At 68.2% G+C, this 49,969-nt stretch carries 46 protein-coding genes and 1 tRNA gene; 15 read left to right on the plus strand and 32 right to left on the minus strand.

The genetic code is table 11. The features are described from left to right. Nucleotides 1-24: 24 nt before the first annotated feature. The 15 genes from MMG85_RS15380 to MMG85_RS15450 form a co-directional block, all read right to left on the minus strand. Nucleotides 25-435 carry a hypothetical protein gene (locus tag MMG85_RS15380; protein WP_241046828.1) on the minus strand — a complete coding sequence of 137 codons (411 nt, stop codon included), beginning with the start codon at nucleotides 433-435 and terminating at the stop codon, nucleotides 25-27. 139 nt (nucleotides 436-574) lie between these two features. Further along, nucleotides 575-1,180 (minus strand): ribonuclease HII, encoded by a 606-nt coding sequence (gene rnhB / locus MMG85_RS15385; RefSeq protein WP_241046829.1) that lies wholly within the window; start codon nucleotides 1,178-1,180, stop codon nucleotides 575-577. Nucleotides 1,181-1,327: 147 nt separating this feature from the next. Further along, nucleotides 1,328-2,569, minus strand: coding sequence for a lipid-A-disaccharide synthase (gene lpxB / locus MMG85_RS15390; RefSeq protein ID WP_241046865.1), 1,242 nt, complete (start codon nucleotides 2,567-2,569; stop codon nucleotides 1,328-1,330). Between the two features lie 23 nt (nucleotides 2,570-2,592). Further along, nucleotides 2,593-3,381 (minus strand): acyl-ACP--UDP-N-acetylglucosamine O-acyltransferase, encoded by a 789-nt coding sequence (gene lpxA, locus MMG85_RS15395; RefSeq protein WP_241046830.1) that lies wholly within the window; start codon nucleotides 3,379-3,381, stop codon nucleotides 2,593-2,595. A 1-nt stretch (nucleotide 3,382) separates the two neighbouring features. Next, nucleotides 3,383-3,838 (minus strand): 3-hydroxyacyl-ACP dehydratase FabZ, encoded by a 456-nt coding sequence (gene fabZ / locus MMG85_RS15400; protein ID WP_055935832.1) that lies wholly within the window; start codon nucleotides 3,836-3,838, stop codon nucleotides 3,383-3,385. Then, on the minus strand, nucleotides 3,838-4,857 hold the full coding sequence (gene lpxD, locus MMG85_RS15405) for a UDP-3-O-(3-hydroxymyristoyl)glucosamine N-acyltransferase (protein WP_241046831.1): 1,020 nt from the start codon (nucleotides 4,855-4,857) through the stop codon (nucleotides 3,838-3,840). The genes fabZ and lpxD overlap by 1 nt, the downstream gene beginning before the upstream one ends. Before the next feature lie 116 nt (nucleotides 4,858-4,973). Further along, nucleotides 4,974-7,454 (minus strand): outer membrane protein assembly factor BamA, encoded by a 2,481-nt coding sequence (gene bamA, locus MMG85_RS15410; protein WP_241046832.1) that lies wholly within the window; start codon nucleotides 7,452-7,454, stop codon nucleotides 4,974-4,976. A 122-nt stretch (nucleotides 7,455-7,576) separates the two neighbouring features. Continuing rightward, nucleotides 7,577-8,953, minus strand: coding sequence for an RIP metalloprotease RseP (rseP, locus tag MMG85_RS15415; RefSeq protein WP_241046833.1), 1,377 nt, complete (start codon nucleotides 8,951-8,953; stop codon nucleotides 7,577-7,579). Nucleotides 8,954-8,966: 13 nt separating this feature from the next. Further along, entirely contained in the window at nucleotides 8,967-10,154 is a 1,188-nt protein-coding gene (locus tag MMG85_RS15420) for a 1-deoxy-D-xylulose-5-phosphate reductoisomerase (RefSeq protein WP_241046834.1), read from the minus strand. A gap of 2 nt (nucleotides 10,155-10,156) precedes the next feature. Next, nucleotides 10,157-11,023 (minus strand): phosphatidate cytidylyltransferase, encoded by an 867-nt coding sequence (locus MMG85_RS15425; RefSeq protein WP_241046835.1) that lies wholly within the window; start codon nucleotides 11,021-11,023, stop codon nucleotides 10,157-10,159. Nucleotides 11,024-11,036: 13 nt separating this feature from the next. Next, on the minus strand, nucleotides 11,037-11,795 hold the full coding sequence (uppS, locus tag MMG85_RS15430) for a polyprenyl diphosphate synthase (protein ID WP_241046836.1): 759 nt from the start codon (nucleotides 11,793-11,795) through the stop codon (nucleotides 11,037-11,039). Nucleotides 11,796-11,803: 8 nt separating this feature from the next. Continuing rightward, entirely contained in the window at nucleotides 11,804-12,361 is a 558-nt protein-coding gene (frr, locus tag MMG85_RS15435) for a ribosome recycling factor (protein WP_055935814.1), read from the minus strand. Between the two features lie 77 nt (nucleotides 12,362-12,438). Next, complete coding sequence (locus tag MMG85_RS15440; RefSeq protein WP_241046837.1) at nucleotides 12,439-13,368, minus strand: cation diffusion facilitator family transporter; 930 nt, start codon at nucleotides 13,366-13,368, stop codon at nucleotides 12,439-12,441. A gap of 200 nt (nucleotides 13,369-13,568) precedes the next feature. After that, nucleotides 13,569-14,294: a UMP kinase gene (pyrH, locus tag MMG85_RS15445; protein ID WP_055935806.1), complete on the minus strand. Its 726-nt coding sequence runs from the start codon at nucleotides 14,292-14,294 to the stop codon at nucleotides 13,569-13,571. 51 nt (nucleotides 14,295-14,345) lie between these two features. Next, entirely contained in the window at nucleotides 14,346-14,705 is a 360-nt protein-coding gene (locus MMG85_RS15450; protein ID WP_241046838.1) for a cupin domain-containing protein, read from the minus strand. 65 nt (nucleotides 14,706-14,770) lie between these two features. Between MMG85_RS15450 and MMG85_RS15455 the strand changes: the two genes are divergently transcribed. Then, the gene (locus tag MMG85_RS15455; RefSeq protein WP_055935800.1) at nucleotides 14,771-15,466 is read left to right on the plus strand and encodes an AIM24 family protein; all 696 of its coding nucleotides are present in this window, start codon (nucleotides 14,771-14,773) and stop codon (nucleotides 15,464-15,466) included. A 24-nt stretch (nucleotides 15,467-15,490) separates the two neighbouring features. Here MMG85_RS15455 and MMG85_RS15460 read toward each other — a convergent pair whose 3' ends face one another. The 3 genes from MMG85_RS15460 to rpsB form a co-directional block, all read right to left on the minus strand. Beyond that, on the minus strand, nucleotides 15,491-16,984 hold the full coding sequence (locus MMG85_RS15460; RefSeq protein ID WP_241046839.1) for a GGDEF domain-containing protein: 1,494 nt from the start codon (nucleotides 16,982-16,984) through the stop codon (nucleotides 15,491-15,493). A 217-nt stretch (nucleotides 16,985-17,201) separates the two neighbouring features. After that, the gene (gene tsf, locus MMG85_RS15465) at nucleotides 17,202-18,080 is read right to left on the minus strand and encodes a translation elongation factor Ts (protein ID WP_241046840.1); all 879 of its coding nucleotides are present in this window, start codon (nucleotides 18,078-18,080) and stop codon (nucleotides 17,202-17,204) included. A 219-nt stretch (nucleotides 18,081-18,299) separates the two neighbouring features. Beyond that, complete coding sequence (gene rpsB / locus MMG85_RS15470; RefSeq protein ID WP_241046841.1) at nucleotides 18,300-19,103, minus strand: 30S ribosomal protein S2; 804 nt, start codon at nucleotides 19,101-19,103, stop codon at nucleotides 18,300-18,302. Nucleotides 19,104-19,424: 321 nt separating this feature from the next. Here rpsB and map point away from each other — a divergent pair, with 321 nt between their 5' ends. The 7 genes from map to asnB all read left to right on the plus strand — a co-directional run bounded on the left by map (nucleotide 19,425) and on the right by asnB (nucleotide 27,778). Beyond that, a complete protein-coding gene (gene map / locus MMG85_RS15475) occupies nucleotides 19,425-20,201 on the plus strand; it encodes a type I methionyl aminopeptidase (protein ID WP_055935787.1) in 777 nt (258 codons plus the stop codon). 44 nt (nucleotides 20,202-20,245) lie between these two features. Next, nucleotides 20,246-22,840: a [protein-PII] uridylyltransferase gene (glnD, locus tag MMG85_RS15480; protein ID WP_241046866.1), complete on the plus strand. Its 2,595-nt coding sequence runs from the start codon at nucleotides 20,246-20,248 to the stop codon at nucleotides 22,838-22,840. Nucleotides 22,841-22,861: 21 nt separating this feature from the next. Next, nucleotides 22,862-23,713 carry a 2,3,4,5-tetrahydropyridine-2,6-dicarboxylate N-succinyltransferase gene (gene dapD / locus MMG85_RS15485; RefSeq protein WP_241046842.1) on the plus strand — a complete coding sequence of 284 codons (852 nt, stop codon included), beginning with the start codon at nucleotides 22,862-22,864 and terminating at the stop codon, nucleotides 23,711-23,713. Nucleotides 23,714-23,732: 19 nt separating this feature from the next. Then, nucleotides 23,733-24,239 (plus strand): hypothetical protein, encoded by a 507-nt coding sequence (locus tag MMG85_RS15490; protein WP_241046843.1) that lies wholly within the window; start codon nucleotides 23,733-23,735, stop codon nucleotides 24,237-24,239. Between the two features lies 1 nt (nucleotide 24,240). Then, nucleotides 24,241-24,600: an arsenate reductase gene (locus MMG85_RS15495; RefSeq protein ID WP_241046844.1), complete on the plus strand. Its 360-nt coding sequence runs from the start codon at nucleotides 24,241-24,243 to the stop codon at nucleotides 24,598-24,600. Then, nucleotides 24,597-25,742 carry a succinyl-diaminopimelate desuccinylase gene (gene dapE, locus MMG85_RS15500; protein WP_241046845.1) on the plus strand — a complete coding sequence of 382 codons (1,146 nt, stop codon included), beginning with the start codon at nucleotides 24,597-24,599 and terminating at the stop codon, nucleotides 25,740-25,742. Before MMG85_RS15495 ends, dapE begins: the two co-directional genes overlap by 4 nt. Before the next feature lie 323 nt (nucleotides 25,743-26,065). Beyond that, nucleotides 26,066-27,778, plus strand: coding sequence for an asparagine synthase B (gene asnB, locus MMG85_RS15505; RefSeq protein WP_241046846.1), 1,713 nt, complete (start codon nucleotides 26,066-26,068; stop codon nucleotides 27,776-27,778). 257 nt (nucleotides 27,779-28,035) lie between these two features. On the opposite strand, the gene MMG85_RS15510 is transcribed toward asnB, so the two are convergent. Further along, complete coding sequence (locus MMG85_RS15510) at nucleotides 28,036-30,429, minus strand: penicillin acylase family protein (protein WP_241046847.1); 2,394 nt, start codon at nucleotides 30,427-30,429, stop codon at nucleotides 28,036-28,038. Between the two features lie 161 nt (nucleotides 30,430-30,590). Between MMG85_RS15510 and bfr the strand changes: the two genes are divergently transcribed. Next, nucleotides 30,591-31,076, plus strand: a complete 486-nt coding sequence (bfr, locus tag MMG85_RS15515) for a bacterioferritin (protein ID WP_241046848.1) — start codon at nucleotides 30,591-30,593, stop codon at nucleotides 31,074-31,076. Between the two features lie 92 nt (nucleotides 31,077-31,168). Here bfr and MMG85_RS15520 read toward each other — a convergent pair whose 3' ends face one another. The 4 genes from MMG85_RS15520 to MMG85_RS15535 form a co-directional block, all read right to left on the minus strand. Beyond that, a complete protein-coding gene (locus MMG85_RS15520) occupies nucleotides 31,169-31,825 on the minus strand; it encodes a thiopurine S-methyltransferase (RefSeq protein ID WP_241046849.1) in 657 nt (218 codons plus the stop codon). Nucleotides 31,826-32,185: 360 nt separating this feature from the next. Then, complete coding sequence (gene parC, locus MMG85_RS15525) at nucleotides 32,186-34,429, minus strand: DNA topoisomerase IV subunit A (protein ID WP_241046850.1); 2,244 nt, start codon at nucleotides 34,427-34,429, stop codon at nucleotides 32,186-32,188. 56 nt (nucleotides 34,430-34,485) lie between these two features. After that, the gene (locus tag MMG85_RS15530) at nucleotides 34,486-36,303 is read right to left on the minus strand and encodes an SLC13 family permease (RefSeq protein ID WP_241046851.1); all 1,818 of its coding nucleotides are present in this window, start codon (nucleotides 36,301-36,303) and stop codon (nucleotides 34,486-34,488) included. A 145-nt stretch (nucleotides 36,304-36,448) separates the two neighbouring features. After that, nucleotides 36,449-36,533: transfer RNA gene (locus MMG85_RS15535), tRNA-Leu, on the minus strand. A gap of 92 nt (nucleotides 36,534-36,625) precedes the next feature. Here MMG85_RS15535 and rnr point away from each other — a divergent pair. The 5 genes from rnr to MMG85_RS15560 all read left to right on the plus strand — a co-directional run bounded on the left by rnr (nucleotide 36,626) and on the right by MMG85_RS15560 (nucleotide 41,876). Further along, a complete protein-coding gene (gene rnr / locus MMG85_RS15540) occupies nucleotides 36,626-39,103 on the plus strand; it encodes a ribonuclease R (protein ID WP_241046852.1) in 2,478 nt (825 codons plus the stop codon). Nucleotides 39,104-39,240: 137 nt separating this feature from the next. After that, entirely contained in the window at nucleotides 39,241-39,384 is a 144-nt protein-coding gene (locus tag MMG85_RS15545; protein ID WP_241046853.1) for a hypothetical protein, read from the plus strand. Between the two features lie 10 nt (nucleotides 39,385-39,394). Next, nucleotides 39,395-39,874 carry a GFA family protein gene (locus MMG85_RS15550; RefSeq protein WP_241046854.1) on the plus strand — a complete coding sequence of 160 codons (480 nt, stop codon included), beginning with the start codon at nucleotides 39,395-39,397 and terminating at the stop codon, nucleotides 39,872-39,874. Between the two features lie 51 nt (nucleotides 39,875-39,925). Further along, nucleotides 39,926-40,669 carry a 23S rRNA (guanosine(2251)-2'-O)-methyltransferase RlmB gene (rlmB, locus tag MMG85_RS15555; RefSeq protein WP_241046855.1) on the plus strand — a complete coding sequence of 248 codons (744 nt, stop codon included), beginning with the start codon at nucleotides 39,926-39,928 and terminating at the stop codon, nucleotides 40,667-40,669. Between the two features lie 10 nt (nucleotides 40,670-40,679). Further along, nucleotides 40,680-41,876, plus strand: a complete 1,197-nt coding sequence (locus tag MMG85_RS15560; RefSeq protein ID WP_241046856.1) for a P1 family peptidase — start codon at nucleotides 40,680-40,682, stop codon at nucleotides 41,874-41,876. Between the two features lie 10 nt (nucleotides 41,877-41,886). Here MMG85_RS15560 and MMG85_RS15565 read toward each other — a convergent pair whose 3' ends face one another. Next, nucleotides 41,887-42,426, minus strand: coding sequence for an XRE family transcriptional regulator (locus MMG85_RS15565; protein WP_241046857.1), 540 nt, complete (start codon nucleotides 42,424-42,426; stop codon nucleotides 41,887-41,889). A 116-nt stretch (nucleotides 42,427-42,542) separates the two neighbouring features. Between MMG85_RS15565 and rhtA the strand changes: the two genes are divergently transcribed. Then, nucleotides 42,543-43,430, plus strand: a complete 888-nt coding sequence (rhtA, locus tag MMG85_RS15570; protein WP_241046858.1) for a threonine/homoserine exporter RhtA — start codon at nucleotides 42,543-42,545, stop codon at nucleotides 43,428-43,430. A 10-nt stretch (nucleotides 43,431-43,440) separates the two neighbouring features. On the opposite strand, the gene rnt is transcribed toward rhtA, so the two are convergent. From rnt to pstC, 8 genes are all read right to left on the minus strand, one after another. Further along, nucleotides 43,441-44,070, minus strand: a complete 630-nt coding sequence (gene rnt, locus MMG85_RS15575; RefSeq protein WP_241046859.1) for a ribonuclease T — start codon at nucleotides 44,068-44,070, stop codon at nucleotides 43,441-43,443. Between the two features lie 200 nt (nucleotides 44,071-44,270). Continuing rightward, nucleotides 44,271-45,023 carry a putative DNA-binding domain-containing protein gene (locus tag MMG85_RS15580; RefSeq protein WP_241046860.1) on the minus strand — a complete coding sequence of 251 codons (753 nt, stop codon included), beginning with the start codon at nucleotides 45,021-45,023 and terminating at the stop codon, nucleotides 44,271-44,273. Beyond that, the gene (locus MMG85_RS15585; protein WP_241046861.1) at nucleotides 45,016-45,870 is read right to left on the minus strand and encodes a DUF692 domain-containing protein; all 855 of its coding nucleotides are present in this window, start codon (nucleotides 45,868-45,870) and stop codon (nucleotides 45,016-45,018) included. Before MMG85_RS15585 ends, MMG85_RS15580 begins: the two co-directional genes overlap by 8 nt. Nucleotides 45,871-45,919: 49 nt before the next feature. Continuing rightward, nucleotides 45,920-46,333, minus strand: coding sequence for a hypothetical protein (locus tag MMG85_RS15590; RefSeq protein ID WP_241046862.1), 414 nt, complete (start codon nucleotides 46,331-46,333; stop codon nucleotides 45,920-45,922). 154 nt (nucleotides 46,334-46,487) lie between these two features. After that, nucleotides 46,488-47,198, minus strand: coding sequence for a phosphate signaling complex protein PhoU (gene phoU, locus MMG85_RS15595; RefSeq protein WP_055935724.1), 711 nt, complete (start codon nucleotides 47,196-47,198; stop codon nucleotides 46,488-46,490). Between the two features lie 124 nt (nucleotides 47,199-47,322). Further along, entirely contained in the window at nucleotides 47,323-48,141 is an 819-nt protein-coding gene (gene pstB, locus MMG85_RS15600; RefSeq protein ID WP_241046863.1) for a phosphate ABC transporter ATP-binding protein PstB, read from the minus strand. After that, entirely contained in the window at nucleotides 48,134-48,985 is an 852-nt protein-coding gene (gene pstA / locus MMG85_RS15605; RefSeq protein WP_241046864.1) for a phosphate ABC transporter permease PstA, read from the minus strand. The genes pstB and pstA overlap by 8 nt, the downstream gene beginning before the upstream one ends. Then, nucleotides 48,985-49,956, minus strand: a complete 972-nt coding sequence (gene pstC, locus MMG85_RS15610; RefSeq protein ID WP_241046867.1) for a phosphate ABC transporter permease subunit PstC — start codon at nucleotides 49,954-49,956, stop codon at nucleotides 48,985-48,987. Before pstC ends, pstA begins: the two co-directional genes overlap by 1 nt. Nucleotides 49,957-49,969: the final 13 nt, after the last annotated feature.

Below are 49,969 nucleotides of genomic sequence, written 5' to 3' on the forward strand. Positions count from 1 at the left end.
CGGCGGCATGGGCCGCGCCGTGATTCAGTGGATGCGGAACATCGGCACCGCTTCGGGGGCGTAACTGCCCAGCCGGACCTGCCGCAGGTGCGATTCCAGCGCGGCCTCGGCCATGCGGGCGGCTTCCCAGTCGGCGCGGGTGTACTGCAGCGCCTCGGGCGGGCATCCGCGCAGCTGCGCTTCGAGGTTCCGCAGGCGGCGGAAGTCCAGGTAGCGCGCCGTTTCGTCGGCGACCAGCAGCCAGGTGGCTTCGTCGAGGGCGCCGCCGCCGGGCGCACTCAGCCGCGCCAGCGCCTGCTGCAGGGCCGCGCGCAGGAAGGAGGCCTGCGACCAGTCGCGGTCGACCAGCAGGCTGCGCAGCAGCTGCACGCGCGCGTCGTCGAGGGAGTGTGGGGCGGTGGACGGGGAGGGGATGACGGTGTTCAGCAGTGGCATGGCGCACCTCGTGGGGGAAGAGGGCTCCCGCGCGGGGGCGGGCGCGGGATGCAGGACCATGCTGCCCGCGCGGTGCAACCGGCGCGCCTGCTGGAAGCCATCGTGACCATGGGCACCGTGCCGATGGTCATCCGCCGCGTCAGCGCCGGTCGAGCACCTTGCGCACGGGCGCAAAACTGCGGCGGTGATGCGCGCAGGGGCCATGCGCGGCCAGCGCGGACAGATGCGCGGGCGTGGGATAGCCCTTGTGCACGTCGAACCCGTACTGCGGAAACGCCGCGTGCAGCCGCACCATCAGGCGATCGCGCGATACTTTCGCCAGGATCGAGGCGGCCATGATCGCCGGTTCGATGGCATCACCGCCGACCAGCGTCTCCGCCATGCAGTCGAGTCCCTTCGGCGCGCGGTTGCCGTCGATGCGGACCAGGTCCGGCAGCGGCCGCAATGCGGCGATCGCGCGCCGCATGCCTTCCAGCGTGGCCTGCAGGATGTTGAGACGGTCGATCTCGTCGGGCTCGACGAACACGACGTGCCAGGCGAGCGCGCGCTCCTGGATCAGCGGGAACAGCGCCTCGCGCTTCGCTTCGCTGAGCTGCTTGGAGTCGTTCAAACCGTCGATGGGGCGCGATGCGTCCAGGATCACCGCGGCGACGGCGACCGGGCCGGCGAGAGGACCGCGCCCTGCTTCGTCCACACCGGCAACGAGGCGGACGACGGGATCGGGGAACAGAGACGCCGAGGTCATGGTGCGATGCTCCCGGTAGGAGCGACGTGAGTCGCGACCGCGGAAACAACATCCACGCGGATTTCGCCCAAGGCATGAACGGGCGCGGAGGAGCGTTGTCCGTCGGGCGATGATGACGTAGCGGGAGTCATGGTGACCGGTCGCGACTCACGTCGCTCCTACAGAGGAGGCGATCAAATCCGAGACTGCCTCGGCCGCTTTCGCCGAGGCATCCTTGCGCAACTGCTCATGCAGCCGCAGGTAGGTGGGCTGCAGGGCATCGACCGCCGCGGGTTCGCGGAACCAGCGCAGGATGGCTGCAGACAATTGCTCGGGCGTGCAGTCGTCCTGCATCAGTTCGGGCGCGATGTCTTCGCCGGCCAGTACGTTCGGCAGCGCGTAACGCTCCACCTTCAACATCCCCAGGCCCTTGACGATGCGGTATGTCAGAGGCGCGATGCGGTAGCCCACCACCATCGGCCGCTTGCACAGCATCGCTTCCAGCGTCGCCGTGCCGGAGGCGAGCAGCACCACGTCGCTGGCGATCATCGCGTCGCGCGCGCGCCCGTCGAGCAGGTGCCACGCGCTGCCGGCCCCGTGCGCGGCGAACTGCGTTTCCAGCGCCTGGCGACAGGCGGCATTGGCGGCGGGCACCACGATCTGCACGCCCGGTATCTCGGCGGCCACGCGGCGTGCGGCCTCGAAGAAGGCCGGTGCCAGCCGGCCGATCTCGCCGAGCCGGCTGCCGGGCAGTACGGCGAGTATCGGCGCATCGGCCGGCAGGCCGAGCGCCATGCGAGCCGTAGCACGATCCGGTTGCAAGGGAATCTCGTCCGCCATCGGATGGCCGACAAAGCGCGCATCGACCGCATGGCGCGCATAGATCGGCGGTTCCATCGGGAACAGGCAGAGCACGCGGTCGGCGCTGTGGCCGATCTTTTCGGCGCGCTTCTCGCGCCATGCCCAGACCGACGGACTGACGTAGTGCACGGTGCGCACGCCGCGCGCCTTCAGCCAGCGCTCGATGCCCAGATTGAAGTCCGGCGCATCGATGCCGACGTAGACGTCGGGCTTCCAGTCCAGCACGCGCTGGCGGAACGCCTTGCGCAGGCCGAGCAGGCGCGGCAGGTGGCGCAGCACTTCGGCCAGGCCCATCACCGCCAGTTCGTTCGCGTCGAACCAGGTGTCGCAGCCCGCGGCGCGCATCGCGTCGCCACCGATGCCGGCGAATTCGGCGTTCGGAAAGCGCGCCTTCAGTGCGGCGATCAGGCCGGCGCCGAGTCCGTCGCCGGAGGCTTCGCCGGCGCACAGCGCGATGCGTATGCCACGCGTGGCGGGAATCGGGAAGGGGGAAGGGGTGAGGGAGGAGGCGAGGGGCGTGGACGGAGAGCCGGCCTGCCCATTCCCGATGCCCTCTCCCTGATTCCCGGCACTCACCGCTGCAACGGCCGGTCGCCGCTTTCGATGAACTGCAGCAGCGCCTTCACGTCGTCGCTGGCCTGCGCCTGTTCGGCCAACTGCTGCCTGGCTTCGGCCAGCGGCAGGCCGGCGACGTACAGCGTGCGGTAGGCGCGTTTGATGGCGGCGATGCGGTCGGCGTCGAAGCCGCGCCGCTTGAGGCCTTCGCTGTTGATGCCGCGCGGCCGGCCGGCCGCGTCGCCGGCGACCATGGTGAAGGGCGGCACGTCGCCGCTCAGCAGCACACCCATGCCGATGAACGCATGCGCGCCCACGCGGCAGAACTGGTGCACGCCGGCGAAGCCGCTCATGATCACCCAGTCCTCCACGGTCACGTGGCCGGCCAGCGTGGAGTTGTTGGAAAACACGCAGTGGTTGCCGACGATGCAGTCGTGCGCCACGTGCGTGTAGGCGAGCAGCATGTTGTCGCTGCCCACGCGGGTGATGCCGCCACCAGTGCCGGTGCCGCGGTTGAGGGTGACGAACTCGCGCACCTGGTTGCGGTCGCCGATCACCAGCTCGACGCGCTCGCCCTTGAACTTCTTGTCCTGCGGATCGCCGCCGATGGCGGCATGGCCGACGAAATGGTTGTCGCGGCCGATGCGGGTGGGGCCGGTGACGCTGCAGTGCGGACCGATCACCGTGCCGTCACCGATCTCGACCTCCGGACCGACATAGGCGAACGGTCCGATGCGCACGCCTTCGCCCAGCACCGCACCGGGGTCGACGACCGCGCTGGGATGGATGGCGGTGGGGGCGCTCATCTCAGCGGGTGTCCTCGGCGCACAGCACGTCGGCGCAGGCGACCTGCTCGCCATTGACCGAGGCCACGCCGGTGTAGAAGGCCATGTTGCGGATCAGGCGCTTCAGCGTGACGTCCAGGTCCAAGCGGTCGCCGGGCACCACCATGCGGGTGAAGCGGGCGTTTTCCACCTTCACCATGTAGAACATGCGGCCCGCCGTATCGCCCTGGTGCGACAGCTGGGTCAGCAGGCCGCCGGCCTGCGCCAGCGCCTCGATGATCAGCACGCCCGGCATGATCGGACGGTCCGGGAAGTGGCCGGTGAAGAACGGCTCGTTCTGGGTGATGTTCTTGTAGGCCAGCACGCGCTTGTCCTTCTCGAACTCCACCACGCGGTCCACCAACAGGAACGGGTAGCGGTGCGGCAGCAGCTTGCGGATGGTGGCCGCGTCGACGGGCAGTTGCAGGTCCAGGGTCATCAGTTTTCCTTGTCGGCCGCCAGCACGCGTCGTGCCAAGGCGTCCAGTTGCTTGAAGCGGGCGGCGTTCTTGCGCCAGGTACGGTTGTCGGTCAGCGGGGTGCCGCTGGAGTATTCGCCGGGCTCGGTGATCGAGCTGGTCACCAGCGACATGGCGGTGACCACCACGCGATCGCAGATCTCCAGGTGTCCCAGCACGCCGGCGGCGCCGCCGATCAGGCAGTAGCGGCCGATGCGCGCGCTGCCGGCGGCGGCGCTGCAGCCGGCCATCGCGGTGTGCGCGCCGATGCGCACGTTGTGGCCGATCTGGATCTGGTTGTCGAGGCGGACGTCTTCTTCCAGCACCGTGTCGTCCAGCGCACCGCGGTCGATGGTGGTGTTGGCGCCGATCTCGCAGTCATCGCCCACCACCACGCCGCCCAGCTGCGGCACCTTGATCCAGTGGCCGCTGTCCATCGCCAGGCCGAAGCCGTCGGCGCCGATCACGGCGCCCGGATGCACCAGCACGCGCTGGCCCAGGCGCACGCGGGTGACCAGGGTGACGCGCGCGACCAGTTCGCAGCCCTCGCCGACCACGCAGTCGTCGCCGATCACGCAGCCCGGACCGATCACGCTGCCTTCGCCGATGACGCTGCGTGCACCGACCATGACGAACGGGCCCACATGGGCACTCGGCGCGACGCGCGCGCTCGGATCGATGACGGCGCTCGGATGGATGCCAGCCTCGCGGACCGGCTTGCGTTCGAACAACGCCGCCATCTTGGCGAACGCGGTGTAGGGATCCTTCGCGACCAGCACGGCGCCGGTGGCGTCGGCGGCATCCTCCGCGCGCAGCACCACCAGGCTGGCGCGACTGTCCGCCAACTGCGCGCGGTAGCGACTGTTGGCCAGGAAGGCGAGCTGCCCCGGTTCGGCACGCGCCAGCGTGGCCACGCCGTCGATGCGCAGGCCTGCATCGCCGCGCAGGTCCAGGCCGAAGCGGTCGGCCAGTTCGCCGGAGGTGAAGGAAGGAGGGATCATAGGCCGCGTAGTTTAGCCCCTGACGTCCCAGAACCGCTTCCACGGGGGCGTATGGTGGACAGCAGAAGGGGGGCTTCCGCCCCCCTTCGTGCCACCCGGATCGCGCAAACCTGCGGTCAGAAGCCGCCGCCGAAGGTGAACTGCAGGCGTTCGACCTCGTCGTCGTCTTCCTTCCTGAGCGGGAAGGCGTAGCTGATCGAGATCGGGCCGACCGGCGCGCGCCACAGCAGCGCCACGCCCGCAGACGCGCGCAGCTCGCCGGCGTCGAAGTTGTCCACGCCGTCGAACACGTTGCCGAAGTCGAAGAACGCCGAGACGCGGGCCGCATTGGAGTCGAACAGCTTCGGGAAGATCAGCTCCACCGAACCGGTGGTCTTCAGTGAGCCGCCCAGCGGCTGGCCACGGAAGCCGGAGATGACTTCCGAGCGCGGACCCAGCGTGTTGTCGCGGAAGCCGCGCACCGACCGCGTACCGCCGGCATAGAAGTTCTCGAAGAACGGCAGGCCGGTGGCCACCAGCGTCCGCTGCAGCGTGCCGCCATCGGCACAGGTGCCATCAGCCGAAGGCGTGCCAGAGTTCGGCTGGCCCGGAATCTGCGGGTCCGATCCGTTCACGCGGCAGATGTAGCGGTAGATGTCGTCGCCGTAGCTGTCGCCGTAGCCGAGTTCGGCACGGGTGTTCAGCACGAACGCCGGGCTGAGCGACCAGTACTTGGAGAACTCGTAGTTGAGCTTGTAGTACTGCACGGTGGACCCGGGCAGCGCGACCTCGGCGGAGACGCGCTGGTAGGTGCCGCCGGTCGGCATGAAGTAGTCGTTGCGGGTGTCGCGCGCCCAGCCCACTTCGGCACGCCAGGCGTGGAAGGTGCGCTGGCCGACGGCATCGATGTAATCGATGATCGTCTGCGGGGTGGAGCCGCCGAAGGTCAGGATCTCGTTGCTGTCGATGCCGAACAGCAGCGAGACGGTGTCGTTCTCGGTGATCGGCAGGCCCAGGATGCCCTGCGCGGCCGCGCTGGTGGTGGAGTACTGGGCGGTGTTGAAGTCCGAGTAGTCGAACTCGCGCCACCACAGGTTGTAGCCCAGCGACATGCCTTCGTCGGTGAAGAACGGATTGGTGTACGAGAACGAATAGCGCTGCAGGTAGTCGCTGCGCTGCGCTTCGACCGACACGCGGTTGCCGCCGCCCAGGAAGTTGTTCTGCGACAGTTGGATCGAGGTGGTCAGGCCGGACAGCTGCGAGTAGCCCAGGCCGAACACGAAGCTGCCCGAGGTGGTTTCCTTGACGTTGAAGACCACGTCGACCTGGTCGTTGGTGCCCGGGACCGGCGTGGTTTCCACGTCGACCGTTTCGAAATAGCCCAGGCGGCGCAGGCGCACGCGCGAGCGGTCCACGGCGACCTGCGAGAACCAGCTGCCCTCGAACTGGCGCATCTCGCGGCGCAGGACCTCGTCGGAGGTGCGGGTGTTGCCCTTGAACACGATGCGGCGCACGTTGACGCGCGGGCCCGGCACCACCTGCAGGTTGATCGCGACGGTGCGGTTCTCGCGGTCGACGGTGGGGATCGGGTTGACCTGCGCGAAGGCGTGGCCGATGTTGCCCAGCGTGGCGGTGATCGAGTCGGCCGTCATTTCCAGCAGGATGCGCGAGAACGTCTGCTCCGGCTTGACGATCACCAGCTTCTCGATCTCTTCCTTCGGCAGCACCGTGTCGCCGGTGACCTTGACGTCGGAAATCTTGTACTGCTCGCCTTCGGTGATGCCGGCGGTGATGAACATGTCGCGCTTGTCGGGACTGATCGACACCTGGGTGGAGTCGATGTTGAAGTCCACGTAGCCGCGGTCGAGGTACCAGGAATTCAGGCGCTCCATGTCGCCGGACAGCTTTTCCTTCGAGTACTGGTCATCGCGGCGGTACCACGACAGCCAGCTGGATTCCTTGGACTCCCAGTTCTCCAGCAGGTCTTCGGTATCGAACTTCTCGGCGCCGACGACATTGACGTGCTTGATCTTGGCGGCCTTGCCTTCCTTGACCGCGATGGTGACGTCCACGCGGTTGCGGTCCAGCGGGCTGACGGTGGGCGTGATCTCCACGTTGTACTTGCCGCGGTTGTTGTACTGGCGCACCAGTTCCTGCGTCACCCGGTCCAGGCTGAGGCGGTCGAAGGTCTCGCCCTCGGCCAGGCCGATGTCCTTCAGGCCGGACATCAGGTCTTCGGTCTTGATGTCCTTGTTGCCGGTCAGGGTCAGCTTGTTGATCGCCGGGCGCTCGGTGACCGTGACCACGAGGATGTCGCCCTGGCGGTCGAGCTTGACGTCCTCGAAGAAGCCGGTCTTGTACAGCGCGCGGATGGACTCGCCCACGCTGGCGGGCGTGACCGGGTCGCCGCGCTCGATCGGCAGGTAGGTGAGGGCGGTACCCGTCGAGATGCGCTGCAGGCCATCGATGCGGATGTCGGTCGCGGTGAACGAGGCGTTGCTCAGCGGCGCGGCGGCCACGGGCGCGGCAGCGGGTTCCGTCGTCTGGGCCAGTGCCGGCATGGCGATGGCCGAAGCCAGGGCGAGGGCAAGCAGGCGGCGGGAAGGCAGTCGCGTCATCATTACATCCGGTTGGGGTGGTTCCTGCTGTGCAGGAGTGGACCGCAGGGCAGCGGTCCGGGGTGTCGCAAGGGGAGGGGCGGCCACCTTGGAGCGGGCCGGCCCGTGGAAGTTCAGGGGCATCAGGTCACCAGACGCGTCATCAGACGCAGGATGTCGTTGTAGAACGCCAGTCCCATCAGGCCCGCCAGTGCCGCCAGGCCCACGTATTGTCCGGCCACCATGTGGCGCTCGCTCAAGGGGCTGCCCTTGACCAATTCGATAAGGTAATACAGCAGGTGGCCGCCGTCCAAGACGGGGATCGGCAGCAGGTTGATGATGGCCAGGCTCAGGGACATCGCCGCCAGGAACCAGAGGAACCAGTCCGGCCCCCGCTGGGCCGAGACATTGGCGACCTGGGCGATGGTGATCGGGCCGGATACGTTCTTCAGCGAGGCATCGCCGGTCAGCATGCGGCGGATCATGCCCAGCGAGTCCGAGGTCAGCTTGCCGGTCTCGCGCAGGGCGGCCGGGACCGCCGCCAGCGGGCCGAAATGCAGCCGGGCGTCGTACGCCGGCATCTGGATCTTGTCCGGGGGAGCCAGGCCCAGCGCCCAGTAATGGCCCTTGCCGGCCTCGGGGTGCCTGGTCCAGCGCGGCGCCAGTTCGAAGGCGAGCCGCTCGCCGGCACGGTCCACCTCGACCATGGCCGCGCCGCCGCGCTTGCCCAGCGCATCGACCTGGCGGGCGATGTCGTCGAAGCCGTGCACCCGCTGGCCGTCCACGGCGGTCACCGTGTCGCCCACCTTCAGCACGCCATCGGCGACCGAGTCGGGCGTGACCTTGCCGATGGTGGCCGGCGTCACCCAGTGCTGCCAGACCAGTCCGCTGAGGCCGACGGCGTTCTCCTGGTCGAAGCCGGCCGGCAGCCGGGACAGCGCCAAAGTGCGCGTCACCGTGGCGCCCGACGCGGTCTCGACCTGCACGGGCAGGTCGTCGCCATCGATGGCGGCCTTGGTCAGCACGATGGAGGCATCGGTCCAGGTATCGATCACGCGGTCGCCGACCCGGACGATGCGGTCGCCGCGCTGGAAGCCGGCATCGGCGGCGATGCCCGAGACGCTGCCCAGGGTGGCCGAGTAGTCCTGCTTGCCGATCACGAACATCGCCCACAGCAGGATCACGCACAGCAGGATGTTCGCCAGCGGGCCGGCCGCGACCACGGCGATGCGCTGCCAGACGGACTTGCGGTTGAAGGCCTGGTCGAGTTGCGCTGCCGGTACCTCGCCCTCGGCCTCGTCCAGCATCTTGACGTAGCCGCCCAGCGGAATGGCGGCCACCGCGAACTCGGTGCCATGGCGGTCGCTGCGCGACCACAGCGGCTTGCCGAAGCCCACCGAGAAGCGCAACACCTTCACGCCACAGCGGCGCGCCACCCAGTAGTGGCCGAATTCGTGGAACGTGACCAGCACGCCCAGCGCCACGATCATCCACCAGATTGAGCCCAGCACTTCACTCATCGGATGTCGGCGCTCATGCGGAGAGGTGGCTTGCGAGATTGCGGGTGGTCAGCCGGCGTGCCTCGGCGTCCGCCGCCAGCAGCACGTCCAGCGAATCCGCCGGCGCCGCGGGCAGCGCAGCGAGGGCATCCTCGACCAGCGCGGGGATGGATAGGAAACCGATTTGGCCCTGAAGAAAGGCTGAAACTGCGACTTCGTTCGCAGCGTTCAGCACGGCCGGCGCGGTGCCGCCCGCGGCCATGGCGTCCCAGGCCAGCTGCAGGCAGGGGAAGGCGTCGGTGTCCGGCGCCTCGAAATCCAGGCGCGGGTGCTTCAACAGGTCCAGTCCGCCCACGCCCGAGCCGATCCGTTCCGGCCACCCCAGGCCGACCGCCAGCGAGGTGCGCATGTCGGGCAGGCCGAGCTGCGCCAGCGTGGAGCCGTCGACGAATTCCACCAGCGAATGCACCAGGCTCTGCGGATGCACCAGCACGTCCAGCCGTTCGCGGCCGACGCCGAACAGGTGGTGGGCTTCGATCAGCTCCAGCCCCTTGTTCATCAGCGTGGCCGAATCCACCGAGATCTTCGGGCCCATCGACCACTTGGGGTGGGCGACGGCCTGCTCGCGCGTCACCTGCGCCAGGTCGGCGCGGCTGCAACCACGGAACGGACCACCCGACGCGGTCAGCACGATGCGGCTGACGTCGGCCTGAGCCTGTCGTGAACGCAGGCACTGGAAGATGGCGTTGTGTTCGCTGTCGATCGGGATGATCTCGGCGCCTGCGGCGTCCGCGGCGGCGGTCACCAGCTCGCCGGCGAGCACCAGCGACTCCTTGTTGGCCAGCAGCAGGCGCTTGCCCGCGCGCGCCGCGGCCAGCGTGGACGACAGCCCGGCCGCCCCGACGATGGCGGCCACCACGATGTCGCAGTCCGGCGCCGCCACCAGCGTGTCGAGCGCGGCCATGCCGGCGTGGGCGCGCGTGGGCAGGTCGGCCTCGGACAGGCCGTCGCGCAGCCGCGCATACAGGGCTTCGTCGGCAATCACGGCGTCCGCGGGGCGATGCGCCGCGCACAGGGCGAGCAGGGCCTCCACGTTGTTGCCTGCGGCCAGCACGCTGGCGCGGTAACGGTCGGGATGGCGCGCGATGACGTCCAGCGCCGACGCGCCGATCGAGCCGGTCGCGCCCAGGACCGCCACGTTGCGGGGACCATGCTGGGTCATGCTCAGAATCCGAAGACGTCCTTGCCCAGCACGAAGATGGGCAGGGCGGCCAGCACACCATCGATGCGGTCCAGCACGCCGCCGTGGCCCGGGATCAGGTCGCCCGAATCCTTGGCGCCGACATGCCGCTTGAGCAGGCTCTCGAACAGATCGCCGACCACCGAGAAAAGCACCGTGAACACCGCCACCACCAGCACGCCGGGAAGCTGGCCGGCGCCGGCACCGGCGATCAGCCCGCCAATGGCGGCCACCAGCATGCCGGCGGCCAGGCCGCCCAGCAGGCCTTCCAGGGTCTTGTTGGGGCTGATCCGCGGCGCCAGCTTGCGGCCCTTGAACCAGCGCCCGCCGAAGTGGCGACCTGCGAAGTACGCACCGCTGTCGGCAGCCCAGACGATGGCCAGCGCGACGAACAGCCAGGCGGGCCCGTTGGGCTCGTTGTTGTTGTAATGGATCAGCCCCAGCGCGCACCAGGCCGGCACCACGGCCAGCGTACCCGCCGCCAGCTTGAACACGCGGGCCCACGTCTCGTGGTCGGACGCGAAGCTGAAGAAGCGCAGCCACAGCAAGGCCAGCAGCCACCAGACCACCCCGGCCAGCGCCATCAGGCGCAGCGGCACCAGGTCGGTGGCGTCGCCGGAGCCGCGCGAGGCCCACACCAGCGCCACCATCACCAGCAGGTTGGCGGTCAGCAGCACGGTGCGCTGCAGGGTGTCGTCGATTTCGGCGAGCTTGAACCATTCCCACAGCCCGACCAGGAACACCAGCGCGGCCAGCATCGCCAGCCAGCTCGTGGGCAACAGCAGGATGGCGCCGATGGCGAACGGCGCCATGACGAGCGCGGCGATGACACGGGTACGGGTCGCGCTCATGCGGGGCTCGCTTTCATGCGGGGCTGTGCTCGGGGGCGCTGCCGGTGACCTGGGCGCTGGTCAGGCCGAAGCGGCGCTCGCGCTGCGCGAAGTCGTCCAGCGCGCGCTGCAGCAGCGTGGCGTCCAGGTCGGGCCACAGCACGTCGGTGAACCAGAGTTCGGTGTACGCCAGCTGCCACAGCAGGAAATTGCTGATGCGGTGGTCGCCGCCGGTACGGATGAACAGATCGGGCGGCGGCAGGTCGGCCAGCGCGACGTGCGCGCCGAGCGCGGCTTCGTCGATGTCCTCCGGCCGCAGCCGGCCGGCGGCGACCTCGGCCGCCAGCGCGCGCGCCGCCTGCGCGATGTCCTGGCGTCCGCCGTAACTGGCGGCGATGACCAGGTGCAGGCGCAGGTTGTCGCGGGTCAGCGCCTCGGCGGCGTCCATGCGTGCGCGGATGTCGGGCGAAAACCGCGTGCGGTCGCCGATGAAGCGCACCCGCACCTGGCGGCGGTGAAGCTCGTCGACCTCGCGGTCCAGCGCGTTGAGGAACAGCTTCATCAGCGCGCCGACTTCCTCCTCGGGCCGGCCCCAGTTCTCGCTGGAGAACGCGAACAGGGTCAGCGCGCCGATGCCGCGCTCCAGGCAGAAATCGATGCAGGTGTTGACCGCGCGCGCGCCGGCGCGGTGGCCGATCACGCGGGGGCGGCGACGGCGTTCGGCCCAGCGCCCGTTGCCGTCCATGATGACGGCCAGGTGGCGGGGCACGGACGCGGGAACGGCAGGGGACATGGCAGTCCTCAGACCGCCATCAGTTCCTGCTCCTTGGCCTTGACCACGTCATCGACGTCCTTGATGGACTTGTCGGTGAGCTTCTGGATCTCTTCTTCGGTCCGGCGCTCTTCGTCTTCGGTGATCTGCTTGTCCTTCAGTAGGTCCTTGACCTGCTGGTTGGCATCGCGACGGATGTTGCGGATGGCGACCTTGGCATCCTCGCCTTCGCCATGGACCACCTTGGACAGTTCCTTGCGACGCTCCTCGGTGAGGGCGGGCAGGTTCAGGCGGATGGTGGTGCCGGCGGTGTTCGGGGTCAGGCCCAGGTCGGAGGCCAGGATGGCCTTCTCGACCGCGCCGACGATCTGCTTTTCCCACGGGGTGATGGTCAGCGAGCGGGAGTCGGAAACCGACACCGTCGCCACCTGGCTCAGCGGCACGTCGGAGCCGTAGTAGTTGACCTTCAGGTGCTCGACCAGGGCCGTCGACGCGCGGCCGGTGCGGACCTTCACCAGCGTGTGGCGGAGCGCCTCGATGCTCTTGGTCATGCGCGCCTGCGCGTCTTTCTTGATGTCGTTGAGCATCGCCCTTTCCGTTGCAAAGCCTGTAAACGACCGATTATAGGGCGATTCGGGGCCGTTGCCGACCTTCGGTAGACCGGTCAGTGCGAATGATGCGGCGCCGCATCGTGCCGGTCGTGCCCGCAGCCGGTCCCGCGTTCGATCTGCAGGGTGGCGTGATTGACGCCGAAGCGGTCGTCCAGCGCGTGCATGGTGGCATCGAGGAAGGCATCGTGGTCGTCCTCCCGCGCGCGCACCAGGTGCGCGGTCAGGGCGATCTCGTTGGCGCCCAGCGGCCAGATGTGCAGGTGATGCACGGCGGATACGCCGGGCTGGTCCTGCAGGAACGCGCGGACTTCCTCCGGATCCACGCTGCCGGGCACGGCGTCCATGGCGGCGTCGAAACTGTCCCGCAGCAGGCCCCATGACCCCACGGCCACCACCACCGCGATCAGCAGCGCCGTGGCCGGGTCCAGCCACGCCCAGCCCAGCGTGGCCATGCCGACGCCGGCCAGCACGGCGGCCAGCGACACGGCGGCATCGGCCAGCAGGTGGAGGAAGGCTCCGCGCTTGTTGAGGTCGTGCGCATGGCCGTCCTTGACCAGCCAGGCGGCGCCCAGGTTGACCAGGATGCCCAACGAGGCGATCACGATGACGGGCGTGGCGGGGATCTCGGGCGGCGCGCTGAAGCGCCGGAAGGCCTCCCAGCCCAGCGCACCGGAAAAGACCATCAGCAGCACCGCGTTGGCCAGCGGCGACAGCAGGGTGGCGCGACGCCAGCCGTAGGTGTGTCGGCCGCGCGGTGGCCTGCCGGCGAGCGCGGCCGCGCCCCAGGCCAGCGCAAGGCCCAGCACGTCGCCCAGGTTGTGCAGCGCGTCCGACAGCAGCGTCAGCGAATTGGTGTGGAAGCCGTAGCCCGCCTCGACGACGGTGTAAGCCAGGTTGATCAGCGTGACCCACGCGAACGTGCGCGTGGCCGATGCCTGCGGATGGGCGTGCGCGCCGTGGCCGTGGTGGTGTCCGTGTCCCATGGCGGGCTAGGGTGCCTGTGGCAGTAGGCGAACACTATTACAGGGCGAAAGCGGGGACACGAAACCGCTGTCGCCTATCGACCGTCTGCAGGAGCGGGCCATGCCCGCGATGCTTTTCCGCACGCTGATCGAACAGCGTCGCGCGCCCCCATCCCGTCAGGGCACGAAGGGCACCTCTGCGGGAGACGGCGCGTTTTGCGTCAGCCGCGGCCTTTCACCAGCGTGCCCACGTGTTCGCCACGCAGGATGCGCATCAGGTTGCCGGGCACCGACAGGTCGTAGATGCGCAGCGGCACGTCGCTGTCGCGGCACAGCGCGAACGCGGCCGTGTCCATCACCTGCAGGTCGCGGGCGAGGACTTCGTCGTAGGTCAGCTGGTCGAAGCGGACGGCGTCGGCGTGCTTGCTGGGGTCCTTGTCGTAGACGCCGTCCACCTTGGTCGCCTTCAGCAGCAGGTCCGCGCCGATCTCGATGGCGCGCAGGGCGGCGCCGGAGTCGGTGGTGAAGAACGGGTTGCCGGTGCCGGCCGCGAAAATCGCGATGCGGCCCTTTTCCAGATGGCGGATGGCGCGGCGGCGGATGTAGTCCTCGCACACGTCGTTGATCTTGATGGCGCTCATCACGCGGCACTTGGCGCCGAGCTTTTCCAGCGCGTCCTGCATGGCCAGCGCGTTGATGACCGTGGCCAGCATGCCCATCTGGTCGCCGGTGACGCGGTCCATGCCGCCGGCCGCCAGGCCGGCGCCGCGGAAGATGTTGCCGCCGCCGATCACCAGGCCCACCTCGGCCCCGGCATCGCGCGCTTCGATGATCTCGCGGGCAATGCGGGTGATGACGGCCGGGTCGATGCCGTAATCCTCGGCCCCCATCAGCGCCTCGCCGGACAGTTTGAGCAGGATGCGGCGATAGGCAAGGGGAGCGGGCATGGGGGTCTCGGCGTGGGGGCAAACGCGGCAATTCTAGCCGAGCGCGCCGCCTCAGTCGCCGGGTTCGTAGATCGCGTAGAGCTTGCGCGCGGCTTCCAGCACCTCCCACGTGCCGCTGAAACCGGCCGGCACCACGAAGCTCTGGCCGGCCTCCAGCACTACCACCTCATCGCCGCCCTCATCGCGCAGGCGCACGCGGCCGCTGAGCAGGTGGCAGAACTCGTGCTCGGTGTAGTGCACGCGCCAGGCGCCCACGTCGCCCTCCCAGACGCCGCAATGGAACCTCTCGTCCTGCGACGAGTAGGCGTTGCCGACTGCCTGCGTCGGCTGCCCGGCCACCAGGCGATCGGCGGCGACCGGTGCGCGCGTGGCGGCGTCGGGCGTGTGCGGCACGGGAACGATGCGGGGCATGGGCGGCACCTCGGGTTGGGGCCGCTATCATGGCCGTCCCCATCGGCAGCCATCAAGGAACGGTCATGAGCGTGCGCACCCTGCAGGAATTCCTCGCCTCCTCCCGCGAAAAGGACGCCAGCCCGGAAGCCTTCGAGCTGGAGAGCCCGCACCTGCTCGAAGTGCGATTGAACGGCCTGGTCTGGGCCAAGGCCGGTGCGATGGTGGCGCGCAAGGGTGCGGTGAAGTTCACCCGCCAGGGCGTGCTGGAACAGGGCCTTGGCAACCTGCTGAAGAAGGCGGTCAGCGGCGAGGGCATGCAGCTGATGAAGATCGAAGGCCAGGGCCGCGTCTACCTGGCCGACGCCGGCAAGCGGATCACCCTGCTGCGGCTGGCCGGCGAGGCCATCTTCGTCAACGGCAACGACGTGCTGGCGACCGAGTCGGGCATCGAAAGCCGCATCACGATGATGCGCAAGGTCGCCGGCATGCTGTCGGGCGGCCTGTTCAACGTGCGCCTGAGTGGGCACGGCATCGTCGCCATCACCTCCCACTACGAGCCGCTGACGCTGCCGGTGAATGCGCAGACCGGACCGGTGTTCACCGATCCGAACGCCACCGTGGCGTGGTCGGGTGGCCTGACGCCGGAAATCATCACCGACATCTCGCTGGGGACGCTGCTGGGCCGTGGATCCGGCGAGAGCATCCAGCTGCGGTTCGCGGGCGACGGCTGGGTGGTCGTGCAGCCGTACGAAGAAGTCGCGCTGCAGCCGCGGCAGTAACCGACGCAGTAACCGTCGCGCAGGTCAGTTGCCGACGGCGCCCACCGAGACGCGGTTGCGGCCTTGCCGCTTGGCGCCATACAGCGCTTCGTCGGCGGCCCGCAGCAGGTCGTCGACGTGGCGGAACTGTTCCAGCGCGCCCTGCGTGGCCAGGCCGGCGGAGAAGGTGATGTGCAGCGGCTGGCCGTTGACGTGGGCCATCGCGGCGCCGGCGACCTCGGACAGGATGCGGCGCACCACATGGACCGCGGCGTCTTCGTTGATGCCCGGCAGCACGACCAGGAATTCCTCGCCGCCATAGCGGGCGACCACGTCGCTGCTGCGCACGTGCCGCATCAGCGACTTGGCGAAATTGCGCAGCACTTCGTCGCCGACCAGGTGGCCCCAGCGGTCGTTGACCTGCTTGAAGTCGTCCAGGTCGATGAAGGCGATCGACAGCGGCCAGCCGTGGCGGGTGGCGGCGTCGAACTCTTTCTCCAGCACTTCTTCCAGCTGGTTGCGGTTGTAGGCGCCGGTCAGCGGATCGCGGCGGACTTCTTCGGCCAGGCGGCGCGCGCGGTCCTCGTGTTCGTCGGCGTCCTTGCGCGCGCGTGCGGCTTCCTGGATCTCGCGCAGGTTGCGTACCACCAGCAACTCGCGCGCCTGGTCCAGCAGTGCCTGGATGCGCGCGGGCGGCGCGGGCGGGACGTCGAACATCGCGCAGACCTCGGGCAGCGCGGTGATCATGTCCTCGGTCAGCGCGAGGAAGGCGGCATAGTCCATGCCCAGCCGCGTGGCGACCTGCAGGGCGGCCTTGCGATGCGCTTCTTCGGTGCGGGCTTCGTCAGTGCCGGCGATCCAGATGTCGGCGACATGACCGGACACCGCGACGCAGGCATTGAACGTGGTGTCCGACGCGGACGCTTCGCTCTCCAGGATCGCCTCGCGCAGCAGGGCCGGCAGGTTCCACTGCCGCGCCAGCCAGCCGCCCACGGCCGCGTGGTCGCAGCCCAGCCACTCGCGTTCTGCCGCCAGCAGGGCGGCATTGTCCTGGGTGCGCTCGACCAGGTGCGCATACTCGTCGCCCAGCACTTCCAGCAGGGCCAGCATGCCGATGTCCTGCAGCAGGCCGGCCAGCATCAGTTCCTCGGCCTTGCGCATGCCGGCGTGCTGGCCGAGCAGGCGGCACGCCAGCGCGGCGATCACGCTGCGACGCCAGACGCGTTCCTGCGCGGCCGGATGGGTGCCGGTGCCGCAGCGCGTCAGCGAAAACCCCAGCGCCAGCGTCAGCGTGGCATTCAGGCCGAGCACCGTGAGCGCCTGCGACAGGTTCTCCACGCGGCGACGGCTGGCGTAGAGCGGGGAATTGGCGATGCGCAGCATGCGCGCGCTCAGCGCGGCGTCCAGACCGATCGTGTCGGCAGCGGTCGCCATCACCACCTCGGGGTCCTGCGCCAGCTCGATGATGCGCAATGCCACGCCCGGCGGGCTTGGCAGGTTGCGGCAATTCGACAACTGGGATTCGAGTTCGGGACGCATCCGAGGGCGGTACGCAGGAAGTGGGCGGGCGGGATGCCAGCAAGGCGTGACGGAGTGTCAGCTTTGTAGAAAGTTTCGGCGCGGACAGCGCGAACTTTAGCCAGCGGCGACGAACGGTCGCGGCAGGTGCATCGCCTTATTCCTTCGCACGCGCTGCCGGAAACAGGAAAGCCGCGGTTTCCCGCGGCTTTCCCGGTGCAGCGCAGGGCGCGTTGGCTTACGCCAGGCCGGCCTGCTTCATCACTTCGGCGGCGTAGTCTTCCACCACCTTCTCGATGCCTTCGCCGACCACCAGGCGCTGGAAGCCGACCACGTCGGCGCCGGCGGCCTTGACCACCTGCTCGACCGACTTGTCGCTGTCCAGCACGTACGGCTGGCCGTACAGGGTGACTTCGTTGACGATCTTGTTGATCTTGCCGGAGATAATCTTCTCCAGGATGTCGGCCGGCTTGGCCTTGTCCTTGTCGGACATCTTGGCCAGCTCGATTTCCTTTTCCTTCGCCACGAACTCGGCCGGCACGTCGGCGGCCTTGTTGTGCGGGGGGTTCATCGCGGCGATGTGCATCGCCAGGCCGCGGGCCAGTTCGGCGTCGCCGCCCTTGACCTCGACCAGCACGCCGATCTTGCCGCCGTGCACGTAGGCGGCCACGTTGTGGGCGCTGTCGATGGCGACCAGGCGACGGATCTGCATGTTCTCGCCCAGCTTGGCGATGGCGGCGGCGCGGGCTTCCTCGACGGTCTCGCCCGAGGCCAGCTTGGCGCTCTTCAGCGCTTCCACATCGGCGGCGCCCGAGGTCAGCGCGGCCTGCGCGATGGCGTCGGTGAAGGCGATGAAGTTGGCGTCCTTGGCGACGAAGTCGGTCTCGGAGTTGATCTCGACCAGCACGGCCTTGCCGCCGTCCTGGGCCACGGCCACGCGGCCTTCGGCGGTGACGCGGTCGGCCTTCTTGTCGGCCTTGGCCAGACCCGACTTGCGCAGCCACTCGGCGGCAGCGTCGATGTCGGCGTTGTTCTCGGTGAGCGCCTTCTTGCACTCCATCATGCCGGCGCCGGTGCGCTCGCGCAGTTCCTTGACCAGGGAAGCGGTGATTTCCACGGGATTACCTCTATTTGGATTGGCAAAGCCCCTCTTCCGTCGGGAGAGGGGTTGGGGCGAAGGTCCGGTGGAACCGCGACGCTCGAGGCGTCGACGTGATCACCGCACCCTCATCCGCCCTTCGGGCACCCCCGCCTTCGCGGGGGCAGGCCCTTCCCCCGGGGGGGAAGGAAGAACATGGGCCGCCGCGCAGCATGGCGCGGCGGCATTGCAGCCGGATTACTCGGCGGCGGCTTCGTCGGGCTTCTTGCCGGCAGCCTTCTTGGCCGGGGCGCGACGCGCACCCTTGTCGTCGCCGCCTTCGGCGAACTCGTCCTCGCGCACGGTGGCGGCGTTCGGCTGGGCGGCCTTGCCTTCCAGCACGGCGTCGGCGGCGGCACGGGCGTACAGCTGCACGGCGCGGATGGCGTCGTCGTTGCCGGGGATGGCGTAGTCGACCAGGGCCGGGTCGTAGTTCGAGTCGACCACCGCGATCACCGGGATGCCGAGCTTCTTGGCTTCCTTGATGGCGATGTCTTCATGGCCGATGTCGATGACGAACAGGGCGTCCGGCAGGCGGTTCATTTCCTTGATGCCGCCCAGCGAGGCCAGCAGCTTCTCGCGCTCGCGGCGCAGGCCCAGCACTTCGTGCTTGACCAGCTTCTCGAACGTGCCGTCGGTTTCGGCGGCTTCCAGTTCCTTCAGGCGGGCGACCGACTTCTTCACGGTGGCGAAGTTGGTCAGCGTGCCGCCCAGCCAGCGCTGGGTCATGAACGGCATGCCGCAACGCTCGGCTTCTTCCTTCACCGCCTCGCGCGCGCTGCGCTTGGTGCCCAGGAACAGGATGGTGCCGCGCTTCTGCGCGACGCCCGAGATGAAGTTCATCGCGTCGTTGAACAGCGGAACGGTCTTCTCGAGGTTGATGATGTGGATCTTGCCGCGGGCACCGAAGATGTACGGCGCCATCTTGGGGTTCCAGTAGCGGGTCTGGTGGCCGAAATGGACGCCGGCTTCCAGCATCTGGCGCATGGTGACTTGGGGCATTGCAGTGACTCCATCGAAGGGGAACCCACCGTCCGGGTCAATGGAGGACGGCGCCGGTGAGGGCGGGGTTCCGGGGTTGGGCCTCCCTGCGGCTTCCGTGTCCGAACCCTTCAGCGAAGGGCACCCCGGCACGGGTTGGGGCAGCAGGTGTGGATTCGTCGGTGTCGCCCGACGTGGGCGGTCCGGCCGGGCAGACCCGGGCACGAAGCCGCTGGAGTATAGCGGTCCTGCCCCCGCTGCCGCAAACCGGGCCTGCCTGGCCGGCACGGGCGCCGGGTACGGGCCGTTCAGCCCGGGCGCCAAATGGGGGATAATCGGCCAATGGCCATCCAGCTCAAGACCCCCGAAGACCTCGCCCAGATGCGCATCGCCGGCCGCCTGGCCGCCGAAGTGCTGCAGGTGGTCGCCCCGCACGTGAAGCCGGGCGTGACCACCGCCGAACTGGACCGCATCTGCCACGATCACATCGTCAACGTGCAGAAGGCGATCCCCGCCAACGTGGGCTACAAGGGCTTCCCGGCCACCGTCTGCACCTCGGTCAACAACGTCATCTGCCACGGCATCCCCAGCGAGGCGAAGGTGCTTAAGGACGGCGACATCCTCAACATCGACGTCACCGTCATCAAGGACGGCTGGCACGGCGACACCAGCCGCATGTACCTGGTCGGTACCCCGTCGGTGATGGCCAAGCGGCTGGTGGACACCACCCGCGAGGCGATGTTCCGCGGCATCCGTGCGGTGAAGCCGGGCGCCACCCTGGGCGACGTGGGCCACGCGATCCAGCAGTACGCCGAAGCCGAGCGCTTCAGTGTGGTGCGCGAGTACTGCGGTCACGGCATCGGCAAGGTCTACCACGACGAGCCGCAGGTGCTGCATTACGGTCGTCCCGGCGACGGCGTGGTGCTGAAGCCGGGCATGACCTTCACCATCGAGCCGATGATCAACGAAGGCGCGCGCCATACCCGGGTGCTGCCCGACGGCTGGACCGTGGTGACCAAGGACCGCAAGCTGTCCGCGCAGTGGGAGCACACCGTGGCGGTGACCGAGGACGGCGTCGAGATCCTGACCCGCGTGCCGGGCGACGACAACGACCTGTGAGCGCCACGACAGCCGCGAACGGACAGGCGACGCGGCTTCCGGATATCGGCCCGGACGTCGCCGATGACGCGGACTGGGCAGCGGCGGCGCGTGCGTCGCTGACCAACACCGACGCACGGCTGGACAAGCGCTTCGACCAGGACGACGGCATGGACCGCATCCTCGCGCTGCGCGCGCGGGCGGTCGACCATCTGCTGAAGGACGCCTGGCTGCGCTGCATCCCGGCCGACGCGCCGATGGCGCTGTTCGCGGTGGGTGGCTACGGCCGCGGCGAACTGTTCCCGCATTCAGACGTCGACGTGCTGGTGCTGGCCGCACCGGACGTGCAGCAGGCCCATCACGGCGCGGTGGCGCGGCTGTTCGCCCTGCTGTGGGATGCAGGGCTGCCGATCAGCCACAGCGTGCGCTCGGCGGGCCAGTGCACGGCGGCCGCGGCGGCCGACCAGAGCGTGTTGACCGCGCTGATCGAGGAACGGCTGATCGTCGGCGAGCCGGTCGACGAAGCCCTGCTGATCGATGCCACCGGCGCGGCGCGGGTCTGGCCGCCGCGGGATTTCTTCGTCGCCAAGCGCGAGGAACTGCGCATCCGCCATGCGCGGTTCGGCGACACTTCGGACAACCTGGAACCCAACATCAAGGAAGGCCCCGGCGGCCTGCGCGACCTGCACACGCTGGGCTGGATGGCGTTGCGCACGTTCGGCGTGCGCGACCTGGAAGCGCTGGTCGGGCTGGGCCACCTAGGACACGACGAAGCCGCCGCACTGGCGCGCGAGCGGCGTGCGCTGGGGCGTCTGCGCTACGGCCTGCACCGGGTGGCGAACCGGCCCGAGGAGCGCCTGCGGTTCGATTACCAGAAGACGCTGGCACAGCAGCTGGGCTTCGCCGACGACGCCGAGAGCCTCGGTGTCGAGAAGATGATGCAGGGCTTCTACCGCAGCGCGGCCATCGTGCGGCGGATCAGCGATCGCCTGCTGCAGCGTTTCGAGGAGCAGTTCGACGGCGAAGCGCTGGCCGAACCGCTCGATGACCAGTTCGCCTCGCGCCGCGGCTACCTGGCTGCCCGTCATGGCGACTGGCCGGCGAACGATGTCGGCCAGGTGTTCGCGCTGTTCGCGGTCTGGGCGGCGCATCCGCAGATGCGCGGCCTGCATTCGCGCACCGCGCGCGCGCTGGCCGAATCACTGCCCAGGCTCTCGCCGTATCCCGACGCCACGCGTGCGCAGCGCGACGCCTTCATGGCCCTGTTGCGCGGTCCGCGTGCGGTGGAAACCCTCACCCGCATGGCGCGCCTGGGCGTGCTGGGGCAGTGGATCCCGGCCTTCGCGCGGGTGTCCGGGCGCATGCAGTTCGACCTGTTCCATGTCTACACCGTCGATCAGCACACGCTGATGGTGCTGCGGAACATCGCCGCGTTCGCTGGCGGCCGCGCCGATGAGCGCTTCTCCATCGCGCACGAGGTGTGGCCGCGCCTGCGCAAGCCGGAACTGCTGCTGCTGGCCGGCCTGTTCCACGACATCGCCAAGGGCCGCGGCGGCGACCACTCGGAACTGGGGGCGGTGGATGCGCGCGAGTTCTGCGCGGCGCATGCGCTTAGCGAGGGCGACACCGCGCTGGTGGCCTGGCTGGTGGAGCAGCACCTGCGCATGTCGGTGACGGCGCAGAAGCAGGACATCGCGGACCCCGAGGTCATCCATCGCTTCGCCGCCCTGGTGGGCGATCGCGAGCGTCTCGATTATCTGTACCTGTTGACCTGCGCGGATATCGCCGGCACCAGCCCCAAGCTGTGGAATGCGTGGAAAGACCGCCTGCTGGCCGACCTTTACTTCGCCGCGCGCCGCGTGTTGCGCGAGGGGCTGGAGAATCCGGTGGCGGTCGAGGAGCGGCTCGAGGAGGCGCGCGGCAGCGTACGTGCGCTGCTCGAACTGCAGGGCATGTCGGCAGCGCAGGCCGATGCGCTGTTCACCGCGATGCCGGAGGAAAGCTTCCTGCGCTTCCGTCCGGAACAGCTCGCCTGGCAGACCCAGGCCATCCGCGGTGCCGCCGCTGGCGAAACCCGCGTGCGTGCGCGGCGCATTGCCGACGATGCCGATGCGATCGAGCTGTTCGTCCATTCGCCCGACCGCGATGGCCTGTTCGCCGCCATCCTCGCCACCCTCGACCGCATGGGCTTCGCCATCCATCAGGCGCGCGTGCTGGTCGGCCCGCAGGGCGCGATCTTCGATACGTTCGAACTGCTGCCGGCCGACACCTATGCGCCGCGCGACCCGGACGAGATCGCACGCACGCTGGACGCGGCGCTGTCGCGGCCGCTCGACAGCGTGCGCACCTCCCGCCGCGCCGTGCCGCGCCAGCTCAGGCATTTCCGGTTCGCGCCGCGCATCGAGTTCGGCACCACGCCCGACGGGCGGCGCACCATCCTCGGCCTGGTCGCCCCCGACCGTCCCGGCCTGCTGTCGGACGTGGCCCAGGTGCTGCGCCGGCAGGGCCTGCGCGTGCACGATGCGCGCATCGCCACCTTCGGCGAACGCGCGGAGGACGTGTTCCAGATCACCGACGAACACGACCAGCCGCTGACCGACCCCTCCCTGCAGGACGCGCTGCGCGATGCGCTGCGCGCCGGCCTCGACACTCCCCCCTGATCAGATCCGGCAGAACGTTTGATGACCCGCAAAGCCAGCAAGACCGAAGAACTGAAGTCCACCATCGAGAGCGCGTTCGAGCGCCGCGCCGAACTGACGCCGTCGGAGATCGAAGGTTCCACCCGCACCGCCGTCGAACTGGCCATCGAAGGCCTGGAGAGCGGCAAGCTGCGCGTGGCCGAGCCCGATGGCCAGGGCGGCTGGAAGGTCAACGAGTGGTTGAAGAAAGCGGTGCTGCTGTACTTCCGCGTCAACGAGATGGAACTGGTCGAAGCCTATCCCGCGCCGTTCTGGGACAAGGTCGAGGCCCGCTTCGGCGCCTTCGACGAGAACGACTTCCGCAAGCTCGGCGTGCGCGTCGTGCCGGGCGCGATCGCGCGCCGTGGCACGTACTTCGGCAAGGACGTGGTGCTGATGCCGAGCTTCGTCAACATCGGCGCCCATGTCGGCGAGGGCACGATGGTCGACACCTGGGCGACCGTCGGCTCGTGCGCGCAGATCGGCAAGCACTGCCACCTGTCCGGCGGCGCCGGCATCGGTGGCGTGCTGGAGCCGCTGCAGGCCAGCCCGACCATCATCGAGGACCACTGCTTCATCGGCGCCCGCTCGGAAGTCGTCGAAGGCGTGGTGATCGGCCATCACAGCGTGATCGGCATGGGCGTGTTCATCGGCCAGTCGACGCGCATCTACAACCGCGCCACGAAAGAGATCACCTACGGCTACGTGCCGCCGGGCAGCGTGGTGGTGTCCGGCTCGCTGCCGGCCGCCGACGGCTCGCATTCGCTGTACTGCGCGGTGATCGTCAAGCAGGTCGACGAGAAGACGCGTAGCAAGACGAGTGTCAACGAACTGCTGCGCGGGTTGGCGGACTGAGCATGCTGGAGTGGTGGCCATGATCGCGTCCGTGTTCGTCCTGGCTGCGCTTGCGGGCGTGCCATCAGACTTGCCGGCCGGCTGGCATCCTCTGTCGGCGGTTGCTCTGGAAGAGGATTGGCGCGATGAATCGCCAGTCCGCTTTGACAGACTTGTCGCTGACTTCGATGGGGACGGACGGGAGGATCTTGCGATCCTCCTGCGTTCCGCACGGCATGAGGCACTCTGGGTCCGGCTGGGTGGCGATACGGATGCTGAGGTCTGGCAGAAGTTGGCGGAGCTGCCGCTGCCAGGTGGCGTGATCGATCAGCGGTCCAACATGGGATTGGCTCGCGTTGAGCCAGGTGTCGTGGCTTATGGTTGCTTCGATGGCTCACGGGAGTGCGACATCGCGACCGATGCGCAGCGTCCGAAGCTGGTGCTGACATCGCCCGCGATTGATTTTTTCCGGATGGGATCATCCGCATCCGTTTTCTTCTGGAGCAACTCCCGCAAGAAGTTCCTGCGGGTGTGGACGAGTGACTGACATGACGACGATCTACGGGTTGAAGAATTGCGACACCTGCAAGAAGGCGACCAAGTGGCTGGACCGCTTCGGCATCTCTTACACCTTCGTCGACTACCGCGATGACCGTCAGTCGCCCGACACGTTGAAGGACTGGGCGGAGAAAGCGGGCGGTTGGGATGCGCTGATCAACAAGTCGTCGACGACCTGGCGGCAGCTGCCGGAGAACCGCAAGACGCCGGGATCGGAGGCGGAATGGAAGCTGCTGCTGAAAGAGTATCCGCAGCTGATCCGCCGCCCGCTGGTGATCACCGGTGAAGGCGGGTTTTCACAGGGCTTCAGCGACAATGGCTTCAAGAAGATCTTCGGAGCCGGCGCGTGAGCGATGTCGTCGAACTGTCCTGCGAACTGGTCCGTCGCCATTCGGTGACGCCGGATGATGCCGGTTGCCAGCAGGTGCTGGCGACGCGGCTGGCGCAATGGGGCTTCCACTGCGAGCACCTGCGCTTCGGCGACACCGACAACCTGTGGGCCACGCATGGCAGCGGCTCGCCGGTGCTTGTGCTGCTCGGTCACACCGACGTGGTGCCGCCGGGGCCGCTGTCGGAATGGACCAGTGATCCCTTCGTGCCGACGGTACGCGATGGCGTGCTGTACGGTCGCGGCACGGCCGACATGAAATGCAGTGTGGCGGCGTGCACGATCGCGCTGGAGCGTTTCGTCGACGCGCATCCGGACCATCCCGGCACCGTTGCACTGCTGGTGACCTCGGACGAGGAGGGCGACGCACACGATGGCGTGAAGAAGGTGGCGGCCCTGTTCCGCGAACGCGGCCAGACGATCGACTGGTGCATCACCGGCGAGCCATCGTCGAAAGAGCAACTGGGCGACCTGCTGCGCGTGGGCCGGCGCGGCACGCTGACCGCCACGCTCAGCGTGCGGGGCGTGCAAGGCCATGTGGCCTATCCGCACAAGGCGCTCAACCCGATCCACAAGACGCTGCCGGCGCTGGACGAACTGGCGGCGCGGCAGTGGGACGACGGCTACGAGACGTTCCCGCCGACCAGCCTGCAGATTTCCAACATCCATTCCGGCACCGGCGCCAGCAACGTCATCCCCGGCGAATTGCAGGTGGTGTTCAACCTGCGCTTCAACCCGTCGTGGACGGCGGAGAGGCTGGAGCAGGAGATCGAGGCGGTCTTCCAGCGGCACGGCCTGGACTACAGCGTGCACTGGCATCGCGGTGGCGAGCCGTTCTACACCCCGGAAGGGCATCTGCGCGCGACGGCGCGCGCGGTGCTGGGCGAATTCGCCGGTGCGCCGCCCGAGGAGAGCACCGCGGGTGGCACCTCCGATGCGCGCTTCATCGCACCGCTGGGCGCGGAGTGCATCGAAGTCGGACCGGTCAACGCCAGCATCCACAAGGTCGACGAAAATATCCGCGTGACGGATCTCGAGGCGCTGCCTGGCCTGTACCAGAAGCTGCTTGAGCGGCTGATGCTGCCGGTTCGCGCTGCTTTGTAGGAGCGCCCTCGGGCGCGATGCCTTTCACGCCCGTTCCTGAAAAGCATCGCGCCCGAGGGCGCTCCTACAGGGTCTTGGTGGTTGCAGGCGCAACTTTTGCGGGGCTTGCCAAGCGCTGGCCTAAGCGGTTACGGTCGCCCCATGCCCTGCCGCACCGCCATCAACAACAACCGCAATAACCTGCGTCCGAACAACGGGACGCGGGCGATGCGGCTCTGCGACTAGGCAAGGAAAGACCTGCCGGATACCAGAAACCCGCATCGCGAGATGCGGGTTTCTTCGTTTCGGGCTTCCGCCACCGACCCCACCAGGAGCTTCCACCCATGTGTTCCATCTTCGGCATCTTCGGGCTGCAGCCCGGCGACGACGTCCAGGCCCTGCGACGGCAGTCGCTGGAACTTTCGCAGAAGCAGCGCCACCGCGGCCCCGACTGGAGTGGCGTGTACCACGACGACGGCGCCATCCTGGTGCACGAGCGCCTGGCCATCGTCGATCCGGCCGGCGGCTCGCAGCCGCTGCGCTCGGCGGACGGCGAGCTGGTGCTGGCGGTCAACGGCGAGATCTACAACCATCGCGAACTGAAGGCGGAACTGACGCAGGACTACGCGTTCCAGACGGGCTCGGACTGCGAGGTCATCAATGCGCTGTATCGCGAGGATGAACCTGCCTCCTTCCTCAACCGCCTCAACGGCATCTTCGCGTTCGCGCTGTGGGACAAGGCGAAGGGCCGCGCCCTGATTGCGCGCGATCCGCTCGGCGTCTGCCCGCTGTACTGGGGACACGACCGCGAAGGCCGCCTGTGCGTGGCATCGGAGATGAAGGCGCTGGCGCCGATCTGCGCCGACGTGGCGCAGTTTCCGCCAGGCCACTATTACGAGTTCTCGACGGATACTGCGGAAGGCGGGCCGAGGCCCGCCCTACGGAAGTATTACGAGAAGCCGTGGCGCGATTACGCTGCAGTGGAAGGTGTCGAGGTCGCCAAGCAGGAACTGCGCGAAGCCTTCGAGCGCGCCGTACATCGCCAGCTGATGACCGACGTTCCCTATGGCGTACTGCTGTCGGGCGGGCTGGACTCTTCGCTGGTCGCGGCGGTGGCCGCGCGCTACGCGCGCCACCGCATCGAGGACAACGACACCACCGAAGCCTGGTGGCCGCGGTTGCACTCGTTCGCCATCGGCCTGGAGGGTTCGCCCGACCTGGCGGCGGCCGAGGTCGCGGCGAAGTCGCTGGGTACCGTGCACCACGGCTTCACCTACACCTTCCAGGAGGGGCTGGATGCGATCCCGGAGGTGATCCGACATATCGAGACCTATGACGTCACCACCATTCGTGCGTCGACGCCGATGTACCTGCTCGCGCGCCGCATCAAGGCGATGGGCGTGAAGATGGTGCTGTCGGGCGAGGGCAGCGACGAGATCTTCGGTGGCTACCTGTACTTCCACAAGGCACCGAACGCGCGCGAATTCCACGAGGAGCTGGTGCGCAAGCTGGATGCGCTCTACAACTACGACTGCCTGCGCGCCAACAAGTCGATGATGGCCTGGGGCGTGGAACCGCGCGTGCCGTTCCTCGACGTCGAGTTCCTCGACGTGGCGATGAAGATGGACGCCCTGCACAAGATGATCGACAAGGGCGCCGCCGGCGCACAGCGGATGGAGAAAGGCGTGCTGCGCGAGGCCTTCGACGGCTACCTGCCGGAATCGATCCTGTGGCGGCAGAAGGAGCAGTTCAGCGACGGCGTCGGCTATGGCTGGATCGACGGACTGAAGGCGCATGCCGAGGCGCAGGTCAGCGACCGCGAACTGGCGGCGGCCGACAAGCGTTTCCCGGTCAACCCGCCGCAGACCAAGGAAGCGTACTTCTACCGCACCCTGTTCGAGCAGCACTATCCGGGGCAGGCCTGCGCGGAGACGGTGCCGGGCGGCAAGTCGATCGCCTGCTCGTCACCGGCGGCGATCGCCTGGGATGCCAGCTTCGCGAAGATGGCGGACCCGTCCGGGCGTGCCGTGTCCGGTGTACACAACGCGGCGCTGTAGTCATCTTCCTTCTCCCGGCGTGCGGGGAGAAGGTGGCCGACAGGCCGGATGAGGGGCGAGCGAAGCCAGTTTGTGCGGACGGCGCCGAAGCGGGAGAGGCAAGAACGCCCCTCATCCGCCTTCGGCATCTTCTCCCCATCGCGGGCGATGGGGAGAAGGGCGGCGTCGGGCGCTACGTCGGGCCGGGCGGTGTCCAGCTTGCATGACGCGGCGCTGCAGGCATTCTGCTTTTCCCCGCATGGGGGAAAAGGAATACGTCAGGGCCGCAGCGTGAGCGTGTGGATGGCATCGCCCGGCAGGAACGATGTCGGCCTTCCATGCACCCAGTCATCATGGCCGGCGCCCCAGAACGGCGACATCGGGTGTCCGCTCTGGCCGCCGGGCATGTGGATGATGCCGTCGGCTTCGTGCCCGGGCGACACCACCATGCGCTCCGAGGCGCCGAACGCCGGCCCCTGCACGCGCGGCATCGCGCCATCGCCGGCCAGCGGTTCGCCCGGCATGCACAGCTTCGGTTTGAGGAAGGTGGGCAGGGCGTTGGCCAGCGGATGGCAGATCTTCGCGGTATTGCGCTCGCCCCAGCGGCGCTCGGTCAGCGGCCCCTGTTCGGCGAGGTCGTCGCGGACTTCCTTCGCCGCATCCTCCAGCAGCGCATCCCAGGTGTCGTAGCGGCGCGACAGCAGATGCGGCGGACGCTGTTCCAGCAACGGCCACACGACGCCTTCCAGCTGCGGCAGGTCGGGCATGACGAAGTCCTTGCCCTGCGCCGCCTGTGCGGGCGCGGTCAGGCCGTCGGCGATGCGCGCGTGCACGGCCAGGCGCCAGGCACGCACCAGGCGATAGCTGACCGAATCGACACTGGCGACGCCTTCCCAGGTCTTGCCGGCATCGGCGAGCGCCTTGATCGATGCGTTGGCAGGCTGCCGCTTCGCTTCATCCTGCAGCAGACGCCACCAGCGCTCGAGAAACAGCGCACGGTCGTCGAGCTGGATGGCCAGCAGCTCCTTTTCGGTGAACTGCTCCTTCGCCAGCAGGCCGTCGCGGATCTGCTTCGCGCGTGCGCCCAGCGCATAGCCGCCATCGCCGACGCGTGCGAGCGCCGCACCGTCCAGCACGCGTGCGTTCGCCGTCCACAGGCGATGGTTGGGCGGCGAGGTGAGCACGGGCGAGAGCTGGCTGGAAATCACCCAGGGCGTGCAACTGTCCGGCGACAGCGGAACGACATCGTCCGCAGGTGCAGCCGGTGCCAGTTCCAGCGTATGCGGGCACGACGCGGCGCGCGATGGCAGCGGTCCCAGGATGCGCCAGGCGATGCGGCCGTTGTGGTCAGCGATCACCAGGTTCTGCGCCGGCGTGGCCGTGCGCTGCGCCACCGACAGGGCGGCGGACAGATCGCCGGCGGAGGCGAAATCCGACAGCCCGAAGTTCAGCGCGCCCGGCTGGTGCGCCACCCAGCGCAGCGCCAGTGCAGGCTGCTTGCCTTGCGCCGGGTGGATGATCGGTCCGTAGCGGGTGTCCTGCACGTCCAGCGTCACCGGGTCCGCGCCGGCGACACGGATCGTTTCCGCATGGTGTTCGACCGCATCGCAGGTATCGGTGGGATCGTTCCTATCGCAGGGCTTCACCGGATACCAGTCCGCCGTGTCCGCATAGCTGTTGGTGAAGCCCCACGCCACGTGGCCGTTGCTGCCCACGATGATCGCCGGCAGGCCGGGCAGGCTGAAGCCGGAGACATCCACCTTGCCGCCGGGCGCATGCGGGTCCGGGTAACGCAGGCGCACGCGGAACCAGATGTTCGGCGCGCGCAGGCCCAGGTGCATGTCGTCGGCGACGATCGCGCGCCCGTCTGCCGTCAGTGCGCCGGCCACCGCCCAGTTGTTGCTGCCCGGCGTGCCCTTGTCGGCCAGGCGCTGGTGCGTGTCGCTCTTCGGCATGGGCAACGTGCGCAGGTCGACCTGGTCGGCGGTCGGCAAGGCGGCGTTGCCGCGCGGCTCGCCCTGCAGCGGCGCATCCCATTCGGTGCCGTCGTGGGCCAGCAACGCGTACAGCGCGGGCGGCACCTGGCGACGGATCTTCCACAGGCCGAGCTCGCGCACGTTGTCGGCGTCCTGCAGGTCGAAGTACATGGCATAGCCGGCCAGCGCGGAGTCGGCGACTTCCCACGGGCGCGGCGATTGCCGCAGCAGCAGGTACGGCCAGGGGCGGGTCTTCAGCGCACCCAGACCGTCGTTGACGCCGTTGGCGTAGGCCTGCGGCTGCGGCATGCGATCGCCGGCGAATCCGTCGAGCGACGCCATCGCGCGTGCGCGCATGCGATGCATCCGGCGATCCTTGTCCAGACCCACCGCGACGGGGCCGAACAGTTCGGACAGCTCGCCGGCGGAGCTGCGCCGCATCAGGTCCATTTCGAAATAGCGTTCCTGTGCGTGCACGAAGCCGAGCGCGCGCATCGCATCGGTTTCGCTGGCCGCGTCGATGGTCACCACGCCGAGCGCATCGCGCTGGACGGTGACCGGTGCGGACAGGCCCGCCAGCGGCTGCTCGCCGTCCAGGGCCGCCAGGCTGCCCCGCATCGACCACCACGCCACCAGCAATGCCACGACAACCAGGGCCAACAGCAGCAGCGCGATGCGCCGGGTCCACTTCAGCATTGCGGGATCCTTGCGGTGAGGTGCGTGGCGGGTGGCCGGATTATTCCACGGAAGCCATGACCGTCACTGCCGCGCCGCAACGACGAACGAGACTGATTCCGATTCGGTCACGCCGCGATCCGTTCGGGCATCCTGTGCGCCTCGCCACCGGAGCCCACCCCATGAAAGGCCATCCCGACGTCGTCGACTACCTCAAGTTCCTGCTGCGCGGCGAACTGGCCGCCCGCGACCAGTACTTCATCCATTCGCGCCGCTACGAGGACCAGGGGCTGATGGCCCTGTTCCACCGCATCGACCACGAGATGCAGGAAGAGACCCAGCATGCCGACGCGCTGCTGCGCCGCATCCTGTTCCTGGAAGGCGACCCGGACATGCGCCCGGAGGCGTTCGTGGCCGGCAAGACGGTGGAGGAGATGCTGCAGCGGGACCTGGACGTGGAATACGCCGTGCGGGCCAACCTGGCCAAGGGCGTCGGGATCTGCGAGCAGCATGGCGACTACGTCAGCCGCGAAATCCTGCTGGCGCAGCTGAAGGACACCGAGGAAGACCACGCGCACTGGCTGGAACAGCAGTTGGGCCTGATCAAGCGCCTGGGGATCGAGCTGTACCTGACGTCGAAGCTCGACGGCAAACCTGCCGCCGAATAACCGCCTCCCGTAGAGCCGAGCTTGCTCGGCTCCGCAATCCATTTACGCGGGGACGGGACCGAAAAGCAGCGGAGCGGGCTCCGCTCTACGAACTACGAACGGTGGAGACGATACACGGCGGTCTCCAGCGCGCTCAGGCCTTCCTCGCGGAAACGCGGCTCCTGATCGAGGATGTCGCGACGTTCCAGCAGCGTGTGCTGCCACGGCGCCGCGAACAGCGCGTCGACGTCCGGCGCTTCCACCGAGAACGGTGGCCCGGCTTTCTCGGCCTGCGGATACTCCAGCGTGATCAGCAGTCCCTCGCAGCCGGTCGGCAGGCTGGCATAGACGGTGTCGCGATAGCGCAGGCGCAGGGCGGGCGGCAGCGCGATCAGGGCGGCGCGGTCGTAGACGGCGGCCACGTCCGCCAGCAGGGCCTGGTCCAGGCCGAACGCGTCGCCGAGGATGATCTCGATGGGGCCGGCACTGAAGTGTTCGCCGTAGCGACTGGTTGTCCGCACCGGGTCGAGGCCGGCCTCGTCGAAGAACTGCGTCACCGCCAGCGGCGACAGCTCCACGCCCAGCACGCGATGCCCCTGCGCGGCCAGCCAGTGCATGTCGAGCGACTTGCCGCACAGCGGCACCAGTATGCGCGACGCCTCCGGCAATCCCAGCGACGGCCAGTGCTTCTGCAGCAGCGGCATCACGTCGTGGCGATGGAAACCGATCTGGCCTTCCTGCCACTTCTGCAACCAGAAATCGGCGTCCATCAGCGCTCACTCTGCAAGAAAAGAAGGATGAAGCCAAGGCGTAGAGTCGAGCTTGCTCGACTCCGGCAGTCTCTGATGCCGTGCGATCCAGCGGAGCAAGCTCCGCTCTACGGCTTCTTGTGGCAAGCCGATGGCGCAAACGCTGCTCTGAACGTGTGCCTTGCACGTCCCGTTACTGCACCTGCAGTCCATCGACCTTCTGCCGCGCCCCCTGGAAAGCAGGTCGTGGCTGTCACGAACGCGCCGCAGCGCGCCCGGTCGGTGAACTACTGGATGTCGAGTCCATCGACCTTCTGCCGCGCCTCCTGAAAAGCAGGTCGTGGCGATGACGAACGCGCCGCAGCGCGCCCGGTCAGTGAACTACTGGATGTCGAGTCCATCGACCTTCTGCCACCCACGCGGCAACAACCCACCCCGCGTCGCGCGCGCACCGACATACGCATCCAGGTCCTTGAACGACAGGCTCATCGTGCGCTGGCCGCTCTTGACCAGCAGCGTGGCGCCGGGCGACACGGCGGCGATGGCGACGACATGCTCGGTGCCCAGCTTGGCCTTGGGGATCTCGATGATCTTGTTGCCTTTGCCCTTGTCCAGTTCCGGCAGTTCGCTGACCGGGAAGGCTAGCAGATGGCCGGCACTGGTGACGGCGACGATGCGGTCGGTCGCGGCGTTCGGCACCGGCGCAGGCTGCAGCACGTTCGCGCCGACGGTCAGGTTGAGCATGGCCTTACCGGCCTTCTGGCGACCGGTGAGATTCTCGAAGCGGGTGACGAAGCCGTAACCATGCGAGGACGCCAGCACGAAGCGGCTGTCGTTGTCGCCGCTGGCCAAGGCCTGGAACGAGGCGCCCGCCGCCGGCGAGAAGCGGCCGGTCAGCGGTTCGCCATTGCCGCGTGCGGACGGCAGCGTGTGCACGGCGGTGGAATAACTGCGGCCTTCCGAGTCCAGGAACGCCACCTGCTGGGTGCTGCGCGAGCGCACCGCGCCCAGCAGCCCGTCGCCATCGCGATACGACAGCGTGGAGGCATCCACGTCGTGGCCCTTGGCCGCGCGGATCCAGCCTTTCGCCGACAGCACCACGGTCATCGGTTCGCTGGCGACCAGTTCGGTTTCGTCCAGCGCCTGCGCAGCATCGCGCTGCACCAGCGGCGACAGGCGCGCGTCGCCAAACTTCTTCGCGTCCGCGGCCAGTTCGTCCTTGATCAGCTTCTTCAGCTTGGCCTTCGAGTCGAGGATGCCGGCGATCTTCTCGCGCTCGGCCTGCAGCTCGTCCTGCTCGCCGCGGATCTTCATTTCCTCCAGGCGGGCGAGCTGCTTGAGCTTGGTGTCGAGGATGTAGTCGGCCTGTTCCTCGCTCAGCTTGAAGCGGGCGATCAGCGCAGCCTTCGGTTCGTCCTCGGTGCGGATGATGCGGATGACTTCATCCAGGTTGAGGAACGCGACCAGCAGGCCTTCCAACAGGTGCAGGCGGCGATCGACCTTGTCCAGCCGGTGCTTCAGGCGGCGGGTGACGGTGTCGCTGCGGAACGCCAGCCATTCCGTCAGCAGCATCTTCAGGTTCTTGACCTGCGGACGGCCATCCAGCCCGATGATGTTGAGGTTGACCCGGTAGCTCTTCTCCAGGTCGGTGGTGGCGAACAGGTGGCCCATCAGCTGCTCGGCATCCACGCGGTTGGAGCGCGGGATCAACACCACGCGCACCGGATTGGCGTGGTCGGATTCGTCGCGGATGTCCTCCAGCCACGGCAGCTTCTTGGCGCGCATCTGCGCGGCGATCTGCTCGATCACCTTCGACGGCGACACCTGGTAGGGCAGGGCGTCGATGACGATGTTGGCGTTGTCCTTGCGCCAGGTGGCGCGTGCGCGGACGCTGCCATGCCCGGTTTCGTACATCGTGCGCAGGTCGGACGCCGCGGTGATGATCTCGGCGGTCGTCGGATAGTCGGGGCCGCGCACGTGTTCGCACAGGTCGGCGATGGTCGCGTCCGGGTCGTCGATCAGGCGGATGCAGGCGCTGACGATCTCGTTGAGGTTGTGCGGCGGCACGTCGGTCGCCATGCCCACGGCGATGCCGGTGGTGCCGTTGAGCAGCAGGTGCGGCAGGCGCGCCGGCAGCCAGGTCGGCTCCTCCAGGGTGCCGTCGAAGTTCGGCGTCCAGTCCACCGTGCCCTGGCCCAGTTCGCCCAGCAGCACTTCGGCGATGGGCGTGAGCTTGGATTCGGTGTAGCGCATGGCCGCGAACGACTTGGGGTCGTCCGGCGAGCCGAAGTTGCCCTGGCCTTCGATCAGCGGATAGCGGTACGAGAACGGCTGCGCCATCAACACCAGCGCTTCGTAGCAGGCGCTGTCGCCGTGCGGGTGGTACTTGCCGATGACGTCGCCGACGGTGCGCGCGGACTTCTTCGGCTTGGCGCCGGCGTTCAGGCCGAGCTCGCTCATCGAATACACGATGCGCCGCTGCACCGGCTTCAGTCCGTCGCCGATGAAGGGCAGGGCGCGGTCCAGCACCACGTACATCGAGTAGTCGAGGTAGGCGCGCTCGGCGTACTCGCGCAGCGGGATCTGTTCGAAACCGTGGAAGGTGGGGCGGATTGTTTCGGTCATTGCGGGCGCACGGTCTACGGGTCGGAAAACCCGCCCATTCTACCCGTCGCCCTGTCTCAGCCGCCGATACTCGGCAGCAGCGGCCCGTCCAGCCACAGCCAGCGCGCCAGCCAGGCGGTGGTGACCGCGATGGCGGCGGTCAGCGGCACGCCGACCCGGAGGAAATCGCCGAAGGTGTAGCGCCCGGGGTTGAGGATCAGCAGGTTGCCGTGATGGCCGATGGGGGTCAGGAACGAGGCCACCGCGCCCATCGCCGTGCAGACCACAAAGGGCACCGGGTTCAGGTCCAGCCCGGTGGCCAGCGCCAGCGCGATGGGGGCCAGCAGCACGGTGGTGGCGGCGTCGGACAGGATCTGCGTGAGCAGCGCGGCGGTGCCGAACATCACCAGCAGCAACACCAGGGGCGACCAGTGGGCGGCGTGGTTCAACAACAGGTCGGCCACCAGCGACGCGGTGCCGGTCTTCTCCATGGCGATGCCCAGCGGGATCACGCCGCCGATCATCACGAAGATGCGGATGTCGATTTCCTGGTAGGCGCGCTCGATGTCCACGCAGCGTGTCAGCACCATGGCCACCGCGCCGGCCAGGAAGGCGATGTGCGGCGCCAGCGTCTCGGTCGCGGCGGCCGCCACCGCGGCGGCCATGATTGCCAGCGCGACCGGCGCGCGCCGCCGTGGTTTCACCTGGCCGCCGAACGGCATCAGCATGAGGAAGCCGTGGTGGGTCGCCAGCGGTTCCAGGTTCTGCTGCTGGCCCCAGAGCACCAGCAGGTCGCCTTCCTGCAGCACCGTCTCCGACAGCTCGCCGTGCAGCCAGCCCTCGCGGCGCCACAGGCCGACCACTACCACGCCGAGGTTCCGCAGGAAGTCGATGTCGGCCACGCTGCGGCCGATGAACTCGGAGTGCGGCGCGACCACCGCCTGCACCAGTTGTTCCTCGCCGAGCGTCTCGCTCTTGCCGTCCTCCCGCTTCTCGCCGTACTTGGCCACCGCGTGCAGGGCCAGGCCGGGCTCGTTGCGGATCGAGGCGATCTCGTCCGGCGACGCGCGCACCAGCAGCACGTCGCTGGCGGCCAGCGTGCTGTCCATGCGCTGGTTGCGGCGGCGCATGCCGTGGCGCAGCCAGTCCACCACCTGCAGCCGGTCGTCGAAGGTCTTCTCGAAGTCGCCGCGCGACTTGCCGATCCACGGCGAATCCTCTTCCACCAGCAGCTCGGTGTAGTAGCGATCCAGCTTCAGGTAATCGCCCTGCGGCGTTTCGCCTTCGCGCTTGGGCACCAGCCACCGCCCGAGCAGCATGTAGACCGTGCCCAGCACCACCAGCGCGATGCCGATGGGCGTGACCGCGAAGATGTCGAGGTCGGGCAGGCCGGCGCGCTTGATCAGGTCGTTCGACAGCAGGAAGGCCGGCGCACTGAACAGCGTCAGCGTGGTGCCCAGCGAGGCGGCGAGCGACATTGGCATCAGCAGGCGCGATGCGGCCAGCTTCTGCTCGCGCGCGATGCGCATCAGGATGGGCAGCATCATCGCGGTGACCATGACGTGGTGCGAGAACGCGGCCAACGCCGCCGTCGCCGGCATGACCACGGCAATGGTGCGCCATTCGCTGCCGCCCGCCGCGCGGCCGATGCCGGCGCCGATGCGCTCGGTGATGCCGGTGGCGGACAATCCGGCCGACAGCACGAACACGGCGGCGACGATGATCGCCGGCTCGCTGGCGAAACCGGACAACGCTTCCTTGGGTCCCAGGATGCCGGTCAGCGACAGCGCAAGCAGGCAGAGCAGGGCAACCAGGTCGACACGGAGCTTCTCGCTGATGAACAGTCCCAGCGTGATCGCCAGGATGATCAGGAAGAGGATCTGTTGGAACTCCATGCGTGCTCCGCCCCGGGATGTGCAACCTGCCGTGCACCAGCCTACTGCGGCCGCGCGCAGCGATGTGTTAGGCGAGCCGCCCGGCGCGCGCGCGGCGGGTGCCGGAACGAAAAACCCCCGCTTTCGCGAGGGTCTTCGTTATGCGTGGTGCCCAGGAGAGGACTCGAACCTCCACGGTTTTACCCGCTAGTACCTGAAACTAGTGCGTCTACCAATTCCGCCACCTGGGCAGGTAAGCGAGGCGCGCATTTTGTGGGGAGCGCCCGGGATTGTCAACGGTTCCTTCGCGGGGCGTGGTTCAGGCGGGGTGTACCATCGGCGCATGACCAAGAAGACCCCACGCAGCGGCGGCAAGACGCCCGCAGGAAAAGAAACCTCGTCGGCCGGCAAGGCCGGCACCCGCACGCCAGGCAAGTCGGCCAAGCCCAAGAAGGCCCTGCCGCCCTGGATGCCGGAGCAGCCCGCCTCGCCGGGCCGCCGGGCCGGCGGCCCGCCCCACCGCGGGGGCGGCGGCCGCACGTCACCGCCACGCAGCGGCGGTCGCTTCGTCGATCCGCATGCGCAGCGCGAGGCGCAGCGCTACGAGCAGCCGATCGCCAGCCGCGAAGCCATCCTCGGCTTCCTCGAAGCCGCCGAGGGCCCGCAGACGGCGGAGGAGATCGCCGGTCCGCTGGGGCTGGACGCGCCCGACCGCTTCGATGCACTGACCAAGCGCCTGGGCGCGATGGTCCGCGACGGGCAACTGGTGCAGAACCGCCGCGGCGGCTTCGCGCCGGTGCAGCAGACCGACCTGATCGCCGGCACGGTGATCGCCAATCCCGACGGCTTCGGCTTCCTGCGCCCGGACACCGGCGGTGGCGACGACCTGTTCCTGCCGCCCTACGAGATGCGCAAGGTCATGCACGGCGACCGCGCACTGGCCAACGTCACCGGCATCGATCGCCGCGGCCGCCGCGAAGGCAGCATCGCGCGCGTGCTGGAGCGCGGCGTCACCCGCCTGATCGGCCGCTTCGGCTTCGAGGTCGGCATCGCCTACGTGGCGCCGGACGACAAGCGCATCCAGCGCAACGTGCAGATTCCGCAGGACGCCACCGGCGGCGCGCGCGACGGCCAGCTGGTGGTGGTCGAACTGACCCAGGCCCCGGATGCCCGCCGTCCGCCGATCGGCAAGGTCATCGCGGTGCTGGGCGACAGCCTGACCCCGTCGCTGGTGGTCGAGGCCGCGATCCACGGTCATAACCTGCCGCACGAGTTCCCGCAGGAAGTGCTGGACGAAGCCACGGCGGTACCACTGGTGGTCGAGCAGGCGATGATCGGCAACCGTGTCGACCTGCGCGCGATGCCGCTGGTGACCATCGACGGCGCTGACGCGAAGGACTTCGACGATGCGGTGTATTGCGAGAGCAATCGCCAGGGCCTGCGCATGAAGAACCGCAGTGGCTACCGCCTGGTGGTGGCCATCGCCGACGTGTCGCACTACGTCCGCCCCGGCACGCCGCTGGACGACGAAGCGCAGAAGCGCGCGACGTCGGTGTATTTCCCCGGTTTCGTGGTGCCCATGCTGCCGGAGACGCTGTCCAACGGCATCTGTTCGTTGAATCCGAAAGTCGACCGCATGTGTTTCGTCTGCGACATGCAGGTCAACAGCGAGGGCGAAGTCACCCAGTCGAAGTTCTACGAGGCGGTGATGCGCTCGCACGCCCGCCTGACCTACGACCAGGTGTGGAAGGCCGTCGGCGAGAACGACGCCGAGTCGCGCGCATCGATCGGTGCGCTGCTGCCGCATGTCGAGCGCCTGCACGAGCTGTACGGCCTGCTGGCCAAGGCGCGCGAGAAACGGGGTGCGATCGAGTTCGAGACCTCCGAAGTCCGCTTCGAGCTGGACAACCGCGGTGAAGTCACCCAGGCCGGCATGCTGCAGCGTAACGACGCGCACAAGCTGATCGAGGAATGCATGATCGCGGCCAACGTCGAGGCCGCGCGCTACCTGCTGGGTGCGCATGTGCCGGCACCGTATCGCGTGCACGACCGTCCGCCGGAGTCGAAGTACGCGGACCTGCTGGAGTTCCTGAAGGAGTTCAAGCTCAGCCTGCCGGCCTGGTCGAAGGTGCAGCCGCGCGATTTCACCCAGTTGCTGAAGAAGATCCGCGAGCGTCCCGATGTCGCGCTGCTGGAGTCCGTGGTGCTGCGCAGCCAGAGCCTGGCGGTGTATTCGCCGGACAATGCGGGCCACTTCGGCCTGGCGCTGGACGCCTACGCGCACTTCACCTCGCCGATCCGCCGGTACCCCGACCTGCTGGTGCACCGCGCCATCAAGTACGCGCTGACCAAGGGCAAGCCGGAGAAATTCCTGTACTCCGCGCATGAGATGGCGGCGCTGTCGCTGCAGTGTTCCGAGCGCGCGCGCCGCGCCGACGAGGCCGAGCGCGAGGTCGACGAACGCTACCGCGCGGCATGGATGGAGCAGCATGTCGGCGGGCAGTTCGACGGCGTCATCAGTGGCGTCACCAGCTTCGGCCTGTTCGTGGAGCTGGACCAGTCCAAGGTCAACGGACTGGTGCACGTGACCCAGTTGCCGCAGGACTACTACCACTTCGATCCGCTGCGCAAGATGCTGTCCGGCGAGCGTCGCTGCCTGACGTTCCGGCTGGGTGACCGCGTGCGCATCATCGTGCTGAAGGCCAGCCTGGAAGATCGCAAGATCGACTTCCGCCTGGTCGACGACAAGGGCAGGGACAGCGGGCCGCCGCCTTCCTCGCCGCGCGGCCAGCCGGCCAAGCGGCCGAAGCGGAAGTACTGATTTAATGCCGTCATCCCGGCGAAAGCCGGGACCCAGCGACTTGCATGCGGTTGCACTGATATCCGCACGCGGGCGGCTGGGTGTTTGGAGCTGAAGGCACTGGGTCCCGGCCTGCGCCGGGATGACGGACAAGGGCCATGCCGTCGTCCCAGCGCAAGCTGGGACCCATCTTGATTTTCTTGAGCACATCGCCAGGTGAGGAAGAGAAGAGCACGATCAAGATCAACGTGGATCCCGGCTTTCGCCGGGATGACGATCAGGATCGTGGTGTTTCCCCTTGATTGACCCGGAGTGCCCATGCCCCCCGACATTCACACCGGCGGCTGCCAATGCGGCGCCATCCGCTTCCGCATCACCGGCGAGCTGCGGGATGCGTCGATCTGCCATTGCCGGATGTGCCAGAAGGCGTTCGGGGCGTACTACGCGCCGCTGGTCTCCACGCGTGGCGCGCTGCTGGAATGGACGCGCGGTGAGCCGAAGCGGTTCCGTTCGTCCAACGTGGTGCAGCGTGGCTTCTGCGGCGACTGCGGCACGCCGCTGACCTACGAGGCGCCGGACGGCGTGGCGGTGGCGGCGGGTGCGTTCGATCATCCGGCAGGGTTGGCGCCGTGGGTGCAGTACGGCGTGGAAGGCAAGCTGCCGTACGTGGACACGCTGCCGGCCTTGCCGCAGCGGCGCACCGAGCAGGACGAGGCGGCGACAGCCTTTCTCGCCGACGTCGTGTCCTGCCAGCATCCGGACCACGACACCGCGGCATGGCCGCCGCGCTGAGCCGGCGGTCGGTGCGATAATGCCGGCCTTTCCAACGCGGCCGTACAGCGCATGAGCAAGCAGAACCAGTGGATCGTCGGCGTCAACGCGGTCGCCTCGGCGGTCGAGAACGACGCCGACAACGTGCGCGAGATCCTGGTCGAAGGCGGCAGCAAGAACGCGCGCCTGACCGAGATCGAGGAGAACGCGCGCCGCAAGGGCATCGACGTGCGTCGCGTCACCGGACAGGCGCTGGACGGCGTGGCCGGTGCGTTGCGCCACCAGGGCGTGGCTGCACGCTATGCCGCCGCGCCGACCTGGGACGAGAACGAGCTGCAGGGCCTGGTGGAAGCCGCCGAAGGCAAGGCGCTGCTGCTGGTGCTCGATGGCGTGCAGGACCCGCACAACCTAGGGGCCTGCCTGCGCAGCGCCGCCGCCGCCGGCGTCACCGCGGTGATCATTCCCAAGGACAAGTCGGTCGGCGTCAACGCCACCGTGCGCAAGACCTCGGCCGGTGCGGCCGACCGCATCCCGGTGGTGCAGGTCACCAACCTGTCGCGCTGCCTGCGCGACCTGCAGCAGCTCGGCGTGTGGATCTACGGCCTGGCCGGCGAGGCGACGGCCTCGCTGTACGCCACCGACCTGCGCGGCAACGTGGCGCTGGCGCTGGGCGGCGAAGCCGACGGCCTGCGTCGCCTGACCCGCGAACACTGCGACGGGCTGGTGAAGATTCCCATGCCCGGCGACATCGAAAGCCTCAACGTGTCGGTCGCCGCCGGCATCACGCTGTTCGAGGCGGTCCGCCAGCGCCAGTAAAGGAGCCCGCATGTCCTGCACGCCGCATCCTTGGTTCGTTCGACTGGCGGCACTGCTGCTGCTGGGGCTGTCCTCGCTCACCGCGCTTGCTCAGGAAGCGCCGCGCGCACGCGCCCGCGATCTCGGCGTGGCGCCTGGCATCTTCGCTCCCGGTACGCACAACGCCATCACCGACGTCGCCGGCGTGCGCGTCGGCCAGGTGACGCTGAAGGAAGGCGATACCGTGCGCACCGGCGTCACCGCCATCCTGCCGCATGCGGGCAACGTGTATCGCTCACGCGTGCCGGCCGCGGTGCATGTCGGCAACGGTTTCGGCAAGTTCATCGGCAGCACCCAGGTCAACGAGCTGGGCGAACTGGAAACGCCCATCCTGCTCACCTGCACGCTGTGCGTGTGGAAGGCCGCCGATGCGATGGCGGACTGGATGCTGGCGCAGCCGGACATGCAGCAGGTGCGCTCGCTCAACGTGGTGGTCGGTGAAACCAACGACGGTGGACTCAACGACATCCGCGCACGTCCCGTCACCGCCGAGGCCGTGCGCCGCGCGCTGGCATCCGCGACCGGCGGCGCCGTGCAGGAGGGCAGCATCGGCGCGGGCACCGGCACGGTGGCGTTCGGCTGGAAGGGCGGCATCGGCACCTCGTCGCGCAGGCTGCCGGCATCGCTGGGTGGCTGGACCGTCGGCGTGCTGGTGCAGAGCAATTTCGGCGGCGTGCTGCAGGTCTCGGGCGCGCCGGTCGGACGCGAGCTGGAACGGTATGCGTTCCAGAACGCCGTCGCCGCGCAGGCCGAGGGTCGCCGCGGCGCGGCGGACGATCGTGGCGATGGCTCGATCATCATCGTCATCGCCACCGATGCACCGTTGGGCGACCGCAACCTGCGTCGCGTGGCCTCGCGCGCCATGATGGGCCTGGGCCGTACCGGCAGTTCCGCCTCCAACGGCAGCGGCGACTACGTGCTCGCGTTCTCGACCGCGAAATCGGTGCGGCGAGCCTTCGATGCGCCATGGCTGCAGACCGCCGAACTCGCCAACGAGCAGATGAGCGCGGTGTTCCAGGCCAGCGTCGAGGCGGTGGAAGAGGCGATCTACAATTCGATCTTCATGGCGACCACGGTCAGCGGCAACGGCGAGACGGTCGAGGCCATTCCGCTGGATCGAGTGCGCGACATCCTGCAGCGGCACGGCATCGCACCGCCGAAGAAGTGATCCTCCGGAGTCAGTGCACGACGTTGCGGATGAAGCGCAACGGCGTGTCGCCGTCGTTGCGGTAGGCGTAGTCGCGGTCGCTCGGAAACACGAAGAAATCGCCTGCGGCGACGATGTGGTCGCCGCCCGGCAGTTCGACCACCAGATCGCCTTCGATGACGAAGAACATCTCGTGCCACCCGGCCGGGTCCGCCGCCGACGTGTAACGGTCGCCCGGCATCAGCGTCCACGCCCACAGTTCCACGTCGTGGGCGGCCGGCGCGGTCGCCAGCAGCACGCCCTGCGAGCCCGGTGTACGTCCGCTCCAGGCCAGCGCCTGGATGCGGTCCAGGCCCGGCGCGCTGGGCGGTTTCACCAGGTCCGCGAACGTCACCTTGAGCGCTTCGGCGATGCGGTCCAGCGTGTTGAGGCTGACGTTGGCATCCCCGGACTCGATGCCGACCAGCATGCGGCGGCTGACCGCCGAGGCTTCCGCCAACGCCTGCTGGCTGAGGCCGGCGTCGGTGCGCAGGCGGCGGACGTTGTCGGCGACGTGTTCCAGCACGCTCATCGGCAGGGGTTGCGCAACATATTGCACATCCGGTAGGCTTCGGTCTGCGCAATATAGTGCGCAGACCCTGATATCCTCAAGCGCAGGCGCCACATGCGTCTGCTGGTGCCGCCGCCATGCCGTCTTCCCACGTCCACCCCGCCGCCAGCTGGCAGCCCGTCGCGCTGCTGCTCGTCGCCATGCTGTCGATCCAGGCCGGCGCCTCGATGGCGAAGAGCCTGTTCCCGGTGGTCGGCGCGACCGGCGCCACCGCATTGCGACTCGGGCTGGCCACGCTGATCCTGATGGCGGTGTTCCGCCCATGGCGCACGCGCGTCACCCGCGCGCAATGGCCGCTGCTGTTGTTCTACGGCGCCTCGCTGGGACTGATGAACCTGCTGTTCTACAAGGCGCTGGAAACCGTGCCGCTGGGCATCGCCGTGGCGCTGGAGTTCACCGGTCCGCTGGCGGTGGCGCTGTTCGGTTCGCGTCATCTGCGTGACGTGGTCTGGGTGGCGCTGGCGGTCATGGGGCTGGTGCTGCTGGTGCCGGAGCAGGGAGCCCGGAACGTGGATCTCGTGGGCGCAGCCTATGCGCTCGGCGCGGGCGCGTGCTGGGCGATGTACATCGTGTTCGGCCAGAGGGCCGGCAATGCGCATGGCCCGCAGACGGTCGCGATCGGCAGCTGCATCGCCGCGGTGGTGGCGGTGCCGTTCGGTGTCGCGCACGCCGGCACCGCGTTGCTCGCGCCCGCGCTGCTGCCGGTCGCGCTGGCGGTAGCGCTGCTGTCCACCGCGATTCCCTACAGCCTGGAAATGGTGGCGCTGACCAAGATGCCCACGCGCACCTTCGGCATGCTGATGAGCCTGGAGCCGGCCATCGCCGCCGTGTGCGGCCTGCTGTTCCTGCACGAACACCTGTCGCTGCTGCAGTGGCTGGCGATCGCCGCGATCATCGTGGCATCCGCCGGCGCGGCGATGAGCTCGCGTCCGCCGGTGGCGACGGCAGGCAGTGGCGAAGGATAGCGTCGCGCACTCAGCCCAACGGCTTCGGCCACATGTTCACGATCTTGCAGAACAGGCGCGCGGTCTGTTCGGCGTCGTACACGGCCGAATGCGCGTCGTCGGCGTTCCAGTCGAAACCCGCAGCCTGCACCGCACGCGCGAGCACGGTCTGGCCGTAGGCTACGCCGGCCAGCGTCACCGTGTCGAACACGCTGAAGGGGTGGAACGGGTTGCGCTTGTGCGCCACGCGGTTGACCGCCGCGTTGAGGAAGTTGAGGTCGAAGTGCGCGTTGTGCCCGACCAGGATGGCGCGCTGGCAGGCATGCTTCTTCACTGCCGCGCGCACCGCCGCGAACACATGGTCCAGCGCGTCCTTCTCGTGCTTGGCGAAGCGGAACGGATGGTCTAGGTCGATGCCGGTGACTTCCAGCGATTTCGGGTCGATCTCGGTACCCGGTGCCGGATGCAGGTGCACGCTGGAGGTGGTGCCGCAGACCAACAGGCCGTTCTCGTCCAGGTCCAGCGGCACCGCGGCCAGTTCCAGCAGCGCGTGCCGGTTCCAGTCGAAGCCGCCGGTTTCCACGTCCACCACCACGGGCAGGTAGCCGCGGAAGCGTTGGGCCATCGGGGTGATGCGGACGGGTTCGGCGGTGCTTTCCATGCGGGAAAGGGTAGCAGAGGGAGGCAACGCTTCCCCGGCTGGAGGCCGAACCGCGATCTCATGCTTGTTGTAGGAGCGACGTGAGTCGCGACCGCCAGCCTGCCGCTCGCGTGGCCATGGGGGCAGTACCGGTACATCAGCTTCCAGGCTGCGGCGATGTCTTGGTCGCCCATGCCGTGCGGTCGCGACTTATGTCGCTCCTACAGCAGCTCCGCGCGTGTACCCAGCACCGTGCCTTCCTCGCGCATGCGCGTGAGCATGGCGGCGCCCTGATCCACGAAGGCGGACAGATCCTCCACGCCGGCTTCCGCCGCCAGCAGCCGCAGTGCGACTTCACCGCTGCGGCCGCCTTCGCCCAGCACTTCGATCAGGCGGTAAACGAGCGGCGAGATGGACGCGAAGCGCACCTGATGCGCCGCGTCGCGACGCACCAGCAGCAAGGTGGGCTCGTCCGGCGGGACGTCGGGACGGAAATCGGGGCCGATGCGGTGCACCGGCCACTGGTAGCCCAGCGCCCACGCGAAGGGCGATATCACCGGTTCGCCCGCGAGCAGGTCGCCGTCCGGATCATGCGGTGGCACGGTGTCGCCGGCGATCTGCAGCGCCAGTTCCACCCATTCGTAATGCGCCAGTTCGCGCAGCCAGGGCGGAAGGTCGTCGTCCTGGCGGGCTTCCAGGTAACGGATGAACTCGCGCGCGATTTCCGGAAACAGCGGCGTCTGGCTGCGGTGATCGGCATAGAACTGCCGCACCAGCACGCGCCATGCGTCCTCGCCGAGAGTCTTGCGGATCACCGGGAAGTTGCCGGCGAGCAGGCCTTCGATATTGTTGAAGAACAGGTCGCGGTAGATCGCCAGCCGACGTTCCTCGACACCGGGCGGCGGCGGGTGCGACGACGGATCGCGCAGGTGGCGCGCCAGGGCGAACTGCTGGTCGCGCAGCGTGTCAGCCACGCGCGGCCTGCGCGGCGGCGCCTGCGCGATGCATGGCCTGCAACTGGCGGATGCGCTGCAGTTCGGCGCACAGGTCGGCCAGCGGCGGGAAGTTGAAGTCGCGCTCCAGCAGCGTCGGGCGTACGCCATGCGTGGCATAGGCCTGCGACAGCAGCGACCACACATCGTCCTTCACCGGTGCGCCATGCGTATCGACCTTCAGGTCGTCGGCTTCGTCGTAATGGCCGGCGATGTGGTACGACGCGATCCGCGCCGACGGCATGCGGGCCAGGAAGGCGCGTGCGTCGTAGCCGTGATTGATCGCGTTGACGAAGATGTTGTTGACGTCCAGCAGCAGGTCGCAGTCGGCTTCCTCCACTACCGCAGTGACGAAGTCGGCTTCGTCCATCGCCTGGTACGGGGCGGCGTAGTAGGAGACGTTCTCCACCGCGATCCGCCGGCCCAGCGCGTCCTGCGCGTGGCGGATGCGTGCGGCGACCTGTTGCACGGCGTCCTCGGTGAACGGGATCGGCATCAGGTCGTACAGATGGCCATCGTCGGCGCAGTAGCTCAAGTGCTCGCTGTAGAGCGACACGTCGTACTGGTCGAGGAAGCGTCGGGTGCGGGCGAGGAAGGTGTCGTCCAGCGGCGCCACGCCGCCCAGCGACAGCGACAGCCCATGGCAGGTGAGCGGGTGACGCGAAGACAGCGCCTGCAGGGCTTCGCCATACCGGCCGCCCACGCCGATCCAGTTGTCCGGCGCGCATTCGAGGAAGTCGAAGGCGCCGGCCGGCGCGTCCAGCAGTTCATCCAGCAGGGCGCGGCGCAGGCCCAGGCCGGCAGTGGAGGAGGGAAGGGCGGTCTTCATGCGGAGGCGGGCGCGGGTCCCGGCGTGGCGCCGGAACCCGCGCAAGGACTCACTTGGTTTCGCCGGCCTTCTTGGCGCCGCCGCACTTGCCCTCGCCACACTTGCCTTCACCGCATTTGCCCTCGGCGCCCTTGGTGCCGGCGTGGGCCTTGTGCTCGGCGGCATCGATGAAGCCGTCCTTGTTGGTGTCGATCTCGGCGAACTTCGCCGCCTTGTCGGGATGGGCGGCGGTGAACTCGGCCTGCGAGACCTTGCCGTCCTTGTCGGTGTCGGCCTTGGCCATGCCGCACCTGCCTTCACCACACTTGCCCTCGCCGCATTTGCCTTCGGCGGCCTTGGCGGTTTCGCCGGCAGCCAGCAGGTAGCCCTGCGCCAGCGGCTCCATCGCGAACGCCGAACCGCTCAGGGCGAGACCGCCGGCCAAGGCGATGGCAACCGCGGTGGGCTTGTTGGTCTTGGACATCGTCATGCTCTCCAGTGAGGTGCGGCGGGGGCCGCACGGGAAGTGGCGACAGTGTAGACGCAGTCCGTTAGCCGGCCGTATGCAGGCCCCAGAATGCCAGCGCCCCGCGTGGAAGCGGGGCGCTGGCGGTGTTGCGGTGCGGAAGAAACGTCGTTCAGACCACGCCGGTGGTGCTGGTCTCGTCGCGCTTGTCGCGCGGCGGCAGCGGCTGCTCGCCATGCACCAGGAACCAGATGTTCTCGGCGATGTTGGTGGCGTGGTCGCCGATGCGCTCCAGGTTCTTGGCCATGAACAGCAGGTGCGTGCAGGGCGTGATGTTGCGCGGGTCTTCCATCATGTAGGTCAGCAGCTCGCGGAACAGCGCGGTGTAGTGCGCGTCCAGTTCGGCATCGCGCTCGCGCACCTGCACGGCCTGCTCGGCGTCGCCGTTCTGGTAGGCGACCAGCACGTCGCGCACCTGGCGCGCGGCCAGCTTGCCCAGCGCCCGCAGGCCGGTGATCTGCGGCATCGGCGGCGACACGTTGAGGGCGATCGAGCGCTTGGCGACGTTGGCCGCGTAGTCGCCGATGCGCTCGATGTCGGCCGGAATGCGCAGCCCGGCGAGGATCTCGCGCAGGTCGCGCGCCAACGGGCCGCGCAGCGCCAGGTGCATCACGTCATGGCTGACCTGGTGCTCGATGGCGTCGATGGCCTCGTCGTTGGCGATGATGCGCTGGGCGGCCTTGTCGTCGCGGCGCTCCACCACGTCCAGCGCGGCTTCCAACTGCGCCACGGCGGTCTCGCCCATGCGCACGATCTCCGCCACGATGCGGCGCTGTTCTTCGTCGTAGCTCTTCACGATATGGTCGTTCGGTTGGGTGTTCATGGGGAGGCCGTGATTAGTGATTAGGGATTGGTGATTCGTGATGGGATGAACCGGTGCCGTTTCATGCTGGGGTGCTCGCTTTTGCGAATCACCAATCCCCAATCACGAATCACGGGTTCCTGCATCAACCGAACCTGCCCGTAATGTAGTCTTCCGTCTGCTGCTTGCCGGGGTTGGAGAAGATCGTCGAGGTGACGTCGTGCTCCACCAGCTCGCCCAGGTACATGAAGGCGGTGTAGTCGGACACGCGCGCGGCCTGCTGCATGTTGTGGGTGACGATGGCGATCGTGTACTGGTGCTTCAGTTCCTCGATCAGCTGTTCGATCTTGCTGGTCGAGATGGGATCCAGTGCCGAGGTCGGTTCGTCCAGCAGGATCACGTCCGGGCGCAGCGCCACCGCACGCGCGATGCACAGGCGCTGCTGCTGGCCGCCGGACAGGCCCAGCGCGCTCTGCTTCAGCTTGTCCTTGGCCTCGTCCCACAGCGCCGCCTGGCGCAGCGCCTGTTCCACGCGCACGTCCATGTCGGCCTTGTTCAGGCGCTCGTGGTGGCGGATGCCGTAGGCGACGTTCTCGAAGATGGTCATCGGGAACGGCACCGGCTTCTGGAACACCATGCCCACCTTGCTGCGCAGGCGGTTCATCGGGTACTTGGCGTCGAGGATGTTCTCGCCGTCCAGCAGCACGTCGCCGGTGGCGCGCAGCTTCGGATAGAGCGAGTAGATGCGGTTGAACACGCGCAGCAGGGTGGACTTGCCGCAGCCAGAGGGACCGATCAGCGCGGTGACGCGCTTCTCCGGAATCTCCAGGTTGATGTTCTTCAGCGCGTGGTAGTCGCCGTAGTAGAAGTCCAGGCTCTTGGCGGCCAGTTTCACGCTGGCGTTCGCGGCGAGGTCATCCTGGCGCTGCGGCGTCACCACGGCAATGCGGGCGGCGTCATTCATGGGTCACCTTGTTTCGAAGAAGGATGGTTCGGGCGATCAGGCTGAGCACCAGCACCATGCCGGTGACGAGGAAGGCGCCGGCCCAGGCCAGCGAATTCCACGAGTCGTACGGGCTCATGGCGTACTGGAAGATCACCATCGGCAGGTTGGCCATCGACTGGTTGAGGTCGGTGCTCCAGAACTGGTTGTTGAAGGCGGTGAACAGCAGCGGTGCCGTCTCGCCGCTGATGCGCGCCAGTGCCAGCAGCACGCCGGTGACGATGCCCGGCAGCGCCGAGCGCATCAGCACCTGGGTGGTCACCTTCCACTGCGGCACGCCGAGCGACAGCGCGGCCTCGCGCATCTGCTGCGGCACCAGCCGCAGCATCTCGTCGGTGGTGCGCACGATCACCGGCAGGGCGATGAACGCCAGCGCCACAGCGCCCGCCCACGCCGAGTAGTGACCCATCTGCGCCACCATCACGGTGTAGATGAAAAGGCCCAGCACGATGGACGGCGCCGACAGCAGGATGTCGTTGACGAAGCGGACGGTTTCGCCCAGCCAGTGCTTGTTGGCGTATTCGGCCAGGTAGGTGCCGGCGGCCACGCCGACCGGCGTGCCCAGCAGGATCGCCAGCAGGCTCATCACCACGCTGCCGAACAGCGCGTTGGCCAGGCCGCCGGGTTCGTTCGGCGGCGGCGTCATCTGGGTGAACAGGTCCAGGTTGAGGCTGCTCATGCCCTTGGTGATCGTGGTCCAGAGGATCCAGACCAGCCACATCAGGCCGAAGATCGCGGCCGCAATGGACAGCGTCAGCGCGACGGCGTTCTTGACCTTGCGGTAGGTGTACAGGGACGCGGACATCAGTTGCCCTCCCGCTTGGCCAGTTGGCGCAGCATCAGGCGGGCGATGGCCAGCACGATGAAGGTCAGCAGGAACAGGGTGAAGCCCAGCAGCAGCAGCGAACCCTTGTGCAGCGGATCGGTGGCTTCGGCGAACTCGTTGGCGATGGTGGACGCGATGGAGGTGCCCGGCTCCAGCAGGGCCGCACTGATCGTGTAGGCGTTGCCGATCACGAAGGTCACCGCCATGGTTTCGCCGAGCGCGCGACCCAGGCCGAGGAACACGCCGCCGATCACCGCCGAACGCGTGTACGGCAGCACCACGTCCCACACCACTTCCCACTTGGTGGAACCCAGCGCGTAGGCCGACTCCTTCAGCCGGCCCGGCACGGTCAGGAAGACCTCGCGCATCACCGACGACACGAACGGGATCACCATGATCGCCAGCACCAGGCCGGCGGTCAGCATGCCGATGCCCAGCGGCGGCCCGGAAAGCACGGCGCCGATCAGCGGCAGCTGGCCCAGGTTGTCGTTGATCCACGGATAGACGTGTTCGCTCAGCTGCGGCGCCAGCACGAACAGGCCCCACATGCCGTAGATGATCGACGGAATGCCGGCCAGCAGTTCGATCGCCATGCCGACCGGACCGCGCATCCAGGCCGGCGCCACTTCGGTCAGGAATACCGCGATGCCGAAGCTCACCGGCACCGCGATCAGCATGGCCACGCCGGCGCTGACCAGGGTGCCGAACACTGGCACCAGGGCGCCGAACTCGCGCGTGCCGACATTCCACTCGGTGCTGGTGAAGAAGCCCAGGCCGAAGGTCTGCAGGGCCTCGCGACCGCCCCACAGCATCGACACGGCGGCGGCGATCAGCGAAATCAGGACGAACATGCCGGCGCCGGTCAGCGTCAGCCGGAACAGCCTGTCGGCGCGCGCGTCTTTGGCAGTGCGCACGTCCGTCAGTGAAGCGGGGAGGGCGGTGGCGTTCATGCAACCCGGGAAG

The organism is Pseudoxanthomonas sp. LH2527 (assembly GCF_022539275.1).
In the GTDB taxonomy this organism is placed as follows: domain Bacteria; phylum Pseudomonadota; class Gammaproteobacteria; order Xanthomonadales; family Xanthomonadaceae; genus Pseudoxanthomonas_A.

What these genes read in the sequence shown, in the direction of transcription:
- MMG85_RS15520 (WP_241046849.1), bottom strand. Translation starts at nt 31,825, where the DNA reads ATGGACGCCGATTTCTGGTTGCAGAAGTGGCAGGAAGGCCAGATCGGT.
- rseP (WP_241046833.1), bottom strand. Translation starts at nt 8,953, where the DNA reads ATGAGTGAAGTGCTGGGCTCAATCTGGTGGATGATCGTGGCGCTGGGC.
- pyrH (WP_055935806.1), bottom strand. Translation starts at nt 14,294, where the DNA reads ATGCCCGCTCCCCTTGCCTATCGCCGCATCCTGCTCAAACTGTCCGGC.
- MMG85_RS15590 (WP_241046862.1), bottom strand. Translation starts at nt 46,333, where the DNA reads ATGTCCAAGACCAACAAGCCCACCGCGGTTGCCATCGCCTTGGCCGGC.
- fabZ (WP_055935832.1), bottom strand. Translation starts at nt 3,838, where the DNA reads ATGACCCTGGACCTGCAACTGCCCGTCGACGCGGCCACCATCCGCAAG.
- dapD (WP_241046842.1), top strand. Translation starts at nt 22,862, where the DNA reads ATGACCCGCAAAGCCAGCAAGACCGAAGAACTGAAGTCCACCATCGAG.
- rnhB (WP_241046829.1), bottom strand. Translation starts at nt 1,180, where the DNA reads ATGACCTCGGCGTCTCTGTTCCCCGATCCCGTCGTCCGCCTCGTTGCC.
- bamA (WP_241046832.1), bottom strand. Translation starts at nt 7,454, where the DNA reads ATGACGCGACTGCCTTCCCGCCGCCTGCTTGCCCTCGCCCTGGCTTCG.
- MMG85_RS15490 (WP_241046843.1), top strand. Translation starts at nt 23,733, where the DNA reads ATGATCGCGTCCGTGTTCGTCCTGGCTGCGCTTGCGGGCGTGCCATCA.
- rnr (WP_241046852.1), top strand. Translation starts at nt 36,626, where the DNA reads ATGACCAAGAAGACCCCACGCAGCGGCGGCAAGACGCCCGCAGGAAAA.
- MMG85_RS15460 (WP_241046839.1), bottom strand. Translation starts at nt 16,984, where the DNA reads ATGCGTCCCGAACTCGAATCCCAGTTGTCGAATTGCCGCAACCTGCCA.
- MMG85_RS15565 (WP_241046857.1), bottom strand. Translation starts at nt 42,426, where the DNA reads ATGAGCGTGCTGGAACACGTCGCCGACAACGTCCGCCGCCTGCGCACC.
- MMG85_RS15530 (WP_241046851.1), bottom strand. Translation starts at nt 36,303, where the DNA reads ATGGAGTTCCAACAGATCCTCTTCCTGATCATCCTGGCGATCACGCTG.
- phoU (WP_055935724.1), bottom strand. Translation starts at nt 47,198, where the DNA reads ATGAACACCCAACCGAACGACCATATCGTGAAGAGCTACGACGAAGAA.
- MMG85_RS15420 (WP_241046834.1), bottom strand. Translation starts at nt 10,154, where the DNA reads ATGACCCAGCATGGTCCCCGCAACGTGGCGGTCCTGGGCGCGACCGGC.
- rlmB (WP_241046855.1), top strand. Translation starts at nt 39,926, where the DNA reads ATGAGCAAGCAGAACCAGTGGATCGTCGGCGTCAACGCGGTCGCCTCG.
- pstC (WP_241046867.1), bottom strand. Translation starts at nt 49,956, where the DNA reads ATGAACGCCACCGCCCTCCCCGCTTCACTGACGGACGTGCGCACTGCC.
- rnt (WP_241046859.1), bottom strand. Translation starts at nt 44,070, where the DNA reads ATGGAAAGCACCGCCGAACCCGTCCGCATCACCCCGATGGCCCAACGC.
- rpsB (WP_241046841.1), bottom strand. Translation starts at nt 19,103, where the DNA reads ATGCCCCAAGTCACCATGCGCCAGATGCTGGAAGCCGGCGTCCATTTC.
- bfr (WP_241046848.1), top strand. Translation starts at nt 30,591, where the DNA reads ATGAAAGGCCATCCCGACGTCGTCGACTACCTCAAGTTCCTGCTGCGC.
- MMG85_RS15510 (WP_241046847.1), bottom strand. Translation starts at nt 30,429, where the DNA reads ATGCTGAAGTGGACCCGGCGCATCGCGCTGCTGCTGTTGGCCCTGGTT.
- MMG85_RS15560 (WP_241046856.1), top strand. Translation starts at nt 40,680, where the DNA reads ATGTCCTGCACGCCGCATCCTTGGTTCGTTCGACTGGCGGCACTGCTG.
- MMG85_RS15425 (WP_241046835.1), bottom strand. Translation starts at nt 11,023, where the DNA reads ATGAGCGCGACCCGTACCCGTGTCATCGCCGCGCTCGTCATGGCGCCG.
- MMG85_RS15585 (WP_241046861.1), bottom strand. Translation starts at nt 45,870, where the DNA reads ATGAAGACCGCCCTTCCCTCCTCCACTGCCGGCCTGGGCCTGCGCCGC.
- MMG85_RS15380 (WP_241046828.1), bottom strand. Translation starts at nt 435, where the DNA reads ATGCCACTGCTGAACACCGTCATCCCCTCCCCGTCCACCGCCCCACAC.
- map (WP_055935787.1), top strand. Translation starts at nt 19,425, where the DNA reads ATGGCCATCCAGCTCAAGACCCCCGAAGACCTCGCCCAGATGCGCATC.
- MMG85_RS15545 (WP_241046853.1), top strand. Translation starts at nt 39,241, where the DNA reads ATGCCGTCGTCCCAGCGCAAGCTGGGACCCATCTTGATTTTCTTGAGC.
- lpxD (WP_241046831.1), bottom strand. Translation starts at nt 4,857, where the DNA reads ATGATCCCTCCTTCCTTCACCTCCGGCGAACTGGCCGACCGCTTCGGC.
- MMG85_RS15495 (WP_241046844.1), top strand. Translation starts at nt 24,241, where the DNA reads ATGACGACGATCTACGGGTTGAAGAATTGCGACACCTGCAAGAAGGCG.
- MMG85_RS15440 (WP_241046837.1), bottom strand. Translation starts at nt 13,368, where the DNA reads ATGGGACACGGACACCACCACGGCCACGGCGCGCACGCCCATCCGCAG.
- parC (WP_241046850.1), bottom strand. Translation starts at nt 34,429, where the DNA reads ATGACCGAAACAATCCGCCCCACCTTCCACGGTTTCGAACAGATCCCG.
- pstB (WP_241046863.1), bottom strand. Translation starts at nt 48,141, where the DNA reads ATGAATGACGCCGCCCGCATTGCCGTGGTGACGCCGCAGCGCCAGGAT.
- lpxA (WP_241046830.1), bottom strand. Translation starts at nt 3,381, where the DNA reads ATGAGCGCCCCCACCGCCATCCATCCCAGCGCGGTCGTCGACCCCGGT.
- frr (WP_055935814.1), bottom strand. Translation starts at nt 12,361, where the DNA reads ATGCTCAACGACATCAAGAAAGACGCGCAGGCGCGCATGACCAAGAGC.
- pstA (WP_241046864.1), bottom strand. Translation starts at nt 48,985, where the DNA reads ATGTCCGCGTCCCTGTACACCTACCGCAAGGTCAAGAACGCCGTCGCG.
- rhtA (WP_241046858.1), top strand. Translation starts at nt 42,543, where the DNA reads ATGCCGTCTTCCCACGTCCACCCCGCCGCCAGCTGGCAGCCCGTCGCG.
- asnB (WP_241046846.1), top strand. Translation starts at nt 26,066, where the DNA reads ATGTGTTCCATCTTCGGCATCTTCGGGCTGCAGCCCGGCGACGACGTC.
- MMG85_RS15450 (WP_241046838.1), bottom strand. Translation starts at nt 14,705, where the DNA reads ATGCCCCGCATCGTTCCCGTGCCGCACACGCCCGACGCCGCCACGCGC.
- MMG85_RS15455 (WP_055935800.1), top strand. Translation starts at nt 14,771, where the DNA reads ATGAGCGTGCGCACCCTGCAGGAATTCCTCGCCTCCTCCCGCGAAAAG.
- uppS (WP_241046836.1), bottom strand. Translation starts at nt 11,795, where the DNA reads ATGTCCCCTGCCGTTCCCGCGTCCGTGCCCCGCCACCTGGCCGTCATC.